Annotated in this window: 75 protein-coding genes (2 of these 75 only partly in view); 50 read left to right on the top strand and 25 right to left on the bottom strand. The window is 54.2% G+C overall.

What is annotated here, in order from left to right; translation table 11 throughout:
* The 7 genes from ACSBQQ_RS12420 to modC all read left to right on the top strand — a co-directional run.
* A protein-coding gene (locus tag ACSBQQ_RS12420; RefSeq protein ID WP_033647137.1) for a class I SAM-dependent methyltransferase crosses the window boundary here: on the top strand, positions 1–570 show its 3' portion. It extends 186 nt beyond the left edge of the window; the window shows 570 of its 756 coding nt (coding positions 187–756); its start codon lies off the left edge, out of view; its stop codon occupies positions 568–570.
* A 1-nt stretch (position 571) separates the two neighbouring features.
* Positions 572–1,597: a FecCD family ABC transporter permease gene (locus ACSBQQ_RS12415; protein ID WP_060429352.1), complete on the top strand. Its 1,026-nt coding sequence runs from the start codon at positions 572–574 to the stop codon at positions 1,595–1,597.
* Entirely contained in the window at positions 1,594–2,382 is a 789-nt protein-coding gene (locus tag ACSBQQ_RS12410; protein ID WP_060429351.1) for an ABC transporter ATP-binding protein, read from the top strand. Before ACSBQQ_RS12415 ends, ACSBQQ_RS12410 begins: the two co-directional genes overlap by 4 nt.
* 146 nt (positions 2,383–2,528) lie before the next feature.
* Entirely contained in the window at positions 2,529–2,678 is a 150-nt protein-coding gene (locus tag ACSBQQ_RS12405) for an AcrZ family multidrug efflux pump-associated protein (protein ID WP_004939813.1), read from the top strand.
* Positions 2,679–2,836: 158 nt separating this feature from the next.
* On the top strand, positions 2,837–3,610 hold the full coding sequence (gene modA / locus ACSBQQ_RS12400; protein ID WP_060429350.1) for a molybdate ABC transporter substrate-binding protein: 774 nt from the start codon (positions 2,837–2,839) through the stop codon (positions 3,608–3,610).
* Positions 3,607–4,296: a molybdate ABC transporter permease subunit gene (modB, locus tag ACSBQQ_RS12395; RefSeq protein ID WP_060429349.1), complete on the top strand. Its 690-nt coding sequence runs from the start codon at positions 3,607–3,609 to the stop codon at positions 4,294–4,296. Before modA ends, modB begins: the two co-directional genes overlap by 4 nt.
* Positions 4,297–5,364 (top strand): molybdenum ABC transporter ATP-binding protein ModC, encoded by a 1,068-nt coding sequence (modC, locus tag ACSBQQ_RS12390; protein WP_060429348.1) that lies wholly within the window; start codon positions 4,297–4,299, stop codon positions 5,362–5,364.
* 31 nt (positions 5,365–5,395) lie between these two features.
* On the opposite strand, the gene ACSBQQ_RS12385 is transcribed toward modC, so the two are convergent.
* From ACSBQQ_RS12385 to ACSBQQ_RS12290, 20 genes are all read right to left on the bottom strand, one after another.
* Positions 5,396–6,214, bottom strand: coding sequence for a pyridoxal phosphatase (locus tag ACSBQQ_RS12385; protein WP_047728435.1), 819 nt, complete (start codon positions 6,212–6,214; stop codon positions 5,396–5,398).
* Between the two features lie 128 nt (positions 6,215–6,342).
* Positions 6,343–6,594: a pyocin activator PrtN family protein gene (locus tag ACSBQQ_RS12380; RefSeq protein WP_060420263.1), complete on the bottom strand. Its 252-nt coding sequence runs from the start codon at positions 6,592–6,594 to the stop codon at positions 6,343–6,345.
* Positions 6,595–6,651: 57 nt separating this feature from the next.
* A complete protein-coding gene (locus ACSBQQ_RS12375) occupies positions 6,652–6,996 on the bottom strand; it encodes a hypothetical protein (RefSeq protein WP_060425421.1) in 345 nt (114 codons plus the stop codon).
* Positions 6,989–7,468, bottom strand: a complete 480-nt coding sequence (locus tag ACSBQQ_RS12370) for a hypothetical protein (protein ID WP_435013098.1) — start codon at positions 7,466–7,468, stop codon at positions 6,989–6,991. Before ACSBQQ_RS12370 ends, ACSBQQ_RS12375 begins: the two co-directional genes overlap by 8 nt.
* Before the next feature lie 10 nt (positions 7,469–7,478).
* Positions 7,479–7,787 (bottom strand): hypothetical protein, encoded by a 309-nt coding sequence (locus ACSBQQ_RS12365; protein ID WP_435013096.1) that lies wholly within the window; start codon positions 7,785–7,787, stop codon positions 7,479–7,481.
* Complete coding sequence (locus ACSBQQ_RS12360; protein ID WP_435013095.1) at positions 7,784–8,059, bottom strand: hypothetical protein; 276 nt, start codon at positions 8,057–8,059, stop codon at positions 7,784–7,786. The genes ACSBQQ_RS12365 and ACSBQQ_RS12360 overlap by 4 nt, the downstream gene beginning before the upstream one ends.
* A 2-nt stretch (positions 8,060–8,061) precedes the next feature.
* Positions 8,062–8,829, bottom strand: a complete 768-nt coding sequence (locus tag ACSBQQ_RS12355) for an ead/Ea22-like family protein (protein WP_435013093.1) — start codon at positions 8,827–8,829, stop codon at positions 8,062–8,064.
* Positions 8,819–9,004, bottom strand: coding sequence for a hypothetical protein (locus ACSBQQ_RS12350; protein ID WP_435013091.1), 186 nt, complete (start codon positions 9,002–9,004; stop codon positions 8,819–8,821). The genes ACSBQQ_RS12355 and ACSBQQ_RS12350 overlap by 11 nt, the downstream gene beginning before the upstream one ends.
* Positions 9,001–9,165 carry a stationary-phase-induced ribosome-associated protein gene (locus ACSBQQ_RS12345; protein WP_435013089.1) on the bottom strand — a complete coding sequence of 55 codons (165 nt, stop codon included), beginning with the start codon at positions 9,163–9,165 and terminating at the stop codon, positions 9,001–9,003. Before ACSBQQ_RS12345 ends, ACSBQQ_RS12350 begins: the two co-directional genes overlap by 4 nt.
* A gap of 207 nt (positions 9,166–9,372) precedes the next feature.
* Positions 9,373–9,897 carry a class I SAM-dependent methyltransferase gene (locus ACSBQQ_RS12340; RefSeq protein ID WP_435013087.1) on the bottom strand — a complete coding sequence of 175 codons (525 nt, stop codon included), beginning with the start codon at positions 9,895–9,897 and terminating at the stop codon, positions 9,373–9,375.
* On the bottom strand, positions 9,897–10,562 hold the full coding sequence (locus ACSBQQ_RS12335; RefSeq protein WP_435013085.1) for a hypothetical protein: 666 nt from the start codon (positions 10,560–10,562) through the stop codon (positions 9,897–9,899). The genes ACSBQQ_RS12340 and ACSBQQ_RS12335 overlap by 1 nt, the downstream gene beginning before the upstream one ends.
* Complete coding sequence (locus ACSBQQ_RS12330) at positions 10,559–11,092, bottom strand: hypothetical protein (RefSeq protein ID WP_197817845.1); 534 nt, start codon at positions 11,090–11,092, stop codon at positions 10,559–10,561. The genes ACSBQQ_RS12335 and ACSBQQ_RS12330 overlap by 4 nt, the downstream gene beginning before the upstream one ends.
* Positions 11,089–11,526, bottom strand: coding sequence for a hypothetical protein (locus ACSBQQ_RS12325; protein WP_435013083.1), 438 nt, complete (start codon positions 11,524–11,526; stop codon positions 11,089–11,091). The genes ACSBQQ_RS12330 and ACSBQQ_RS12325 overlap by 4 nt, the downstream gene beginning before the upstream one ends.
* Positions 11,523–12,308 (bottom strand): ParB/RepB/Spo0J family partition protein, encoded by a 786-nt coding sequence (locus ACSBQQ_RS12320; RefSeq protein ID WP_060425427.1) that lies wholly within the window; start codon positions 12,306–12,308, stop codon positions 11,523–11,525. The genes ACSBQQ_RS12325 and ACSBQQ_RS12320 overlap by 4 nt, the downstream gene beginning before the upstream one ends.
* A 129-nt stretch (positions 12,309–12,437) precedes the next feature.
* The gene (locus ACSBQQ_RS12315) at positions 12,438–12,794 is read right to left on the bottom strand and encodes a hypothetical protein (RefSeq protein WP_154618102.1); all 357 of its coding nucleotides are present in this window, start codon (positions 12,792–12,794) and stop codon (positions 12,438–12,440) included.
* Positions 12,795–12,989: 195 nt separating this feature from the next.
* The gene (locus ACSBQQ_RS12310) at positions 12,990–13,562 is read right to left on the bottom strand and encodes a hypothetical protein (RefSeq protein ID WP_060425428.1); all 573 of its coding nucleotides are present in this window, start codon (positions 13,560–13,562) and stop codon (positions 12,990–12,992) included.
* Between the two features lie 244 nt (positions 13,563–13,806).
* Positions 13,807–13,929 carry a hypothetical protein gene (locus tag ACSBQQ_RS12305; protein WP_268257854.1) on the bottom strand — a complete coding sequence of 41 codons (123 nt, stop codon included), beginning with the start codon at positions 13,927–13,929 and terminating at the stop codon, positions 13,807–13,809.
* Between the two features lie 31 nt (positions 13,930–13,960).
* Positions 13,961–14,305 (bottom strand): hypothetical protein, encoded by a 345-nt coding sequence (locus ACSBQQ_RS12300; protein ID WP_060425429.1) that lies wholly within the window; start codon positions 14,303–14,305, stop codon positions 13,961–13,963.
* A gap of 289 nt (positions 14,306–14,594) precedes the next feature.
* Positions 14,595–14,699, bottom strand: a complete 105-nt coding sequence (locus ACSBQQ_RS12295) for a YoaK family small membrane protein (protein ID WP_154618106.1) — start codon at positions 14,697–14,699, stop codon at positions 14,595–14,597.
* Between the two features lie 45 nt (positions 14,700–14,744).
* A complete protein-coding gene (locus ACSBQQ_RS12290) occupies positions 14,745–15,395 on the bottom strand; it encodes a S24 family peptidase (protein ID WP_060425430.1) in 651 nt (216 codons plus the stop codon).
* A gap of 99 nt (positions 15,396–15,494) precedes the next feature.
* Between ACSBQQ_RS12290 and ACSBQQ_RS12285 the strand changes: the two genes are divergently transcribed.
* The 40 genes from ACSBQQ_RS12285 (at position 15,495) to ACSBQQ_RS12090 (ending at position 44,548) form a co-directional block, all read left to right on the top strand.
* Positions 15,495–15,692: a Cro/CI family transcriptional regulator gene (locus tag ACSBQQ_RS12285; protein ID WP_033646515.1), complete on the top strand. Its 198-nt coding sequence runs from the start codon at positions 15,495–15,497 to the stop codon at positions 15,690–15,692.
* Positions 15,693–15,719: 27 nt separating this feature from the next.
* A complete protein-coding gene (locus tag ACSBQQ_RS12280) occupies positions 15,720–16,253 on the top strand; it encodes a YmfL family putative regulatory protein (RefSeq protein ID WP_060420235.1) in 534 nt (177 codons plus the stop codon).
* A 198-nt stretch (positions 16,254–16,451) separates the two neighbouring features.
* Positions 16,452–17,369, top strand: coding sequence for a conserved phage C-terminal domain-containing protein (locus tag ACSBQQ_RS12275; RefSeq protein WP_072265815.1), 918 nt, complete (start codon positions 16,452–16,454; stop codon positions 17,367–17,369).
* Positions 17,350–18,087 (top strand): ATP-binding protein, encoded by a 738-nt coding sequence (locus tag ACSBQQ_RS12270; RefSeq protein WP_195892007.1) that lies wholly within the window; start codon positions 17,350–17,352, stop codon positions 18,085–18,087. The genes ACSBQQ_RS12275 and ACSBQQ_RS12270 overlap by 20 nt, the downstream gene beginning before the upstream one ends.
* Positions 18,084–18,431 (top strand): hypothetical protein, encoded by a 348-nt coding sequence (locus ACSBQQ_RS12265; RefSeq protein WP_060425432.1) that lies wholly within the window; start codon positions 18,084–18,086, stop codon positions 18,429–18,431. Before ACSBQQ_RS12270 ends, ACSBQQ_RS12265 begins: the two co-directional genes overlap by 4 nt.
* Positions 18,428–18,655 carry a hypothetical protein gene (locus tag ACSBQQ_RS12260; RefSeq protein ID WP_060425433.1) on the top strand — a complete coding sequence of 76 codons (228 nt, stop codon included), beginning with the start codon at positions 18,428–18,430 and terminating at the stop codon, positions 18,653–18,655. The genes ACSBQQ_RS12265 and ACSBQQ_RS12260 overlap by 4 nt, the downstream gene beginning before the upstream one ends.
* Positions 18,652–19,221 (top strand): MT-A70 family methyltransferase, encoded by a 570-nt coding sequence (locus tag ACSBQQ_RS12255; RefSeq protein WP_060425434.1) that lies wholly within the window; start codon positions 18,652–18,654, stop codon positions 19,219–19,221. Before ACSBQQ_RS12260 ends, ACSBQQ_RS12255 begins: the two co-directional genes overlap by 4 nt.
* Positions 19,218–19,658 (top strand): hypothetical protein, encoded by a 441-nt coding sequence (locus tag ACSBQQ_RS12250; protein ID WP_060425435.1) that lies wholly within the window; start codon positions 19,218–19,220, stop codon positions 19,656–19,658. Before ACSBQQ_RS12255 ends, ACSBQQ_RS12250 begins: the two co-directional genes overlap by 4 nt.
* Positions 19,655–20,038, top strand: coding sequence for a RusA family crossover junction endodeoxyribonuclease (locus ACSBQQ_RS12245; protein WP_060425436.1), 384 nt, complete (start codon positions 19,655–19,657; stop codon positions 20,036–20,038). Before ACSBQQ_RS12250 ends, ACSBQQ_RS12245 begins: the two co-directional genes overlap by 4 nt.
* Positions 20,023–21,018 (top strand): DUF968 domain-containing protein, encoded by a 996-nt coding sequence (locus ACSBQQ_RS12240; RefSeq protein ID WP_060425437.1) that lies wholly within the window; start codon positions 20,023–20,025, stop codon positions 21,016–21,018. Before ACSBQQ_RS12245 ends, ACSBQQ_RS12240 begins: the two co-directional genes overlap by 16 nt.
* Positions 21,019–21,070: 52 nt before the next feature.
* The gene (locus ACSBQQ_RS12235; RefSeq protein ID WP_060425438.1) at positions 21,071–21,769 is read left to right on the top strand and encodes a bacteriophage antitermination protein Q; all 699 of its coding nucleotides are present in this window, start codon (positions 21,071–21,073) and stop codon (positions 21,767–21,769) included.
* A gap of 245 nt (positions 21,770–22,014) precedes the next feature.
* Positions 22,015–22,392: a putative holin gene (locus ACSBQQ_RS12230; RefSeq protein ID WP_049202652.1), complete on the top strand. Its 378-nt coding sequence runs from the start codon at positions 22,015–22,017 to the stop codon at positions 22,390–22,392.
* Positions 22,382–22,714 carry a phage holin family protein gene (locus ACSBQQ_RS12225; RefSeq protein WP_230199890.1) on the top strand — a complete coding sequence of 111 codons (333 nt, stop codon included), beginning with the start codon at positions 22,382–22,384 and terminating at the stop codon, positions 22,712–22,714. Before ACSBQQ_RS12230 ends, ACSBQQ_RS12225 begins: the two co-directional genes overlap by 11 nt.
* Entirely contained in the window at positions 22,711–23,322 is a 612-nt protein-coding gene (locus tag ACSBQQ_RS12220; protein ID WP_060425439.1) for a glycoside hydrolase family 19 protein, read from the top strand. Before ACSBQQ_RS12225 ends, ACSBQQ_RS12220 begins: the two co-directional genes overlap by 4 nt.
* A gap of 44 nt (positions 23,323–23,366) precedes the next feature.
* Positions 23,367–23,840 carry a hypothetical protein gene (locus tag ACSBQQ_RS12215; protein ID WP_435013077.1) on the top strand — a complete coding sequence of 158 codons (474 nt, stop codon included), beginning with the start codon at positions 23,367–23,369 and terminating at the stop codon, positions 23,838–23,840.
* Between the two features lie 98 nt (positions 23,841–23,938).
* Positions 23,939–24,469: a hypothetical protein gene (locus tag ACSBQQ_RS12210; RefSeq protein ID WP_060425441.1), complete on the top strand. Its 531-nt coding sequence runs from the start codon at positions 23,939–23,941 to the stop codon at positions 24,467–24,469.
* A gap of 33 nt (positions 24,470–24,502) precedes the next feature.
* A complete protein-coding gene (locus ACSBQQ_RS12205; RefSeq protein WP_060425442.1) occupies positions 24,503–25,147 on the top strand; it encodes a hypothetical protein in 645 nt (214 codons plus the stop codon).
* A gap of 358 nt (positions 25,148–25,505) precedes the next feature.
* The gene (locus ACSBQQ_RS12200) at positions 25,506–26,105 is read left to right on the top strand and encodes a hypothetical protein (protein WP_060425443.1); all 600 of its coding nucleotides are present in this window, start codon (positions 25,506–25,508) and stop codon (positions 26,103–26,105) included.
* Positions 26,077–28,056 (top strand): phage terminase large subunit family protein, encoded by a 1,980-nt coding sequence (locus tag ACSBQQ_RS12195; RefSeq protein ID WP_060425444.1) that lies wholly within the window; start codon positions 26,077–26,079, stop codon positions 28,054–28,056. The genes ACSBQQ_RS12200 and ACSBQQ_RS12195 overlap by 29 nt, the downstream gene beginning before the upstream one ends.
* Before the next feature lie 8 nt (positions 28,057–28,064).
* On the top strand, positions 28,065–28,328 hold the full coding sequence (gpW, locus tag ACSBQQ_RS12190; protein WP_060420187.1) for a gpW family head-tail joining protein: 264 nt from the start codon (positions 28,065–28,067) through the stop codon (positions 28,326–28,328).
* Positions 28,328–29,971 carry a phage portal protein gene (locus tag ACSBQQ_RS12185; protein ID WP_080430282.1) on the top strand — a complete coding sequence of 548 codons (1,644 nt, stop codon included), beginning with the start codon at positions 28,328–28,330 and terminating at the stop codon, positions 29,969–29,971. The genes gpW and ACSBQQ_RS12185 overlap by 1 nt, the downstream gene beginning before the upstream one ends.
* Positions 29,968–30,828: a S49 family peptidase gene (locus ACSBQQ_RS12180; RefSeq protein ID WP_060425445.1), complete on the top strand. Its 861-nt coding sequence runs from the start codon at positions 29,968–29,970 to the stop codon at positions 30,826–30,828. Before ACSBQQ_RS12185 ends, ACSBQQ_RS12180 begins: the two co-directional genes overlap by 4 nt.
* 3 nt (positions 30,829–30,831) lie before the next feature.
* Positions 30,832–31,431 (top strand): hypothetical protein, encoded by a 600-nt coding sequence (locus ACSBQQ_RS12175; RefSeq protein WP_060425446.1) that lies wholly within the window; start codon positions 30,832–30,834, stop codon positions 31,429–31,431.
* The gene (locus tag ACSBQQ_RS12170; protein ID WP_060425447.1) at positions 31,431–31,832 is read left to right on the top strand and encodes a head decoration protein; all 402 of its coding nucleotides are present in this window, start codon (positions 31,431–31,433) and stop codon (positions 31,830–31,832) included. Before ACSBQQ_RS12175 ends, ACSBQQ_RS12170 begins: the two co-directional genes overlap by 1 nt.
* A gap of 101 nt (positions 31,833–31,933) precedes the next feature.
* Positions 31,934–32,983 carry a major capsid protein gene (locus ACSBQQ_RS12165; RefSeq protein ID WP_060425448.1) on the top strand — a complete coding sequence of 350 codons (1,050 nt, stop codon included), beginning with the start codon at positions 31,934–31,936 and terminating at the stop codon, positions 32,981–32,983.
* Between the two features lies 1 nt (position 32,984).
* Positions 32,985–33,410 carry a hypothetical protein gene (locus tag ACSBQQ_RS12160; RefSeq protein ID WP_435013072.1) on the top strand — a complete coding sequence of 142 codons (426 nt, stop codon included), beginning with the start codon at positions 32,985–32,987 and terminating at the stop codon, positions 33,408–33,410.
* On the top strand, positions 33,410–33,757 hold the full coding sequence (locus tag ACSBQQ_RS12155; RefSeq protein WP_060425450.1) for a head-tail joining protein: 348 nt from the start codon (positions 33,410–33,412) through the stop codon (positions 33,755–33,757). The genes ACSBQQ_RS12160 and ACSBQQ_RS12155 overlap by 1 nt, the downstream gene beginning before the upstream one ends.
* A complete protein-coding gene (locus ACSBQQ_RS12150; RefSeq protein ID WP_060425451.1) occupies positions 33,754–34,296 on the top strand; it encodes a hypothetical protein in 543 nt (180 codons plus the stop codon). The genes ACSBQQ_RS12155 and ACSBQQ_RS12150 overlap by 4 nt, the downstream gene beginning before the upstream one ends.
* A 4-nt stretch (positions 34,297–34,300) precedes the next feature.
* Entirely contained in the window at positions 34,301–34,495 is a 195-nt protein-coding gene (locus tag ACSBQQ_RS12145; protein WP_060420161.1) for a DUF2635 domain-containing protein, read from the top strand.
* Positions 34,492–35,997 carry a phage tail sheath subtilisin-like domain-containing protein gene (locus tag ACSBQQ_RS12140; protein ID WP_060425452.1) on the top strand — a complete coding sequence of 502 codons (1,506 nt, stop codon included), beginning with the start codon at positions 34,492–34,494 and terminating at the stop codon, positions 35,995–35,997. The genes ACSBQQ_RS12145 and ACSBQQ_RS12140 overlap by 4 nt, the downstream gene beginning before the upstream one ends.
* A gap of 9 nt (positions 35,998–36,006) precedes the next feature.
* Positions 36,007–36,375: a phage tail tube protein gene (locus ACSBQQ_RS12135; RefSeq protein WP_060425453.1), complete on the top strand. Its 369-nt coding sequence runs from the start codon at positions 36,007–36,009 to the stop codon at positions 36,373–36,375.
* Between the two features lies 1 nt (position 36,376).
* Positions 36,377–36,667, top strand: coding sequence for a phage tail assembly protein (locus ACSBQQ_RS12130; RefSeq protein ID WP_072269372.1), 291 nt, complete (start codon positions 36,377–36,379; stop codon positions 36,665–36,667).
* Positions 36,668–36,788: 121 nt separating this feature from the next.
* Complete coding sequence (locus ACSBQQ_RS12125; protein ID WP_060425454.1) at positions 36,789–38,666, top strand: hypothetical protein; 1,878 nt, start codon at positions 36,789–36,791, stop codon at positions 38,664–38,666.
* Positions 38,667–38,701: 35 nt separating this feature from the next.
* On the top strand, positions 38,702–40,105 hold the full coding sequence (locus tag ACSBQQ_RS12120) for a DNA circularization protein (RefSeq protein WP_060425455.1): 1,404 nt from the start codon (positions 38,702–38,704) through the stop codon (positions 40,103–40,105).
* Positions 40,102–41,172 (top strand): phage baseplate assembly protein, encoded by a 1,071-nt coding sequence (locus ACSBQQ_RS12115; RefSeq protein ID WP_060425456.1) that lies wholly within the window; start codon positions 40,102–40,104, stop codon positions 41,170–41,172. The genes ACSBQQ_RS12120 and ACSBQQ_RS12115 overlap by 4 nt, the downstream gene beginning before the upstream one ends.
* Positions 41,169–41,759 carry a phage baseplate assembly protein domain-containing protein gene (locus ACSBQQ_RS12110; RefSeq protein ID WP_060425457.1) on the top strand — a complete coding sequence of 197 codons (591 nt, stop codon included), beginning with the start codon at positions 41,169–41,171 and terminating at the stop codon, positions 41,757–41,759. The genes ACSBQQ_RS12115 and ACSBQQ_RS12110 overlap by 4 nt, the downstream gene beginning before the upstream one ends.
* Complete coding sequence (locus tag ACSBQQ_RS12105) at positions 41,756–42,193, top strand: phage GP46 family protein (protein WP_060425458.1); 438 nt, start codon at positions 41,756–41,758, stop codon at positions 42,191–42,193. Before ACSBQQ_RS12110 ends, ACSBQQ_RS12105 begins: the two co-directional genes overlap by 4 nt.
* A 3-nt stretch (positions 42,194–42,196) precedes the next feature.
* Entirely contained in the window at positions 42,197–43,345 is a 1,149-nt protein-coding gene (locus ACSBQQ_RS12100) for a baseplate J/gp47 family protein (RefSeq protein ID WP_060425459.1), read from the top strand.
* Positions 43,342–44,016, top strand: a complete 675-nt coding sequence (locus tag ACSBQQ_RS12095; RefSeq protein ID WP_060433271.1) for a YmfQ family protein — start codon at positions 43,342–43,344, stop codon at positions 44,014–44,016. The genes ACSBQQ_RS12100 and ACSBQQ_RS12095 overlap by 4 nt, the downstream gene beginning before the upstream one ends.
* A 43-nt stretch (positions 44,017–44,059) precedes the next feature.
* Positions 44,060–44,548 carry a gp53-like domain-containing protein gene (locus ACSBQQ_RS12090; protein WP_230199889.1) on the top strand — a complete coding sequence of 163 codons (489 nt, stop codon included), beginning with the start codon at positions 44,060–44,062 and terminating at the stop codon, positions 44,546–44,548.
* Positions 44,549–44,586: 38 nt separating this feature from the next.
* On the opposite strand, the gene ACSBQQ_RS12085 is transcribed toward ACSBQQ_RS12090, so the two are convergent.
* Together ACSBQQ_RS12085 and ACSBQQ_RS12080 are read right to left on the bottom strand one after the other, a co-directional pair.
* The gene (locus ACSBQQ_RS12085; protein ID WP_072269371.1) at positions 44,587–45,717 is read right to left on the bottom strand and encodes an acyltransferase family protein; all 1,131 of its coding nucleotides are present in this window, start codon (positions 45,715–45,717) and stop codon (positions 44,587–44,589) included.
* A 9-nt stretch (positions 45,718–45,726) separates the two neighbouring features.
* Entirely contained in the window at positions 45,727–45,999 is a 273-nt protein-coding gene (locus tag ACSBQQ_RS12080) for a transcriptional regulator (protein WP_072269370.1), read from the bottom strand.
* A 97-nt stretch (positions 46,000–46,096) separates the two neighbouring features.
* Here ACSBQQ_RS12080 and ACSBQQ_RS12075 point away from each other — a divergent pair, with 97 nt between their 5' ends.
* Both ACSBQQ_RS12075 and ACSBQQ_RS12070 read left to right on the top strand, forming a co-directional pair.
* Positions 46,097–48,478, top strand: a complete 2,382-nt coding sequence (locus ACSBQQ_RS12075; protein ID WP_154618101.1) for a hypothetical protein — start codon at positions 46,097–46,099, stop codon at positions 48,476–48,478.
* Positions 48,479–49,387 carry a hypothetical protein gene (locus ACSBQQ_RS12070; RefSeq protein WP_060425462.1) on the top strand — a complete coding sequence of 303 codons (909 nt, stop codon included), beginning with the start codon at positions 48,479–48,481 and terminating at the stop codon, positions 49,385–49,387.
* Positions 49,388–49,410: 23 nt separating this feature from the next.
* Here ACSBQQ_RS12070 and ACSBQQ_RS12065 read toward each other — a convergent pair whose 3' ends face one another.
* A complete protein-coding gene (locus ACSBQQ_RS12065) occupies positions 49,411–49,650 on the bottom strand; it encodes a hypothetical protein (RefSeq protein ID WP_060425463.1) in 240 nt (79 codons plus the stop codon).
* On the bottom strand, positions 49,650–50,741 hold the full coding sequence (locus tag ACSBQQ_RS12060) for a tyrosine-type recombinase/integrase (RefSeq protein ID WP_060425472.1): 1,092 nt from the start codon (positions 50,739–50,741) through the stop codon (positions 49,650–49,652). Before ACSBQQ_RS12060 ends, ACSBQQ_RS12065 begins: the two co-directional genes overlap by 1 nt.
* Before the next feature lie 314 nt (positions 50,742–51,055).
* Between ACSBQQ_RS12060 and pgl the strand changes: the two genes are divergently transcribed.
* Entirely contained in the window at positions 51,056–52,051 is a 996-nt protein-coding gene (pgl, locus tag ACSBQQ_RS12055; RefSeq protein WP_033637496.1) for a 6-phosphogluconolactonase, read from the top strand.
* Between the two features lie 67 nt (positions 52,052–52,118).
* Here pgl and ACSBQQ_RS12050 read toward each other — a convergent pair whose 3' ends face one another.
* Positions 52,119–52,249, bottom strand: the end of a protein-coding gene (locus ACSBQQ_RS12050; protein WP_033637497.1) for a kinase inhibitor. The gene runs 352 nt beyond the window's last position; only the last 131 of its 483 coding nucleotides appear in the window; its start codon lies off the right edge, out of view; it ends in the stop codon at positions 52,119–52,121.

Raw genomic sequence — 52,249 nt, 5'->3', positions numbered from 1 at the left:
TTTCCGCAGGCCAGGGTGACCGCCATCGATCTCGATCCGCTGCTGCTGGCGGTGGCGCGCGGCGCGCTGGCGGCGTACGGCGATCGGATCCGCATTCTGCAGGCCGATCTGGCGGATCCGGCCTGTTTTTCCGCACTGTCCGGCCCCGCGCCGCAGGCGGCGGTGTCCAGCACGGCGCTGCACTGGCTGATGCCCGAGCAGCAGCTGGCGCTGTACCGCAACGTCGCCGGGCTGCTGGCCGACGGCGGCGTGTTCCTGAACGCCGATCATCAGCGCTATGATCAGCGCCAGCCGCGGCTGAAAGCGTTGGCGGAGCGGCACGACGAGCAGACCCAACAGCGCGCCTGGGACAACGGCGTTGAGGATTGGGATCGCTGGTTTGCGGGCGCGCTGCAATCGCCGGCGTTGGCCGCTTATCAGGCCGAGCGTGAAGCGCTGTTCGCCGGCCGCCCGGTGCCGCCGCCGACGCCGGTGGATTTCCAGCTCGCGGCCCTCAGGCAGGCCGGTTTCAGCGAGGCGGGGACGGTGTGGCAGCTGTTGGACGACTATGTGATCGCAGGCTGGAAATAGCATGATCCGGCGGTTACTGCCCGGCCGTGAGGCCGGCTGGCTGCTGTTGCTGGCGGCGGTGCTGCCGCTGGCCCTGCTGGGCGCCACCCTGTCGGGGCCAGCGCCGATCGCGTGGCACGACGCCTGGCGCATCGTGCTTGGCGTCAGCGGCAGCGCGGCGACCGACGCCGATGTGTATCAGCGCATCATCTGGTCGCTGCGGATGCCGCGCGCGCTGTTGGCGGCGCTGGCCGGCGCCGGATTGGCGTTGGCGGGCACCGTGCTGCAGTCGCTGACCCGCAACCCGCTGGCCGATCCCTGGGTGCTGGGCATCTCCTCCGGCGCCGGCGTGGGAGCGGTAACGGTGCTGGTATTGGGGCTGGGCGGCGGCCTGTTGTCGGTGTCCGGCGGCGCGTTTATCGGCGCGCTGGGGGCGTTTGCGTTGGTGATGCTGCTGGCCGGGCGTTCGCTGCAGGGGGAGTCCACGCTGTTTATCCTGGCCGGGGTGGCGGTGACGCAGCTGCTCTCCGCGCTGACTTCGCTGATCACCCTCTGGCAGGCGGACGCCAACGCCACGCGCGGCGTGATGTTCTGGTTGCTGGGATCGTTCAGCGACGCGCGCTGGCCGCAGGTCGGGCTGTGCGGGTTGGCGCTGGCGGCGGCGCTGCTGCTGTGTTGGCTGCGGGCGGGTGAGTTGGACGCGCTGGCGTTTGGCGGCGTGACCGCCGCTTCGCTGGGGGTGGCGGTGGCTCCGCTGAAGCTGCTGCTGTATGTGGTGACCACCGCGCTGACGGCGGCGATCGTCGCGTTCAGCGGCGCGGTGGGATTTATCGGGCTGACGGTGCCGCATGTCGCCCGGCGGCTGGTCGGCTCGCGGCATCGGCGGCTGTTGCCGGCCAGCGCGCTGTGCGGTGCGCTGTTCGCCGTGGCGGCGGACACCCTAGCCAGAACGCTGTTTGCTCCGCGCGAGCTGCCGGTCGGCGTGCTGACGGCGCTGCTGGGGGTGCCGGTATTCCTGCTGTTGCTGTATCGGAAGGTCAATGCATGACGATTGAAAAAGCGCGATCCGGCCTGTGCGCCGAGGCGGTGAGCTGGCGAGCGGGCGAACGCACGGTGCTGGAAAATCTGGATTTCTGCGCCTTGCCCGGTGAGATCACCGGCGTGCTCGGCGTCAACGGCAGCGGTAAATCCACGTTGCTCAAGCTGCTGGCCGGGTTGCAGCCCGCCGCCGGGGGCCGCGTTTGGCTGGCAGGGCGCCAAATTACCGCGTTTTCCGGGCGGGAGCGCGCCAGGCGCATCGCTTTTCTTGAGCAATCCGCCCCCGGCGCCTTCGCGCTGCCGGTGAAGGAGGCGGTGCTGCTGGGGCGCCTGGCCCATATCGGCCGCTGGCGCGGTTTTGGTACCGAGGATCGCCGCCTCGCCGGGCAGGCGATGGAGCAAGTGGGCATCAGCCACCTGGCCGATCGCGATTGGCAGCGGCTGTCCGGCGGTGAACAACAGCGGGTGCATCTGGCGCGCGCGCTGGCGCAGCAAACGCCGTGGCTGCTGCTGGATGAGCCCGCCAACCATCTGGATATCGCCCATCAGCAGCAGTTTATGGCCTTGCTGCGGCGGCTGAAGCTCAGCGTGGTGGTGACGCTGCACGATCTGAATCTGGCGGCCTGTTATTGCGATCGGGTCGCGCTGCTGCAACGGGGCAGGGTCTGTGCGGCGGGCACGCCGCGGCAGGCGCTGACGCCGGAGCACATTCGCGCGGTGTACGGGGTGGAGGCCCGGCTGGCGGCGCCCGCCGGCTATGCGCCGCCGCTGATCTATTACCCCACCCCGGTATGAGCCCGGTGGAAAGGGCACGTTTGGCCGATCACAATTTCGCCCCGCTGGCTAAAATAACTCCGGTTTTAGCGATTTTTTTGGGTTAGAATAACCCGATATGCGGTGAAAGGCATTTTCCGCTCAATGGGCAGTTAAGCGAGGCTATCATGTTGGAATTATTGAAAAGTCTGTTGTTTGCCGTGGTCATGGTGCCGGTGGTCATGGCGCTGATCCTCGGCCTGATTTACGGTTTTGGCGAAGTGTTCAACGTCTTCTCCAAAGTGGGCCGTTCGAAAGAAAACCGCACTCAGCACTGACCGTTCCCCATCCCGATACCCGCCGGCATCGCCCGGCGGGCATTCCTCAAGTTATCTCACGCTTTGCCGATAAACCGCATGACAAGCTTTCGCGCAACGTTATATTATTTTTTATATAACGAAGAGTGATAATGCACGTTAACTTGCGGAGAAAAACAATGAAACAGCAATGGACCAAATGGGTTGGCGGGATCGTGTTGGCATCGGGCCTGGTGGCACAGGCTTCGGCGGCGGAAAAGATCACCGTGTTCGCCGCCGCGTCGTTGACCAACGCGCTGCAGGACATCGCCACCCAGTATCAAAAAGGCAAGGACGTGCAGGTGGTTTCCTCCTTCGCGTCGTCCTCGACGCTGGCGCGCCAAATTGAGCAGGGCGCCCCGGCCGATCTGTTCATCTCCGCCGATCAACAGTGGATGGATTACGCCATCGACAAACAGCAGATGGTGAAAGACACCCGCTACACGCTGCTGGGCAACGAACTGGTGCTGATCGCCGCCAAGAGCGATAAGCAAGACAAGATCGCCATCGACAAGCAGACCGACTGGGCCAAGCTGCTCAGCGGCGGCCGTCTGGCGGTGGGCGATCCGGATCACGTGCCGGCCGGCATCTACGCCAAAGAGGCGCTGGAACACCTGGGCGCCTGGAGCGCGCTGGAGCCGAAACTGGCGCGCGCCAACAACGTGCGCAGCGCGATGGCGCTGGTGGAGCGCGGTGAAGCGCCGCTCGGCATCGTCTACGGCTCCGACGCGGTCGCCAGCGACAAGGTGAAAGTGATGGGTGTATTCCCGGAAGACAGCCACAAACCGGTTGAATATCCCATGGCGATGGTGAAAGATCGTCAAAATCCGACGGTCAGCGCTTTCTATACCTATCTGAAGGGCCCGGAAGCGGCCGCTATTTTTGAACATTATGGATTCACCCCACGTAAATGATTCTGAGTGAGTACGAGTGGCTGGCGGTTGAGCTGAGCCTGAAAGTCTCCGGTTTGGCGGTGGTCTGCAGCCTGCCGTTCGGCATTCTGATGGCCTGGGTGCTGGTGCGTTGCCGCTTTCCCGGCAAGGCGCTGCTGGACGGCGTCATTCATCTGCCGCTGGTGCTGCCGCCGGTGGTGGTCGGCTATTTGCTGCTGATCGCCATGGGGCGGCGCGGCGTCATCGGCGAGTGGCTGTACGACTGGTTCGGCTTCAGCTTCAGCTTTAGCTGGCGCGGCGCCGCGCTGGCATCGGCGGTGGTGGCGTTTCCGCTGATGGTGCGCGCCATCCGGCTGGCGCTGGAGGCGGTGGATACCCGGCTGGAGCAGGCGGCGCGCACGCTGGGCGCCAACCCGTGGCGGGTGTTTTTCACCGTCACGCTGCCGCTGTCGCTGCCCGGCGTCATTGTCGGCGTGGTGCTAGCCTTCGCCCGCTCGCTGGGGGAGTTCGGCGCCACCATCACCTTCGTCTCCAACATTCCCGGTGAAACCCGCACCATTCCGCTGGCGATGTATACGCTGATCGAAACGCCGGGAGCGGAAGCCGCCGCCGCGCGGCTGTGCGCGATCGCCATTGTACTGTCGCTGGCTTCCCTGATGGTGTCCGAATGGCTGGCCCGCTGGGGCCGCAAACGGATGGGGGTGTAAATGCTGGAGCTGGATTTCTCGCAGCAGCTGGGCGACCTTAATCTCAACGTCCGCGCCGATTTGCCGGCGCAGGGCATCACCGCGATTTTCGGCCTGTCCGGCGCGGGCAAAACTTCCCTGATCAACGCCATCGGCGGCCTGACCCGTTTGCAGCAGGGGCGCATCGCGCTCAATGGCCGCACGCTGGTGGATACCGCCGCGGGCCTTTGCCTGCCGCCGGAAAAGCGCCGTATCGGCTACGTGTTTCAGGATGCGCGGCTGTTCCCGCACTATCGGGTGCGCGGCAACCTGCAATACGGCATGGCGGCCGGCATGCGCGCGCAGTTCAACACCATCGTCGAGCTGCTGGGCATCGGGCCGCTGCTCAATCGGCTGCCGCTGACGCTCTCCGGCGGTGAAAAACAGCGGGTGGCGATCGGCCGCGCGCTGCTGACCGCGCCGGAACTGCTGCTGATGGACGAGCCGCTGGCCTCGCTCGATCTGCCGCGCAAACGCGAGCTGCTGCCGTATCTGGAGCGGTTGGCGCAGGACGTCAACATCCCCATCCTCTACGTCAGCCACAGCCTGGACGAGATCCTGCGCCTGGCCGAGCAGGTGATGGTGCTGGATCGCGGCGAGGTGCGCGCGTTCGGCGGGCTGGAAGCTGTTTGGGCCAGCAGCGCGCTGCGGCCGTGGCTGCAGCGTGAAGATCAGAGCAGCGTGCTACGCGTCAGCGTGATTGAGCATCATCAACGCTATGCCATGACCGCGCTGGCGCTCGGCGATCAAAGGCTGTGGGTCAGCGGCATCGACGCCGAACTGGGCACCCAGCTGCGCATTCGCATCAACGCCGCCGACGTCTCGCTGGTGCTGCAGCCGCCGGTCAACAGCAGTATTCGCAACGTGTTGCCGGCCAAGGTAAGCGAGTGTCTGGACGTGGACGGGCTGGTGGAAGTGAAGCTGGCGGTCGGGGAACACGTGCTGTGGGCGCGGATCACGCCGTGGGCGCGAGACGAACTGGCGATCCGCCCTGGGCAGTGGCTGTACGCGCAGGTGAAGAGCGTGTCGATCAGCCGCGAGAGCCGCTAAGACAGGCCCTCCCGGCGGGAGGGCGAAAAGATTACAGCACGCGGGTGCGGATCACCTCGGCGATGCCCGGCTGCAGGTTATCGGCGATCACCAGATCGGCGCGTTCCTTGATCGCGTCATCGGCGTTGCCCATCGCCACGCCCAACCCGACTGCTTCCAGCATGCTGATGTCGTTGTAGTTGTCGCCGAACGCCACCACCTGATCCATGCTCAGCCCCTGCGACTCCACCCATTGGCGCAGGCGCTTGCCTTTGCTGTTGCCGCCTTTGGCGATATCCACCTGATCGTGCCAGGACCATTCGCATGCCAGCCCCAGCTCTTTCTCCACCGTGTCGGCAAACTCGCGCAGCGCCAGGGTATCGGCGTGCGAGGTGGCGAATTTCCAGATCGCCTGCGCGTCGTCGGCCGCCTGCGCCAGGCTGCCGACCTGCAGCAGCGTCGGGCGCTGCGCTACCGGCAGGGTTTCGGCCCAGGCCAGCGAGCGGGTCACGTGGCCGCTCGGCTCCTGGTAGAGCATGGCGTCGTCAACGTACATCAGCCCGTGAATGTCGGTCTGTTTGAGCATCTGCAGCACCTGCTTGGCCTGATCTTTCGCCAGCGGATCGGCCGCCAGCACCTTCTTCTGCTGAAAATCATACAGGTAGGTGCCGTTGCAGCAGATGGCCGGGGTGTCTATCTGCAGCGCCTGGTAGAACGGATGGATAGCGACGTGATGGCGGCCGGTGACCACCACCACCTGGATGCCGGCGGCGCGCGCCTGCGCCAGCGCTTCCAGCGATTGCGGTAAGATGCGTTTTTGGTTGTCCAGCAGGGTGCCGTCAAGATCGAGGGCGATGACGCGGTAGCTCATAGGGTTCTCGTTATCGTTAGCCATAAAATTAATCCGATGGTACATCTTGTATATGATCTATAAGAATCAACAGGTTATTTTTATCGGGGGTGCTATTGGGGTGCTGGTGGGGCAAGCCCCACACAGCATTACTTGCAGCGTTCCAACTCTTCTTTGGCTTCTTTTCTTCGTTGATCAATCAGTTCGGCCAAGTCAGCAACGTGTACCATTCGCGGTGATTTTTGGGTGTTCCCTACGCGAAATGTCGCTATAGGTAGCTTACCCTCTGCGGCCTTCTGTTCAGCAGTTGACGGACGCAGTCCGAGATAACGCTCAGCAATTTCCGATAGTGGAATACTGGACCTTTCGTATTCGGCCATCAACAAAAACATCGTATTCATATTTTTTCTCCACACGTATCGCCCGCCGCATACGGGCATTAACTCAATCGTGACATGTCACACTGTTAATTTCGTTTCGTGCCACCCATAGGTTTGCCAGCATTCAGAATCACCGAGGAAATAACACCCTGCAGGATCCCCAGGTAGTTTGTCTTTGCACTTTCCGCAGCACCGCTCATTCCGTGCTGCCAGCTGCTTTTTTAAATCGGCGTTATCCTTCCTGATCAACATGGTTATGTACTCGTCCATATCGTATGGTTCACGTTGCGGCCGGCGGGCCGCGCAGTTTTCCCGTAACATATCGATTTCCTGCTGATCCAACTTGAGTTCAAAGGGAACAACGCCGGATTTTCGTTGGCGTTCGCGTTGCGCCGCCTTGCGTTCTGCCGCTGTCTTAGCCATTCCCACCCTCCGGCGATGCTGACAGCATTGTTACGGCGTTCCACTTTTTAACACTGTTCCGGTTCCAGTTTTCATCGTCAAGCACATCCTCGATGTGATTAAGAAGTACAAGAACGCTATCCGGCAACTTGTAACCGCCACTTACATGTTGAGCCAGCATTGCGGCGCGGCAGGCGTTCCAGCCTCTAACGTAACCACGCTCACTTTTACCAAGGAATGGCATTTCACCAAGCTTTGCTTCCCCCGGCACTGCTGACGCTGGCTGGGCAGTGAAAAGTTCGGTGCCATGCGGTAGGTCTTTCCCGCCGTTCTGCCAACAGATGCTGCCGCTTGCGGCCGGGCGAAGGTCAACCAGCGCCACCGGCTGCGCCTCCCGGTTAGCCAAACACTCGCGAGCCAATCGGCGCGTCAGTTCGTTGGCATTGTCGCTGGAAGCCAGGTGCTTCAGTTCTTCAGTAGTCGTTAGTGTCATGCATCCTCCCTTAGTCCCAGCACAATGTTGATGCGAAATAAGCACCTCGGCACGGCGTATCCCGCGGATGGTTCCAACTGCCGTAACCATCCTGGCCGCCAATCGGGCTTACCTTGTACCAGGACTGGTAATAGCGAGCGGTGCGCGCCCAAGTCTCAGCAATGTCGCTATCGATGTGGTCTTGATTTACCGCTGCCTGGATAATATCGGCAGCGGTATAGTCGCCGCGCATAACCAAAAATCTGCAATCGTCTGACGTCATATGTTCAACAGCGCCATCGTTCAGGCCTTTCTTTGTTGGCTTGATTAATTCAGTCATGGTTGGCTCCAGTGGTCTTCAATGGCAGCGCCAAGACGCTGCATCCAATCGGCAAGTTTCAGGGCTGCTTCTCGTTCAGAGCCGCAAGCGGGGAAATCATCAAACCGCATGTCGGCGGTATATCGCCGGAACATGCCCTCGCCTTTGATAATCAGCTCCTGCTCAACGACCGTCCGGGCATTTCGTGAATACTGCTCGGTGTGATAGACGCTGGTCGTTGTGTTCTCCTTTCTGTCACGCGTGAAGCTGACCAGTTCGCAATGTGTTGGCATGGCTACTCATCCCCCTCTACGGTGAAGCCAGCGGCGCGCAATTGCTGACGGAACATTAGCCCACAGATTGACCGGCACGTATTGAACGCTTCGGTTGGTGAAACTCCATCCCAGTCATGGCTGTCATCGCGTCGCTCAGGCAAATTAATGACCAATGGCGTAGCCAGCTTGGCTTCTGCGGCTTCAAGTCTCGCAGCCATGGTTTCCCACAGTTCAGCGTTGCCACCGGCCAGCGCCACCACGCGCTTTTCCCGCTCTTTCAGCGCATCGATAGCCATCATGATCGACTCGTTGTCGAGGTTGCAGCCCAGCTCGTTGCCGATTTCTTTGAGCACCTGGGATGCGTCTGCTCGGATGGACTCCAGCTCGGCGATGCGCTTATCCTTCGCTTCCAGCTTGGCGCGTAATTCTGCAACCGTTTCAGCATGGCTATCTACGATGTTCGTGATTTCTGCTTCCAGCTCGGCGATGCGCTCTTCGGCCCGTGTGCAGTTCTGCTGCCACTGCGCACGGCTTGCGCGCTCGTCTTCTAGCTCTGCCAGCAGGGCGAGAATAGTTTCTGGGTCAGCTGCTGCAATAAAACGGGCCAGTTCCACGCGGTGGCTTTTGGCATTCAGATCAGATGCGTCGAAACCACTCCAGCCAATAATTTCGATAACTGTATCGGCGCACAGAGTTGCTTGCGTATTGGCTTTGCCGATGAATGCCTTAAATCGCTTGATGGGGCATTTGTCGGCCCGGCGCTTCAGTTCGCTCAGCTTATTGTCCATGATTGTAGTCCTTCAGGTAGTCCAGAAGCTTCAGGATTGCCCAGCAGTAGAGACTGAACAGTAATCCTGCGAGGAAGTACGACCCGAACCCGGTAGCGGTTACTGTAACTACCTTGATCTGCAGGATTGCCACCACCAAAATCAAAATACGAATTACGCCGATTAACGTGCTCATAATGCTTTCTCCTGGGCATCGGCCCGACGCGCGCCTTTTGATGGCATGATTCGCCAATAGGTTAAGAATGATTTTTCGCCACTAAAAAACATGCGATTGCTAATCCAGCGCCTCATGCCAAATAGTTGCCGCGCCGCTCTGTTGCTCTTACGCTTAGCCATGCTGGGACTCCTCAGTATTCGAAATCGACGGTAAATTCTTCGCCGCAGTGCGGGCAGCTAACCCAAACATTGGTGCTACGATGTGAGTCGGTTTCAAGCGGGTCGCAATGTAAGTCGGCTTTAAAATCACTGTCTTCCATCAGGTCAAAACTCAGCTCACACCCTGGGCAGTGGGTATGTAGTTGGATATCCCATGTTGCTTTTCGATTACCCACGCTCCACCTCCCTAGCGCTGTCACCCGACTTGACGAAGATGATCCAGTGAGTTTTGTCGTTCTTGCCGGTGCGCTGCCAGATAGCTGGCTTCTCGTCTGTGAGGGCGATGATCTGGCTAACCGGTATCTGGGTTTCGTTCCATTTGAATATCAGCACGCCGTGTGGCCGCAGCACGCGGAAGGCCTCAGCGAACCCGGCACGCAGTTCATCGCGCCATGTTTCGCGATCGAGCTTCCCGTACTTTTTGCCCTGCCAGCCGTTGGGGCCGACGCGTTCCAGGTGCGGCGGATCGAACACGACAACAGGGAAGCTACCGTCTGCAAACGGTAGCGCGGTAAAGTCGGCGATCAGGTCAGGGGAGATAACCAGTTTCCGACCATCGCACAGGGTGTGGCTCTCGCTGCGCTTGTCGCTGAATACAGCGCGCTCGTCCTGTTTGTCGAACCAGAACATGCGGGAGCCGCAGCACATGTCGAGAATGCTTTTTCCGTCGAGGCTCAGTTCATTTGCTGGCATCACGCACCTCCCACACGACGAAACTCGATAACCCACACCCAGGGATTAGCGCGCCAGTTTTCTACGCCGTAGATGGACTTCCACAGACTTTTGAAGCTGTCGCTCGCGCGGTTGTACCACTCCGCAGTGTCATTCAAATTAGGAAGCAAGTAATCGCAATAGGCAGGGCCATTGCCGAAGTTGTTTTCGATTGCCCTAACACCTTCAGCCCTGGCATCCTCTTCGCTGATATCGTTCAGTCGCTCCACGCGCACGGCGGTGATTTCCAGCGTGATGCGGGATGCCCAGCGCGGCATGTGGATTGATGGTGTCCATCCGTCCACGCAGTCAGCATCATCTGAGTAATCGGCGCGGTATTCGCAAAGATCTTCCGCTTTGTCTCTGCCATCTTTGATGTCCTGAATTTGGTCATCATCGAGATAGTGACCGGCGAACGTCTCCCGCACCCACAGCCGATCGCCAACTTCACCAAATGGGCAGGAGAACCAGATATCACCACCACGCTCTCCATCTTCCGCCCACGGCCACAACGAGCCATCATCACGCTCGGCCATCTCTGTGTACGGCTGACGCTTCCAATTCAGTGTGCGCCGCGTCTGGGTCTTGCGGCCGTCAAGAATGGCGCGAACCATCTCGCCGTTGAAAATCACTGGGCGCTCTTTCATTTGGCCTCCATTTGCTTCAACGCTTCACGCACGGCATCCAAGATGCGCTCAAGGTATTGGTATTCGTGGTTAGGGACGGTTGGCCATTTGGCGTAATAGGGGTCATCACCAAGCAGTTCAAGAAGCACGGAGCCATTACTCCATGAGCAGCAATCCGCCTTAACGTCATCGCTGCACTCTGCTGATTCCCACATGTCCCGCGCTTTTACGCTGTCTATTTCACCTGAACGGCGCAGCTTGCAGATTTCGCCCTTCACGAACTCCAGGTTCGCTTCGTTGTCGTCATCTACTTCGCTGCGCATCATTGGCGAAAGGCAGCCGATCAGGTAATCATTTGATACGCGGATTAAAAACTGCTGGACGGTATCTCCACCCATTGCAGGCCAGAAAGAAGTCCATGCCTTGCCGAAGCAGGTGATAGTGATACGGCCTTTCCCTGGCACGTAGTTCTCAGCCATAACGCGGATAGGATCGAGGCGTTCGACCTCAGTGATTTCGATGCTCAAAACTTTGGTTTCGGTGACCTTCATTTGGCCTCCCGCAACTCTTTAGCCAAACCTTCTAGAGCCATGACAGGGATGCCAATATGCCCAGTGCTTGCAAACATATTCATCAGGCGTTCGATGGCCTTCTCCACTCCCTGAGCCTGGATAGCTGCAAGTGCTGCGTCAGTGGCTGGGGTTTCGGAGTTGAACAGCTCATCATTGGCAATCATCGCCACTACTCCGGCTTGTCCTTTGTCGGTTACATCCACATGTTCCAAAATGACGGAAAGCGCGTGCTTAAAGCCTGCATTCTCCACAGCCAGCGCATCGGCTCGTTTCTGCTGCGCATCGCGCTCAGCCTTCAAAACTTCATAGTCGGAGAATTTGACGAACTCACCGTGCTCGTTTTCGCGGGCAAACGGCTCAAAGCGCACTGCGTGCATTTTGTAGTCAGGGGTAAACCGCTGGATGGTTGTCATTCGTCGTCTCCCAGCACCCAGCGGAGCGCCTGAGCGTAATCACCGCTCGCACCTTCCAGGGCTTTTGTGATTTCTTTTCGGGACTTCAGGCGGGGTTTGGCATCGCCAATCACCTGGCGCTGCCGGCGTGCCTTTTCATGGCCTTTAGTGCCGACGGTTGCCGCTTCAACCTCTTTCACTTTTTCGCGCTGTTCGTCGGGTGTGAGGTTCGCCAGCTGGCGCGCCTGGGTAACGGTAATGTCGCCAGATTCAACCGCATCTTTAACTGCCTGAGTGGCATCGAGTAGGGTGAGTGTGGCTCGGATCGTCTGCACACTGACGCCAAACATCAGTGACAAATCTTCTTCATCGTGGCCGCGTTCCAACGCATCAGCCATCTTCTTTGCTCTCCCCAATGGGGTATCGGCACGCCGAATTTCGTTGGCGCTGATCATTGCTTGGGCCATACGAACAGCAGAGCCGCGTTTTGTTACGGCAGGGACGAATAACAGATCCTTTCCTGCAACTGCCAATCGCTTGTTTGCCTCAATGGCATGCCGTACACGCTGACGACCATCGACCACACATGAGAAGCCGGTTTCAGGGTCTTTCCAAACGATGATAGGCTCCAGTACCCCCTGATCCATGATGTTCAATACCATTGCCTCATCAAGCGGCAAGTGAATACGCTCATCGTAAAGAGGGTGTGCTCTGTCGGTTACTAGGTGCAGCCTTTCGGGCTCGAAATTGAGCACGTTGGTTTTTCCGCTGGCCCCGTAGGCTTCAGTAGAGTTCTTGGCCATTTAATTACTCCACACTGATTTTCGGCAAAGGGAATCCCTGCCAGAAGCTGGCAATTTTCCGCAGATAGAAAATCGGTTTTTAAGAAGGGAGGCCAGACGCCCGCATAGCGCTGGCTCCCGGTTAATTACTCACACATCAGGTGGCGCACTGCGCCGGGTATTTATACTGTGTAGATATAAATTAGGGACCGACACAGTACGCCACCAGATATGTGAAAAAATAGCGGCCAGCCTATGAACATTATCTTCACCTCTTGTTGGTTGAAGTTCGGCGTGGCCGCCAAAGACTACACACAGCAATCGCATTTTTGCCGGATATCTGCGCTCGCTTTCGCTGCAGTGCCGCCGGCCCGGCGCATTTGGTGTGGTGGCTGGTAAACAACGCCCCTGAAGTTTCCAGCCTTGAACCACAACGGAAAGAGCACTGCTTAATTCAACAACTATCAGGCAAATTAGGTTTCGCAGGCCCGCCAGATAGCTGATCATGCTCCCGCGCTGTCTATGACCCAGTGCTAGCAGTATTCTTACCGTTGTGCGCCGGTCAACCGGCGTCGTGAACAAAAATCCAAAGTAAAAACCAGAAAACAGAACAACCAACAACGCAATAAACCAAAGACCGCCAACCTCTTTTGCTCATGATTGCCTCGGTGCGCCCCGTAGGGCGCAGTGGATGTTAGTCGATTAGCGGGGTTCAATTAGTTGCGTTACTCTGTCATTGCCTTGGAAATTCCATTCTCTGCCAGGGCCGAAGTAACCCGGTTCAATTCTGCCGGAGACCCATTCAGCAATATTTGCTGCTACATCTCTTCCGTCAGTTCCCGCCCCGGGGAAACTGAGTACTTTTATCACTTTAAAGACCGCACCATGCGCGTGAACAATGTCACCGATAATAACTTCTGTGTTTAAAACTCTTTGTAATTCCATCATTTTACCCTTTGTAGCCCCGCCGCTTTGGCTGTCGGTACTACGCCAAATCCCGGAACAAATAAAATCGGTGAAATGTTGCTGGTTAACTATGGTTTGTCCCGCAGTCAGCATGTCAGGGTGGGCTGTTTGATAGTCAGCTTTCCGATCAGCAATGAACGAAACCATGTCAGCGCCACGACGATTCACGTTAAAGTTTCCTGTGTGAACCAACATCGCCGCAAAACGTTGTTGAACGTTGAATTCAACAGCCGTTTCATATGCGTCTTTACTGAATTTCTCGTTAGTCATCGTGTAACCCTCTGCTGCAATCATGGTTTGGCGAACCATCCCGATCTTCGTGCGCCTCGGGCGGCTACTTCGTGGGCGTCCTGCCTGTTCGCTGCCGATGAATCAAATGTAGGATATCTGACATTTTAAGTCAATATTAAAATGTAGGTAATCTGACATTTTGGTTTGAGTGAATGTTGGGCTGGTGGAATCAAGGGGAAAGTAGTAGGGGGATTGGCAGGGAGAGGGCACAAAAAACCCGGCTTGTTGGCCGGGTTTTAAGCGCTATCAAGTAGCGGATTTATCATGCAGCTTTCGCATACATGTCTTGCATCATGAGCTCTTTGCGAGCATTCATTTCTGCAACGATGGCATCCAGACGATGCGCTAGAGATAACATTCTCTTAATGCTGTCTTGTTTGGACATGTGAACTCTCCGTTTTGTGTGCGTACTTGTATTAAAGAATTTGTGCGCTTTTCAGCATCCTGGAACTGTGGGCGCACATTTCTGGATTCTTTTGCTTGATGTCGTTGATCAAGATCTGTGCAAACAACAAAGCTTGGTTGAGGTTCAGATCACCATGAACTTTTGCTTCAGCGTCAAGTTGCATGATGATGCCATGAAGCTCATCAAGTGATGGGTCAACAAGCTCATGAAGCTTGTCAATCCCTAGCTGATCCAAGCTAGTAGTAACGAATTCAATAAGACCAATAACAGCTTTCTTTATGCTGTACAGCTGCTTTTCTTCAATGGAGGCCTCAAATCCGTCTTGTTTTTCAGCCTGCTGAAATTGCTCGGACACTTACTATACTCCTTATATATGCGCTGTAGTGCAGTTTTTCAACAGGTTTGACCTATCGATTTAAATTATATTTTTGTGGCGCGCATTTTACATACAAAAAAGTAACTTTGGTACTACTTCTGATAATGGTTTTTTGATCAGTATCAGTCAGCAGTTATACGTCGTGTCCTATGTAATACAACATAGCGTATAAGTAACTTTATTGGTTGACTTTTTATGCTGGCTTTGATGAATCCGATAAATCCTATGAGGAGACCCACAGAAAAACCTGTGTGGCCAGCCCGAGCGATTAAGCGCCAGCACTAGGCATCGCATACCCGCCGATGATAAACCAAGCCAGGAGCACTACAGCCACCACGATGATGGCGACGGGGAACAGGTATCCGATTTTCATTTTATTCTCGACTTTTGAACTCATTATCCAAGCAACTGCCGGCATCTACAGCTTGGAGTGATTAACCTCTTCATCCTCAACATGGCGCGAGGCCTTGAGGATGCCGGCCACATACTCTACTTTCAGCACTGCACTTTGCGGCAGTGTGATTGGTCTATGGTCTTGATTGATGCTGGTAAACTGGTAACCGCCGTCGCGAGTGTAGTTGAGCACCTTGATCATGTTATGGCCGTCTGCTGTACGAACGAATACCTCATCACCAGAATGCACTGAGGTACCTGGTTCGATGAGAACGAACTCACCAGACTGGATGCGCGGCCACATGCTATCGCCACGAACGCGAAGCCCGTATGCATTCGGATCATCGCTATAAATCTTCAGCCATCCACCACGGTACTCGACCATGTCGATCATGCCATCAACTCCTAAAACGGCATCACCAACAACAGGGACAAGCCCTGGTCGAACCTTGCCTACATATGTGATGTTTTCGTCAATATCGCCACCTTCAAGAAGCCAGTTTGGATTGCAGCTTAGGGCAGCGGCTAGAGCCTGGAGGTTCTCACCACCAGGTTTATAGTCGCCTGACTCCCAGCCAGTGACGGTGACACGATTGACCCCTATGCGCTTGGCTAAGGTGTCCTGAGTTAGCTTTAACTCTTTGCGTCTTGATCGAATTCGGTCATTCATTTCCATGTAAGCAATCCTACCATTTAGCGATGTAGGATTCCTTGACTCTTTAATGTAAGATATCCTACTATCCAAGTGTTCCATTCCCTTACCAAAGAGTGAGCCATGAAAAAAGATGATGTTATTTCGTACTTCGATGGGGTGGGCAAAACAGCCAAGGCATTAGGGCTGTCGCATGCCTCCGTATCGGGTTGGGGGGAGATTATTCCCAAAGGTCGAGCATTCGAGATCCAGGTTATTACTGGTGGTGAACTGAAAGTTGATCTCTCTCTTTACAAAAAGTCTACCGCGCCAGCGGCTTAACCAAAACCACAGAAGCGGAGAAACCTTGTGGACAACAAAGATTTCCCAACACAGGACGACATCAGTGAAGCGATACACAAGCTGATCACGTTGTTCCCAGGTAAGTACAGCGCGATGGCTCAGCAGCTGGATCCGGTTGCCGGCACCGAAAACGCATTGCGCAACCGCGTTCGCCAGGTGTCTGGTCAGGTCGTGCCGTTGGGCATGGCAGCTGAAATGGAGTCTATTTCTGGCCGCAGCGATATCACAGAAGCCATGTGCAAAAGGGCTGGTGGAGTTTTCGTGAAGCTTCCAGAAGTCGAGCAGATGGGCAATGAAGAGCTGCTTTACAAATTTAATGATCTGCTGGCGTCTCTCGGCCAGTTCGCGCGCTTCCACAACGAGTCAACATCAGATGGCGTTCTGGACCGCGAAGAAAGCAAACGCATGAAGGCCAAGGGCTATCGCGTGCAGTGTCTGGTGGCTGAAATCATGGTCGTTACAGAGATGTTGTTTGGAGAGGGTGACGCCACAGATATGCGGTCTGTGGCGTCGGTCGCATTAACTAAACGTGTGGAGTAATTAACGCATGAACAGATTAGCAGATAGTCGGCTGCGTGGGCAATTTCGGTGTGTGGCTTCAAGTTGTTCGAAGCCGCTCATGCCGTTGCGTTATGTGATGAGAATACCGGGCGGCTGGATGCCTGTCACCCACAGCGCTTTGCAGGAAGTTGTGGATCGCTTCAAGTATTTGGCACTGCCGGCGCCGGGAGCTGCTGTATGAGCGTGAAAGTCTCAAGTTACGTCTGGGACGGATGCGCTGCACACGGTGTAAAGGGTACCAAGCTGCTTGTAATGCTTCGTCTGGCTGACTTCTCGAATGATGAAGGGATCTGCTATCCGGGGATTGAGAAAATTGCCCGTGAGATCGGTGCTGGCCGTAGTACGGTAACGACAGCGATCGGCGAATTAGAAAGTGATGGATGGCTGACACGCAAGGAGCGCCGTAGAGGGCAGCGAAACGACAGCAATATTTACACCCTGAATGTGCCAAAGCTGAAGGCAGCGGCATTAAGCATCGAGTCTCACCGTTCAAAATCTGACACGTCAGAATCTGACCGTTCAAAATCTGATATGTCAGAATCTGAACGTTCAGAATCCGACCGTTCAGAAAACACGAAAAAAGGCAGTTCTCACCCGCCAGAATCTGGGGGGGATCCGTCAGTAAATTCAAAACAAGATCCATCAGGTAAAAAACCTACTTGTCAGCCTGCTGCGCAGACCGACGACGAAGTATTGATCACTGACCAAGCGAAGGAGGTTTTAAAACACCTGAATCTTGTGACTGGTTCACGCTATCAGACCTCGAAAACTTCACTGGAAAACATCCGGGCACGTATTCGCGATGGATTCACTGTCAAGCAGCTGGTGCAAACCGTTGATTACATGAATGCGAAATGGGGTAACGACTTGGCTATGTCGGATTACCTGCGCCCTACAACGCTTTTTGCCCCCACGAAATTTCCCGGCTATCAGCAATCAAGCACTGCATGGGACAAGAAAGGGCGTCCAGCCTGTATCAACGGCAAATGGCAAACCAGCACGAATCACCGCGTAACACCAGCTACAGGCGCAATCCCGCCGGGCTTCAGCAATGGCTTACCAACAGGGGGTGAACATGATGGCATCGTCAACTGATGTGATGGCGCGCCTATTGGCGCTAAAGCCAGCCCATGTACAACCACGGTTCACGACCGTCGAAGGTTGGAAGAAGTTTCAGGCAGAGGAGGCTTTAAAGTCGAACCAGCAGATCACGGATCGTAATCGCCAGGCGCGTATTGAGAAAATCATTGGAAGATCGGGTATTCAACCGATGCACCGGGAGTGCTCATTCAGTAATTACCGCGTGGAATGTCCTGAACAGCAAGCCGCCCTTGATGCCGCTAAAGGTTTTGTGACGACGTTCGGAAAGAGTCACGGGGGTTTTGTGTTCTCCGGCAACTGCGGCACAGGTAAGAACCATCTGGCCAGTGCCATTGCAAGAAACCTGATCAGCCGCGGTCACTCAGCGATGGTCATGACTGTTTCTGAATTATTCGAAAACCACCGCGCCACATTCAGCAAAGACAGTCTCGTAAAGGAGGCCGAGCTGTTACGCGACCTTTGCCAGCTTGATATCCTGGTGCTGGATGAAGTGGGCCTGCAGAAAGGCTCAGACTACGAAATCAACCTGCTGACCAACATCGTTGATCGTCGTCAGTTGCAGTTGAAGCCAACGGGAATGCTGACCAACAAAACTTTCGAAGAAATGGTTGGCATGGTTGGAGAGCGAGTAATGGATCGCCAGACCGATGGCGGTATTTGGGTTCCGTTTACTTGGTCCAGCATGCGCGGCCGCAAGGGGATGAAGGCATGAGGAAATTAACGATCCCGGTAGACGCATTAGAAAGCGAACGCATCAACAAGGGTATTCGTCGATTGGTTCGCGAAGGTTACCTGAAAGACAACCCAGATAGCCAGATTTGCCGCGTGCGAAATGCCGCTGCTGGGGCAACGTGGCGCACATTGCGTGACCTTGAACGGCTGGTGGTGGAGATGTACGGAGTTTACGACACGCAAGCAGCTATCAGCGCTCGTTTGCGTGAGTTCAGCAAGCCATTCCAGGGGCTGGTGAAAGAGCGCCGGATGGCAAAAAGCAAATCGGGGAAATGGGTTTATTTCTACCGCCTGGTTGCCGTTGAGAAGGAGCCTTCAGCATGAAGTGTGTATCTGGAATTGAGGTTATGCCGCTGCTGGTAATTGCTCATCGCATGTGGCGCTGGTGGATGCTCCGAGAAGCCCGCCGCACGTGGCAAGAACGCGGTGATTTTCGAAAGTACGCCCAGCGCCAGGGTTGGTTGGTTGAATGGCAACGCCAGCGGTTCAGCACTGATTACTGCGTAGTGCGCTATCTGGTTCGCAAGGCTGAAGGGAGTTTTGCATGAGATATTCACTGATTTACGCGGATCCACCCTGGACATACAACGATAAGTGCGCTGATGGGAAGCGTGGTGCAGGTTTCAAGTATCCAACGATGACTGTTGCTGATATCTGCCGTCTGCCGGTGTGGGAACTTGCAGCTGACTCGTGCCTTTTGGCTATGTGGTGGGTGCCGACGCAACCGGAAGAGGCGCTGCAGGTAATGCGGTCATGGGGATTCAGACTGATGACGATGAAGGGCTTCACTTGGCACAAAACAAACCGAGTGAAGGGAAACAGTGCAATCGGTATGGGTCACATGACACGCGCCAACAGCGAGGATTGTCTATTTGCCGTCAGGGGGAAATTGCCACCACGAATTGATGCTTCGATCTGCCAGCACGTCACGGCGCCAAGACTGGAGCATAGCGCTAAGCCTGATGCTTTTCGCGAAAAGCTTGTTCAATTGCTGGGGGATGTTCCACGCATAGAGCTTTTCGCACGCCAGCAAGGCGATGGGTGGCATACGTGGGGGAATCAGTGTGAACAGTCGGTGGCATTGATGCCGGGGAAAGTCGAGGTGATATCGTGAGTGACGAAACCCAATACCCAGATAACAGCGCCAAGGTTTTGGCGTTTACAAAGCGCTTTGATGAGAACGCCGATATCAAGGAAATGCGGAACTTTGTCGAAGAAGATGAACGGCTGTCCCGTCGTTGCTTCCACGGTGCCGTGTCCGTGTCGGAGCACGAGCGCAAAGTAACGTGTCGCCAGTGCGGTGCCGTGATCGACGCCCTCGATCACCTGCTATCACTGGCAAAGGGCGAAACGAAGCTGGACTGGGAGCTGCGTGTGCTGCGCGGCGAGATCAAACAGCACCGGGAAGGGCTGGAGAAGTTGAAACGGGAAGAGGTGAACTGCAAAGGCCGCATCAAGACGGCGCAATTTAGGTTGGCAGATGTGAACCGTGCGCTGGTGGAGGCTGGCGATAAGCTGGTGGCGCAGAAAACAGGAGAGGGGAAGCCATGATTTTGACATTGCCATTTCCTCCAAGCGTCAACGGCTATTGGCGCTCGCCAAACAAGGGATCGTCACGTGGGCGCACTTTGGTCAGTGAACGAGGTAGAGCTTTCCAGGCAGAGGCTATAGCTCAGGTAATCGAGCAACTGCGCCGCCGGCCTAAGCCGATCAGCGCCAACATCTCGGTTCATGTTGTATTTTGCCCGCCAAATAAAGCGCGCCGGGATCTGGATAACTACTTCAAGGCATTATTCGATGCGATGACGCAGGCTGGTGTTTGGCTTGATGACAGCCAGATTAAGCGCATAGAGGCGGAGTGGGGGCCGGTCACGAAAGGCGGGAAAGTGGAACTGAGAATCAGCGAGGTGATGCCATGCGTTGCCTGTTGAAACCTATCATCATCAGCGAGCTCGGCCAGGTGATATTGAAACCAGGCGCTGAGCTGATGTCGTTGTTCGGTGATCGGGTCATGGTGACCAGAGTACCGCCTGAATTCCGCAGAATGCCATCCGGCGCACTACCGACCGTAGAACAGCAATTGGCAACTGACCCACGCTTCCGATCGTTCTTCACGCATGAGCGAGTGCTAAGCGCCGCTGGTGGGTCTGCTGGGATGCGCGATTGGTTATCCCGTGGTTTTGAATGCCAGTGCGCCAGCGCAGACGGGTATCACGACAAGAACGTCAGCGTGATGGAATACGGCGACCATAGCATCAGGATGTGCTGGCATCACCAGCACAAATACCGTGAGCAGACGAGCCCGATGCTGAATAAGCTGGCAGAACAGAACGTGGCTGATTTTGTCGTGTATCGTGCGCGCGCACATTTCATGTTTGACGAATCCCACCAGCTGACGCTGCCTGAGCTTTGCTGGTGGGCATGGGTCAAAGAGGTTATCGATCTAATCCCTGAAGAGGTAGCTGCTGCATCACTGCGTGTGGCGCCGTACAGCGTACCTGCTGGGGTTAAGAAAGAATCAGATATCGAGCATACGCCGGCGGCACGCCAAATTGTTGCCGAGAAAGCCAAAAAAGCGGCCAAAACGTTAGTTATCGATCCTGCGCCACCAAAGGCGTTATTCAAGATTCCAAAGCGTGAGCGATGGACCAGTGAGAAGTTTACCCGTTGGGTTAAGTCTCAGCCATGTGCATGCTGCGGAGCACCCTCGGACGACCCCCATCACATCATTGGCCACGGGCAGGGTGGCATGGGAACCAAGGCGCACGATTTTTTTACTATCCCGCTTTGCCGAAAACATCACGATGAATTGCATCGTGACATGTCACGGTGGGAAGAAGAGCACGGCACTCAGATCGAACTGTGGTTCAGATTCATCGACCACTCGTTATCGATCGGCGCCATTTCATAAGTGTGGAGTAATAGGCGAGCTGGCATGCGGGCCAGACGCCTGGAGAAAATGCATGATTATGTCCGAACAATACCTGCAGTACATCCGTGAATGTTTCATTATGGCAACTGCTGATACCAGCGGTAAGACAAAGGGACAGCTACAGGCATTCACTGAATCAACGCAAGTATGCACTACGCGGTTGAAGCGTAAGAGACGCACTATCGTGGAGGAAGACGGAAAGCGAATTACAATTCATAGCGCACCCGTTCCTGGCACTGAAACCAGACCGAGTTCAGGTGCAATTGCGCTTATTGATCCTGCCACGTTTTCAGCTACTTCTTGGCGCCGGGCTATTTACCCAATCGCGAGCAATCAGCGCAGCTGGCTTTCATGGTGCTACACGGGCGATATTTCGTTTAGCCATCAGGAAGAGATCACTCGCTGGGCTTGGGGTGAATTCCGCGCCCGCATCGAAGTTATGGGCAAGCGCATAGCAGGCAAGACGATCGAAAAGCTTAGGGCGTTGACTTGGTTGGCCGCCCAAGATGTGAAAGCCAGGATAATGGGCGGTAAAGCTTACCAGTGCCAAGAAGTAGCTGAGCTACTTCAGGTATCCGCGCCAAACTGGTCAAAAAACTATGGCCAGTATTGGTCGCTGCTGTGTGGAATATTCCAGAGGCTTGATCGGGAAGGTCTAATATCTTTATCGAGATCACGATCACAACAAAAAGCGACATTTTCACAACAGGGTATTGCAAAAGTTAATTAAATAGTCCATATTTAGCGTTAATTTGATATCGTGCCATAAATGTAATGACCGGCACCAAAATTAAAACCTCGCTTCGGCGGGGTTTTCTTGTTTTCAGCCCCAGCCAACATCCGACACACACCTGGCACACCCCGTATCGCCAAATCGTTTACGGCTGGTGGCTGAGCCCTATTAGCCGTGGCATAGACTGCGGCTTTTTTATGCCCTCGGTATGGAGAGGACAATTACAGCAATGAGGAGTAACGATGTCCGATCCATTAACTGCGACTGGCACCACTGCGCTGGTGTCGGCCACGATTGCGGCGCCTGCAGTTGGCATTGATTACGGGGTTATCTTTGGCGCGTTCATCGGTGCGATGTTCTACGTCACCCAGGCCAAAGACATTCCGCGAATCAGACAGGCTTTCTCGTTTGTTGTCTCATTTGGCACTGGTGTGCTCGGTGCGAGTGTTGCCGGCGCCAAGCTTTCAGCATGGCTGAATTACAACGATACCCCGCTAGAGCCGTTAGGTGCGCTGATCATCTCTGCCGTCGCGGTCAAACTGCTTACTTTCGTCAGTGAGAAGATGGAGGATCCGACATCGCTGTTTTCCAGATTCCGGGGAGGCGCGAATGGCAAGTAACGATATCTCTGTGATGTGGTTAAACCTCATTCACACAGTAACGACCAGTGATCCACTTGTTGTGCTGAATGTATTGCTGTGCTCGGCGATTGTCTGCCGCCTTGCATGCTTCAGAAAAACAGGTTACCGGCACCGGGCATGGATAGCATGGCTGGCGTGGTTGGTTATCGGCGCCTATTCATGGATCCCGTTTCGCTTCATTGCGCAGCAGTACCAGGAAACACACTGGGGCGTAATCGCGGCGAATCTCATCATCTGCATCGCGCTGTACCGGGTTAAGGGGAACATCGCGAAACTGCTACACCCCCTGAGGCCACAATGACACAAAACGAATTTCAACGGGCGGCTGGTATTAGCGCCGGGTTAGCTGCGCGCTGGTATCCGCATCTGATCGCCACCTTTGCTGAGTTCTCAATCGAGAAGCCAGCGGCGCAGGCAATGTTTATTGCTCAGGTTGGGCATGAGTCAGCGGGTTTTACCCGTACAGTAGAGAGCCTGAACTACACGCCACAGGGCTTACTTTCAACCTTTGGGAAACGCATCACTCCCTATCAGGCTGGCATGCTCGGGCGTACAACTGCACACCTGGCAAATCAGCCGGCGATTGCAAACTTGGTATACGCCGATCGCTTGGGCAATAAATCACGCGGTGATGGCTGGAAATATCGTGGGCGTGGGCTGATTCAGGTTACCGGCCAGGACAACTACCGAGCGTGCGGTATTGCGCTGAAACTCGACCTGGTTGGCGATCCTCAACTGCTGGAGAGCGACGGTAACGCGATGCGTTCTGCCGGCTGGTTCTGGAAATCTCGCGATTGTGGCCGCAACGCCAACGATATCGAATGGGTAACCCAACGTATCAATGGTGGCATCAACGGATTATCTGATCGCCGAGCACGGTATGACATGGCGCGTAAGGTTCTGCTATGAACCGAGCAACAGCGATAATCGCTGGAGTGCTACTGGTGGTCGTAATGTCAGCCTGCTGGGTTGCTAGCTATTACCAGGCGAAGTCGCAGAAGCTGGAAGGCACGATTAAGCAACTGGAGAGCGATAACAGCCTGCAAGCGAATATAATCGTCACACAGGCGCTTCAGTTCCAGCGCGCCAACGAAATCAACAACGCGGCGAATCAGTACGGCATCAACACCGACGCGGCCACACAGGGGAAAGAAATTGAATACCGGACGATCCTCAAGAAACAGCCGACGTGTGATCTGGCTGTGCCTGCCGCTATTGCTGGTGGGCTGCTCGACTACACGCACCGTCTACGTTCCCGCGCAATGTCAGCCGATACCGGCGACGCTAACGCAACCGGTGCTGGCGCCACTGCCTCCGGCACCCTGACATACTGCCAAGCAGTGCTGTGGATTGATCCGCTGCTGGCGGCGCTCGACAAGGCTAACAACCAACTTCTGGAGATACGGCGGCTTATTGATGAACGGTAGTAATCGGGATAAAAGATCTAACCTATCTTACTATTGTTGTGTGTGTATTATTTAATAATAAGATATTATCACCTCGTTACTTTTCTAAGGGGTGTTCAATGAACGCGGATATAATTTCGTTTGAGTCAATGTTAGCCACTAAGCAGGCCGCCGATTGGGCTTTTTGGACTATGATTGCTTCAGGTGTCTCTGCACTGGCTGCTGCACTTGGTGTTATATTTGCTTGGAGGACTGTCGCTTCATGGAAGCAGCAAGAAAAAGCTAAAGTGAAAATGGATTTCAAGCGTTCAATTTTTAATATTATAAATATAATGCTCAGTATGCCTGATAGATTTAATCTTGAACTGGCCGGAAGGGGTAAAAAGGCCTTAAAATTCAGCGGTAATAGTAGCATTGATGACAGATGTAATGTGGAAATTTCGCATCAGTTCGATGAGCTAGTTAAGGTTTTGTCTAATGCGCAAGGATGTTGGATTTATTGTGAGAGATTCTTTGACGGAACTGATATTGAAGGTAAATGGGTTTATAGCCGCGACTTGGTGTTAGACTATATTAATGGAGATGTTGAAAAAAGCGTGGTTATTAATTCTTTAAATAACCTTGCTGAGGAACCATTCGTATATGGGTGATTTGCGATTGTAGCTATTTATATTGGGGGGAGGATGGCAGGTTTAAAAGAGCTGTCAGCTCAACTCCAGAGCGTACGAAAGCAAATCCCGTTTGCTACGGCGCAGGCACTGACAAGCGTCGCCAGAAAGATAGAGGCAGCGGAGAAAACTGCATTTAAACGGCATCTGGAGAACCCGACGCCGTTTACGGTCAACTCGGTTAAATCGTTCGGCGCCCGGAAAAGCAACCTGAAGGCCAAGGTGTTCGTGATGGACACCGCTGCGAGCTATCTGGAGCCGTTCGAATTCGGTGGCCAGCATAAGCTTAACAGCCAGGCGCTGTTGAATCCCAAGAACATCAAGCTGAACAAATACGGCAACCTGACGCGCAACAAGATGGCGCAGTTGAAGGCTAAGGATGACGTGTTCATTGGTGAAATCGATGGCACCAACGGCGTCTGGCAGCGGCGTAAAGCCAAGAAAGGGAAGAAGGGCAAAAAACGGCGCAAACGCTCTGCAAACGGCACACGTCAGCCACGAATGAAGATGCCGGCGCCGAAGTTGCTGATCCAGTTCGGTGATGCTCTGCCAGTAAAACCGACGCTGGGCTATTTCGACCGTGCGCAGGCTATGGCCAATGCCTTGATGCCGACAGAGCTGAGCAGGGCTATGGCAGAGGCGATGCGAACAGCAAAATGATAAGAGAGGACCATCATGGGCATGAAGGCACCAACCCAGCCACCTTATAAGCCGGGTGATGTAGTGGTGCGACCAGCGCCACCACCTCCGCCGCCGAAGGCTTACGCAGCAAGCTGCCCAACACTAATCCAAGAGCAGACCACGGCACATTGTCACTGTCATGATCTAATTCTTCCAGGTGACGTGGTGACCTACGTGGTGAGGTTCAAAAAAATTTGAACCGCGCACCTCCCAGGGGGCTCCAGAAAAAAATGGGTCCTTCCTGGCACTTTTTTATCTCACGGGCATTGCGCGCCGCGTTCTGCGTCTAGCTATCAACTTTTGAAATTTGGGTAACAGGTAACACCTGAGGTAACAGATGAACCAGTCAGATTTTGCCAAACTTCACGGCGTCAGCCGAAAGACGGTAACGACCTGGAAGGCCCGCGGCTGGCTGGTTCTGGCCGGAGACGATATTGACGTTGAAGCGTCGAATGCGAACATCGAGCGCTTCCGAAAAACTGTTACCCGACCAGAGAAAAAACCGGCAGGTAACAAGCAGGGTAACAAAACAGGTAACAGATCCTCGGGTAACAAGTCAGGTAACAAAAACGATAAGGATCTGGCCGAGTCTCCGACGGAAACTGTTAAGCGGATGATCGCCGAGCACGGCGTGACGATGACGCTTGATGAAGCGCGCCAGATGAAAGAAAACTTTCTCGCGTTGCTTACCCAGCTCGAGTACGACATTAAATCCGGGCAGGTGCTGCCGTACAAAGACATGATCGAGGCCGTAGGTAATGAATACGCCCGCATGCGCACCCGTCTCATTGCGATTGCTCCTGAACATGGCCCCCGGTTACGGGGGCTGGCTTCTACCACCAACGACGCGGAGTTTGTCCAGGCACTGCAGGAGGTGGTTTACGAGGCGATGGAGGAATTGAGCCTTGATGCAGATAACAACCGAGGAGAGAACTAACGCTGCAGCCTGGCAGAATTTCACCGGGGAGCTGCGCCAGCGTCGCTCCGATGTTCGCCCGCCCGAACCACTGTCACTGAGCGAATGGGCTAATAAATACGCGGTGCTCTCGAAAGAAACCAGTGCGCAAACGGGCCGATTCCGGTCTTTCGCGTACCAGGATGGCATGATGGATGCCATTACTGATCCGGCGGTGACGCAGGTGTCGGTGATGAAGTCGGCGCGCGTCGGCTACACCAAAATCCTTGACCACGTTGTCGGCTATTACCTGGCGCATGACCCGTCGCCGATCCTCATTGTTCAACCGCGTGTTGAAGATGCCGAAGATTACAGTAAAACCGAGATCGCGCCGATGTTGCGTGATACTCCGGTGCTGGCGGAAATCTGTGGTGATCCAAAGGCCAAGGACAGTAATCAGACCATCCTCAAAAAGACCTTTGCCAACGGCGCCAATTTGACGCTGGTGGGGGCAAATAGCCCCGGCGGTTTCCGCCGTATTACATGCCGGATCATCTTGTTTGACGAAGTTGACGGTTATCCGTCCGGCGGCGCCGGGGTGGAAGGTGATCAGATTGCACTGGGCATTAAGCGTTCCGAAACATTCTGGAACCGCAAAATTGCCCTGGGTTCGACGCCAACGGTGAAAGGCACCAGCCGGATTGAAAAGGCGTATGAGGAAAGCGATCAGCGCCGCTATTACGTCCCGTGCCCGCACTGCGGTGAATTTCAGGTACTGGAGTGGGGTGGCCCTGAGACGCCATACGGCATCAAGTGGGACAAGGATGAAAATGGAGAAGGCATCCCAGAATCGGCATATTACGTCTGCCGGCATAATGGTTGCGTGATCCACCATAACGAAAAGTCGGGCATGGTGAAGCGCGGCGAATGGCGCGCAACCAAACCATTTAAAGGGCATGCGGGTTTTCACATTTGGGCGGGTTACAGCCTGTTCCCGAACGCGGCCTGGAAATATCTGGTGGCTGAGTGGCTACGGGTGAAAAACGATCCGCTCATGCGTCAGACCTTTATCAACCTGGTGCTTGGTGAGCCGTATGAAGACCGCGGCGAAAAAGCGCTGAGCGAAAAACGCTTGCTGGAACGCTGTGAAGTTTATGCAGCGGAAGTGCCCGACGGCGTGGCGGTATTAACAGCCGGCATCGATACCCAGGATGGTCGCTTTGAAATTGAGGTGACGGGTTGGGGACGTAATGAGGAGAGCTGGTCGATTGCCTTCGACGTGATTGAGGGCGATCTGGAAACCAACGAACCGTGGCAACGCCTCGATGCGTATCTCAAGCAGGTATGGCGCCGGGCTGACGGACGTGGATTCACGATCATGGCAGCCTGCATGGACTCCGGTGGCCACCACACCCAGAAAGTTTACGAGTTTGCCAAAGAGCGCCTTGGCCGCCGAATTTGGGCGATCAAGGGCGAATCGGCGCGCGGTGGTAAACGTTCGCCGGTTTGGCCGACGAAAAAGCCAACGTCCAAGTCAAAGGCCAGTTTCAAACCAATCATCATTGGGGTGAATGCGGCCAAGGATACCATCCGCGGGCGACTGCATATCGATCCGCCTGCACCGGGTGAGCCTGCGGCCAGTTACATGCATTTTCCGGCAGACCGTGACCTGAACTATTTCAGCCAGTTGCTGGCAGAACGTTCGGTATTGAAGGTGTCCGGCGGCCAGCGTTACCGAGTTTGGGAACAGCTTCCAGGCAGGGCAAACGAAGCGCTGGACTGCAGGGTGTACAGCTATGCAGCCCTGTGCGGCCTGTTTTATCTCGGTTTAAAGCTGAATCTGCTGGCGGACAACATCGCGATCAATCCCGATCGCCTGTTGCCGGCGCCGCAGCAGCCGGAGGAAAAACAAAACCTTCGACTGCCTGGCGTCATCATTGAAGAGCCGGAAAAACCGAAGCGCAAGCGCCTGTCACAACTTTTGCCATCATAAGGATCCCTATGTTTAACCGTAACACCAGCCTGCTGGCCGGTGCGATGACGCCTGCGCAATTGCAGGACGCATTGGCAAAGGCGCAACAGGCCTATATTGACCTCGCAGCCGGCGCGCGCGGTGTGTCGTTCTCGTACACGCAAGGTGATGGCACGCGTTCTGTTTCTTATCAACAAGCCTCAATGGCGGACCTGATGGCACTAATCCAGTTGCTGCAGGCGCAGTTGGGTATTGTTCCCCGCCCACGTCGGCCAATGAGGTTTAGATTCTGATGAATGACATCAAAATTTTAGGCCCGAATGGGCAGCCGCTACCGCCGATGCGGTCAAAGGCATCCATGCTGGTGGGCGGCAGCCGTGTGCCTTACGATGCGGCGGATTCGTTTAGCGACCAGTTGGCCAACTGGCAGCCTGCGTTATGGTCACCCGACAATGAGATCAATATCTACCGTGATCGCATTGTTTCCCGTGTGCGAGATCTTGCACGCAATGATGGTTGGGCCAGCGGCAGCATTACACGCGTGCTGGATAACGCCGTCGGCGCCAACTTTCGTCCCATCCTCAAGCCTGACTATCGCATGTTGGCATTGATGACCGGCAATACAGCCTTCGACGCCACCTGGGCAGATGAATATGGCAAGGTGGTTGAGGCTCATTGGCGGTCATGGGCTAATGATCCGGGACGTTATTGCGATGTTGAGCGCAAACAAACGGTGTCTCAAATGCTGCGCCTGGGTTTTCGGCACAAGCTGCTTGATGGTGATGCGTTGGCGGTGCTGCAATACCGGCCAGACAGACTGGGGCGTGGGCGCGGCCGCTATGCCACAACGGTGCAAATCGTCGATCCGGACCGGTTGAGTAACCCGCAGCAAAACTTCGATATGCCGAATGTTCGCGGTGGCGTTGAAATTGACGGTGATGGCGCGCCAATCGCGTATCACATCCGTGAGGCACATATCGGCGACTGGTGGAGTGGCGCCAAGACGATGACGTGGCGGCGCATCCCGCGGGAAACAAGCTGGGGCCGTCCGCATGTGGTCCATGATTATGACCATGAGCGGGGCGCACAACACCGGGGAAATGGGATTTTAACGCCGGTTGTTCAGCGCCTGAAAATGCTCATCAAGTATGACCAGTCGGAGCTTGAAGCAGCGATCCTGAACGCCGTATTTGGAGCCTACATTACCTCTCCCTATGATCCGCAGATGGTTGAGGCGGCGATGGGGGAAACCTTTGACGATACTCAGATCGGTGCCTATCAAGAAGGACGCGTTGATTTTCACAATGATCGCCGCATATCGCTGCAAAATGGCGCAAGAATGCCGATATTGTACCCCGGTGAGGATGTAAAGGCAGTTAATGCTGCCCGTCCTCACAGCAATTTTGAGGTGTTTGAAAGTGCAGCGCTGCGCAATATCGCCGCGGCAACGGGCCTGTCAACACAGCAAGTAACGCAGGACTGGTCTGATGTTAACTACAGTTCGGCACGCTCTGCGATGCTTGAGGCCTGGAAGACACTGACCCGCCGACGCGATGATTTTTCTGTGGGGTTCGCCCAGCCGATCCTGTCCGCTTTTATTGAAGAAATCCACGATGCGGAAGACTTACCGCTGCCCAGTGGTGCACCGCACTTTCTGGACGCCAGGGCGGCGTATTGCCGTGCTCGCTGGATGGGGCCTGGTCGTGGCTGGGTGGACCCGGTGGCGGAGAAGAAAGGCGCCATTCTGGGTATGGATGCCGGGCTTTCAACGCTTGAAATGGAATCGGCAGAAAACGCCGGCGAGGACTGGGAAGAAATGCTGGATCAGCGTGCGCGCGAGATTGCCGCCTTCAAAGAGCGGGGGCTCCCGGTTCCGAGCTGGGCTCAGGCTGAAATCCTGGCACCTGAAACAATTAAAGATCCGGAGGCAGAGTGAATTTACCGCACCTGGCGCAGCGACTGTTTAACACACCGTTGGCGCTGCACCCGCAAAAGGCCGAAGTGGTCATGGCCGCGATGATGGACCGGTTCGGGATAACCCGCATCAACACGCTGGCATCTGACTGGCTGGGGGATGATGAAAGTTTTACCCGAAAGGCACGTAAACAGGATGCCGGTTATGACGTGCTTGGCGGTATCGCGGTGATCCCCGTGCAGGGGACATTGGTTCAGAAGTTGGGTAGTCTGCGACCCTACAGCGGTATGACGGGCTACGACGGGATCAGGCAGTCGTTCCTGACCGCGATCAGCGACCCCGAAGTAAGCGGCATCTGCCTCGATATCGATTCTCCCGGCGGTGAGGTAGCCGGCTGTTTCGATCTGGTGGATGAAATTTATCACGCCCGCGGTTCAAAACCGATCCACGCCATCCTTACCGAAAATGCGTATTCCGCCGCGTATGCCATCGCCAGCGCGGCAGACCGCATTCATGTACCGCGCACCGGTGGTGTAGGTTCGGTCGGGGTGATCGTCATTCATTGTGACTGGTCACAGCGAATTAAAGAGGACGGCCTGGCGGTCACCATCATCACCTACGGTGACCGCAAGGCCGAGAGCAACCCCTACGTCAAATTGAGCGATCAGGCCCGCGCCGCGATTCAGGATGATGTAGATGCGATGGGTAGGCTTTTTGTCAGTACGGTAGCCCGTAACCGGGGGATCACTGAAAAAACTATCCGTAACACCCAGGCTGCCTGTTTCCTGGCGGCTGATGGCGTCAAATTGGGGCTTGCCGATGCGGTGATGACCCCTGATGCCGCATTCCGAAAATTAATCAATGAAGCAGGAGCTTAACGTATGTCTCATTTCAAGTTTGCCCATCTTCTCGGCCTCAAGAAAAAAGCGTCTGAGGAAGAGGACGATAACAAAGAAAAAAGCAAAAAAGCGAAATCCCGTCGCGCTGAAGAGGAGCGAGATGACGAGGAGGACGCTGAAGACGATGACGATCGCGAAGACATGGAAGACGACGACGATCGTGAACCTGACGCCGAGGACGATGATGACGACAAGGAAAAAGGCAAAAAGGCGAAATCCCGTCGTGCTGAAGAAGACGACGAAGACGCGGAAGAGGATGAAAACCGCGATGTGAAAAAAGGTCGCCGGGCAGAGCGGAAACGTTGCGCCGCCATTTTTGGCAGTAAGCATGCCGCCGGCCGCCCGGACATGGCCGCTCACCTGGCTTTCAATACCCGGATGAGTGCGCGTGAAGCCATCGACACGCTGGCGACGGTGGGCGCCGTAGCCCCGCAGCCACAAGGTAGAAAGTCGCTGGATGCCCGGATGCGTGAATCTGAGCAGGCACGATTGGGGCCCGACGGCGATAAGCCTGCAACGGGTAAAAATGCGCTGGTAAGCAAAATGACCAGCCTCTATGACACTGCACGAGGTAACAAGTAATGGACCAGTTTGGACAAAATCAATTCGCGCCGGGCATGAAAAGTTCGCTGTTCGTACCTGATCAGCTGGTTTCCGGCCCGTTACAACTGGTCACTGACTCTGTCACGATCGGTGTTTCAGGGGCGCTTAAACGTGGGACGGTACTCGGCATGGTCACCGCGACCGGCGCGTATATCCCGAGCAAAAAAGACGCCACCGACGGCAGTGAAAAGCCGTCGGCCATTTTGGTCGATAACGTGGACACGACCACTACAGCACAAACTGGCGGTGTCTATCTGATGGGTGAGTTTAACCAGCATCGTCTAATTTTCGATGCAAGCTGGACCGTTGCTGAACTGAAAGCGCAATTCCGCCCGCTGGCCATCTTCCTGCGCGATAGCATCCAATCGCCGGTATCCTGATCTAATCCCCTTGAAACGTAACTGATGCCAGTTCTTTGGCAGGGTTGCACTCGTCCTGAATTCTGGCCGGCTACGGTGCCGGCATCATTAAGAGACTGAATATGGAAAACTATTTTGATACCAGCGTGCTGGTCCAGGTCGTTCCTAACCTGAAAACTAGCCAAAATTGGCTTCTGGATCGCTTCTTCCCGAACGTGGTGGAATACCAGACGGAAGAAGTGGCCATTGATGTGGACGTGGGTCTGCGTCGTATGGCGCCATTCGTATCGCCGCTGGTGGAAGGTAAACTGGTCGAGAGTCGTAAATACCAGACCAATAGCTTCAAGCCGGCGTATATCAAAGATAAGCGCGCCCCCGACCTGCGCAAACCAATCCGCCGGCAGATCGGCGAACGCATCGGCGGCGAATTTACCGCGGCAGAGCGCGAAATGCTGAACCTGCAGTTTGAGATGGTTGATCAGATTGACATGATCAACCGTCGTCTTGAATGGATGGCCAGTAGCGCTATGGTATCGGGCAAAGTTACTGTGGCGGGTGAAGGTTATGAGACCAAGGTGGTTGATTTTGGTCGTTCACCGGATCTGACCATTACCCTAAGTGGCAGTGATAAATGGCCGCTGACGGTGGCGGCCGGCGCTACCAACACGCAGCCGTCGGATGATATTGAAGAATGGCAGACGCTGATCCTCAAAAATTCCGGCGCAGTACCGACGGACCTGGTGTTCACCAATAAATCGTGGAAAGCGTTTCGACTGGATACCACGATCAAGGATAACGCCATCACCTTCCCGGCGCTGAGCCCATTCGGCAACCAGATTAATGCCGGTGCGCAGGTAAATAAAGGGGCCGTTTATAAAGGCCGTTGGGGCAACTTCGACCTGTGGCTTTATAACGACTGGTACATTGACCCGACGGACAACATCGAAAAGCCGATGATCCCTGATGGTGCCGTCATCATGTCTGGAGCTGACCTGATGGGGACTCGAGCATTCGGCGTGATCCTTGATCCAGAGTTTAACTATGGTCCGCTGGCTTACGCGCCTAAATCCTGGGTTGAAAAGGACCCTGCTCAGCGCATTCTGTTAACCCAGTCATCCCCGCTTGTCATTCCAAGCCGGGTAAATGCTGCACTCTGCGCGACGGTGGTGTGATATGGCATCGAAAAAACAGCAAGGTAACGAACTGGGCGGCTTGCCGCCCGAGTTAATGGTAGGTGAACAGGAAAACGGCGAAGAGTTGAAAGTTGGCGGTCAGGCCCCCGACAATTCTGCCGACACCGACACCGACACCGACACCGACACCGACACCGACACCGACACCGACACCGACACCGACACCGGCGATGATGACGATCGGGACGGTGAACAGTTGCCGGCCGGCATGGTTTCAGTGGTTGTCACCAAAGGAAACACCGTGCGGCACGATGGCTGCGACTATCCAGAAAACTGGGCGTTCACGTTGCCGGTAGCGGATGCGCAGCGCCTGATTGGTCTGGGCGTGGTTGCTGATGGTGAACAGCTCCGCAAGTTGGCGTTGCTTCGCAGCGCGCCGACCGTATCTGTGCAATCGGGGGAGTAATGGGAATCAACTGGGATCAGCATTTGCTTGCGCCGTTGCACGGCGTTTTTGGTGACCCGGTTGAGTATCGCCCTGGCGGCGGCGTGGAGCCCTACACCATTAGCGGCATATTCGATCGGGCCTATACGCAAGAGGTTGAGCCGCTGGACGATGGCAGCACTATTAACACCACCAAGCCTGTTCTGGGTGTGCGTGATAGTCAGTTCCGGGTGCCCCCTAAACAGGGGGACCGGGTATTGGTCGGCATCGTTGGTGGGGTGCCGGTCAATACGCTGTTTGCCGTGGCCGATGTTCAACCTGATAGCCACTGGGGGACGAAGCTTATTCTCAACAAGGTGAAATCATGAACCCGAGAGGAGTCAGGTTACTGGTCATTGAGGCGTTGAAGAATAAGACCGATGCCGCCGATCGGGTTTATTCACCTCGTGACTGGCCCACCAATGCGGATATGTATCCTGTTCTTCTGGTGCAGACACCGATCGACGTGAAGAATTCGCTGGGGCGGAATGTGCCCCAGTTCAACACGGTGACCACGGTCCGTATTACCGGCCGTCTGCAGGAACTGGACGATGCGGCGGAGGATAACGGGGCAGAAAAAGCTGAAGAAGCGTTGGAGCAGCTACGCGAGCAGGTAGAGCGTGCGGTCATCAATAGCTATGAACTGACGCGAAAAATTCAGCAGTTTCTGCAGGTGCGTTCGACCATTGATGTGGACGCCGGCGGCGAAGGGCATACCGCCCAGTTACTGATGGAACTGGATATCGAATACTATCAGGGCCCCGAAGAGTTTTATGAAATTGACGCGTCTCCGCTTGAGGGAATTGACGTCACGATCTCCATGCCTGATGGCACCCCTGAACCACTCGTAAAAATCGATCTGGAGTAACCCTATGTTTGTGAAACCCGTACCGGGGCGCATTGTGCGCGATCCGGTCAAGGGCACCTTTTTGCCGGAATCCGGTGAACAGGTTCCCGATAATATTTTTTGGGGGCGCCGCCTGAAGGATGGCGATGTACAAAAATTCGACCCTAACGCATCAGCTAAGCCGGTGGCGGGGAAGAAAAGCCAGGAGAGTGATCAATGACCGTTCCATTTACTCGCATCCCTTCAAACCAGCGCGCGCCGTTTTTCTACGCCGAGTTTGATAACTCGATGGCGAATACTGCGACCGCGGTACAGCGCACACTGCTGATCGGGCAGATGCTGTCAACGGCGACGGCAACGCCAGGCATCCCGCAGAAAGTTTCTTCTGAATCGGCGGTAGCAGGCATCTGCGGCAATGGCTCCATGTTGCACAACATGATGGCGGCGTATCTGGCCAACGACATTTCTGCGGAAATCTGGATCCTGCCGTTATCGGATGGCACCACCGGAACAGCAGCGGCAGCCGGTAAATTACAGGTGGTGACAGCGGCGGCTGCGACCGGCGTTTTGTCGCTCTACATTGCCGGTATTCGCGTTCAGCTCACGGTCGTCAGTACCGATGATAATGTTGCCGTGGCCGCGGCGATTGCAGCGGCGATCAACGGTCAAAGCAAGCTGCCGGTTACTGCTGTCGTGGATACAACAGCCACTGATACGGTGAACCTGACGGCGAAAAATAAAGGTGCGCACGGTAACAGCATCGATATTCGCCTAAATTATCAGGGTGCTGCCGGCGGTGAGGAAACCCCGCAGGGCATGGAATTGAAGATCACGGCAATGGCCGGCGGTGCCGGTGCGCCGTCTCTGACTGATCCGCTGGGTAATCTGCAAGATCGCGCATTTGACTTCATCGTCAACCCCTACACGGACACCACGTCGCTGGATGCCGTGAAAGAGTTCCTGTCAGACGCTACCGGCCGTTGGTCTTACGCACAGCAGCTCTATGGTCATTCATTCGGCGCGCTGGCGGGCACGTATGGTTCCTTGTCCGCCGCCGGCGAAGCACGCAATAACCAGCATGAGACGCTGCTGGGGATCAATGGCTCACCGACGCCCGCTTATCTTTGGGCGGCAGCGTTGACCGGGGCGATTGCGCCGAGCCTGCGGAACGATCCGGGCCGTCCAACGCAGACGTTGACGATCAGTGGTGTACTGGCTCCGCCGCTGGAATCCCGCTTCATGCTGACCGAGCGCAATAATCTGCTGTACAGCGGTATCTCAACGTTTACGGTCGCTGATGATGGTTCTGTGCAGGTTGAAAAGACCATCACCACCTACCAGAAGAACAAGTTCGGCGATGCAGATGACAGCTACCTGAATATTGAGACGCTTTATCTGCTGATGTTCGTGACCCGTTTCCTGCGCACGCAAATCACTTCCAAGTTCGGCCGTATGAAGCTGGCCAACGACGGCACCCGCTTTGCTCCAGGCTCCGCGATTGTGACGCCCAATGTGATCCGCGCGGAGCTGATCGCCCAGTATCGCACGCTGGAATATAACGGCTATGTGCAGGATGCCGCGGCATTCGCGCAGACACTGCTGGTGGAGCGTAACAGCAGCAATACCAAACGGATCGATGTGTTGTGGACGGGCACGCTGATCGACCAACTGGAAATTTTCGCACTACTCAATCAATGGCGACGCGCGCAGACCGCGGCCTAAGGGGGATTCATGGGAGATACAACTAACCGCCTGGCCGGGACCGCGTACGTTACCATCGACGGTGTAACGGTCATGGTTGCCGGCCAGTTCAAATACAGCCCTGGCAAATGGGAGCGCTCTACGTTGACAGGGATGGATGGTGTCCACGGTTACAAAGAGAAGCCGCGGGCGCCGTTTATTTCCTACCAGGCGCGTGACAGCGGCGGAACGTCGATTGCTAAAATCAACGATTCCACCAATGTCACGGTGGTTGTTGAGCTGGCCAACGGTAAAACGGTGATCGGCGAAAACATGTGGTCCGTTAATACGCAGGATGTTGATAGCGAAGAAGCGGTGTTTGATGTTCGCTGGGAAGGCGGATCGGTAACGGAGTATTGATATGGCAGTGCTTGATAAAACCAAAACGATCGTACTCAGCAAAGCGCTGGAGATGGCAAACATCCGCTACGAGAGCATCGAAATGAAAGAGCCCGCACTGGCTGAGGTTGAGCAGTTCTATGAAACGCAGCGCAGCAAGAATGGCATGGCGGCCATGAAGCTGCTGCTGGCGTTAAATTCCGGCATAACTGAAAAAGTGTTGAGTGGCATGGCTTACACCGATTACAGGAAGTGTGAGGACTACTTGATGTCTTTTTTGACCTTCGATCCCTCGGCGGATGGCAGCAACTAGCTGCTGAGGTGACGAAGTATTACGGGTGGGGGCCGCAGGATGCGTGGTCCCTGACCCGTACCCGGTTGGATTTTTGGGCCGATCAGGCCCGTCGGATAGAAAAGCTTAAGGCGGGCAAGTAATGGCCAAGTCATTTGACTTTGAGCTGACGGCTAATGATGAGGCGTCAGCCGCAATTCTGCGGATTGAGGAAATTGTAAAGCACCTCAATCCGCTGTTGGACAGAACGCGCGATGCGTTGGCGTTGGGCGGTCAGGAATCCAGAGATAACCTTGACGATTTGGGCAGCCGTTTTGATGTGTTGGCTAAAAATGCCAGAAGCGGCGTCCAGTTCATCGGCGATTTGGTCCCGCCGCTTAAAATGGTCGGTGGATTAACCCTCGGACTGGGTGGCGCTGCAGCGGTCGTCAATGTTGTTAAAAACAACCTGACCAATTTTGCCAACGCCGGCTACCGGATCGATACCGTTGCAAAAAACGTCAGCATGACGGCGGACGCGTTTCAGGAACTGACTGGCGCCATGATTGAAAACGGCAGCGCGCGTGAGGCTGCGGAAGGTTCGGTCAGTGAGTTGTTTGAAAAGGCGAATGATGCTGTACACGGCCGTAATGATGGCTTTCTCGCCTTGCTGAAACAGCGAGGGATAGGGATCAGCGAAACCAAGGATGGCCTGGCCGATGTAGGCAAGCTGATTAACGACCTCAACCGCGCCATGCAATCACTCCCTGCTGGGCAGCAGGCGCTGTTTGCCAACAAATTGGGCATTTCGCCCGATCTTCTCAGCTATCTGCGCAACACGACCAGTGAAGTTCAACGGCTCAAGGATCAGGCCCGCCGGGATGGCCTGATATTTACCGAGAAGGATCTGCAGAATGCCCTGGCGTTCAAGCAGCAGCTGAACCAGATAGGTGCTGCCTATGACGGCATGCTGATGAAAGGGCAGGCCTGGCTGGGCCAGTCGGAAACCTTGGCGGCTTCGGTAGACCAGATCAAGCAGGTCGTCACCAATGGTCTGGACAGTACGGCTATCGGTTCGATCTTGACGTTTAACAGCGGCGGGAAACAGGCCGATATTTTGCGGCAGGCTCAAGGCGACGAGAAATTTAAAGACACGCTTTCATGGAAAGAGAAGCTGGATTTAAAACTGGGCTATGCGTCGGAAGATCTGATCAAGAAACTGAACGGTTATTATAAGCCCGTATGGCGCGCCGACCAGCTGAGAGCCGATACCGAGAAAATTTCAGGTTACCCGGCGCTGGCTGAAAATGGGGCGATTTTGCCGTATGGCCAGCCGGGGAATAATGCACTCGGGCTGCGTAACAATAATCCTGGCAATCTGCGTTCAGCACCGAATACGACTGGCCGAAATGGCGGCTTTGTCACGTTCGAAAATCCCAATGAGGGGCTGGCGGCGCTCTCTCGACAGCTGATGCTGTTCGGCGATCGCGGTAAAAACACGTTGAACAGTATCATCCCGACGTATGCGCCATCCAGTGAAAACAACACTCAGGCCTATATTGATGCCCTGGCTAAACAGACCGGTTTTAACCCCGAGGAACCGCTCGACCTGCATTCGCCGGCGGTGCTTGAAAAGCTTATCCCAGCTATCATCAAGCATGAAAACGGCGCCCAGCCATACAGCCGCGATCAAATTTTCAGGGGGATCAGCGATTCGGTCTTTGATCCTCGCTGGTCTGGCTTGCGTGACCAGAACAATCTTTACGGGCAGCGTGCATCTGGTTTGTTCGAACTCTCTGATCAGGGGCAGTCATTACCGCCGCCAACGCCAAAGGATTCGTCAACGCAAGCCTCGCTGTTTGCACCGAATGATCAGCGAGAGGAAACCATCGGCCAGATCTCTGATGCCATGTCTAAGGCGATCGACGAGAACAAATTCCAACTGGAAATTACACTGGTCAATCCCCAGACCGGCGAGCGCCGCAAGGTCCAAACTGAAGGCGGTGGCCGCGTGGCCTTGTCAATGCAATCACTGAGTTAAACCGCTTCGGCGGTTTTTTTGTTTCTGGAGAATTTATGGCTCTGATCACTGATGCGATCTCATCGCTGCTTGGTGGCGGCGACAGCTGGGATTGGTTTGAGCATATTCACCCGGCATCATTTCGCGGCGTTCCTTTTGCGGTAGTCAGTGCCGAGGGCGTATTTGGCCGGCGCCAGGCCGTGCATGAATACCCTTATCGCAACACCGCCTGGGTTGAAGATCTGGGGCGTGGTACGCGCAAATTAACGATCAGGGGGTTCATCGTCCATAACAGCCTGGCGTATGACGCACCTGACGTGATAACGCAGCGTGATTCGCTGGTGGCTGCGTGCGAGACGGAAGGGCCGGGTACGTTGATACATCCGACGCTTGGGGAGCTTACCGTAAGTGTGCCGGATGGCGGTTTGCGGGTACTTGAGAGCGTGGATAACGGCCGTTCCTTCGAGTTTACCCTGACGGTCATCGAGTCCGGTTTAAAGGTGTTTGCGATCACCGGCAGCACTCAGGCGGCATCACTGGTTCAGGAAAACTGGTTACGAACCGGCCTGATGGCGGCCACAAAATTTATTGCCACGGTTAAAGGTGAGATCCGCAGTGTAACCCAGACCATCAAGACGTTGCGTAATACCGCTACGTTTTGGGGAAACATGGTGAAAAGCACCGCCAATGAGGTCACTAATCTCAGTAATGTCCTGAAATCGACCTTCGGTAGCGCCCGGTATGGGCGATACAACAAAGGCACCGTAGGGGGAGGTGTTTCGGGATCAACCGGTGCAGTAAATCGAACTGCAGATACCGACAATTACGCCGGATTGGTTAACCAAAAAATGGCACAAGCGGTAACAGGACGCGCTGAATTATTGGCGCTCACGGCCACATTTGAGGGCGTAGCCTCCGTGGATGCCTTCCCCGTTGATGCCAGGGCCATCATTGATGCGGTCATTTCGTTCAGCGGCAGTGTAGAAGAAAAAATCCGCATGCTGGAAACGTTGGCCTCGTATCGAAACACCACGTTTTACGCAACCTCTGGTGAAAATTCGGTAGCCAATGGCGCCACTATCCTGCTCTGCGTATTGTCCGCCGGCGCACTGGCAGCGACCGCCGCCAATTATGAGCCATCAAGCTATGACGATGCCATTTTGATGCTTAATCGCGTCTGCGACACGCTGGATGAGGTGCTGTTGATGGCGGCGGATGCCGGGGACGACGACGATTATCTGAACCTGTTGCAAACCCGCGATGCGCTGGTCAACGCCTACAGCCAGAAAGGCGCCGTTCTTAGTTCACTGACCCAGGTTGTTATGCCCACATCGTTACCGGCGTTGGTGCTGGCCAACCGCATGTATCAGGATGGTGCTCGGGGTGATGAACTGGTTCAGTCTGTCGGGCCGCGCCATCCGGCATTCATGCCCACCAAATTTAAAGCGCTGAGAAAATGAAAGATGAACTGATTTTGACGGCCGGCGGTAAGCGAATTTCCGGCTGGGATTCTGTTCGCGTTACGCGAGGCATTGAGCGCTTGCCATCGGATTTCGACCTGTCGTTGATGGACTACTACCCCGGTAATGAAGAAAAGCAGCTGGTGCTGCCCGGAGACAGCTGCACGGTGCATCTGGGGGATGATCTGGTCATGACCGGCTATGTCGATCGCTGGAATCCGGTGATTGGCAAAGAGCGTCATGAAGTTCGCGCTACGGGCCGGAGTAAATGCCAGGACCTGGTGGATTGTTCAGCTGAATGGCCTAACAACGTGATCAGCCAGGCTAATGCCCTGCAGATAGCCCAAAAGCTGGCGGCGCCATACGGCATCACTGTCAGCAGCGACGTGAATGATATGACGACGGTTCCCCAATTTACCCTGAACTGGGGGGAGTCTTCGCAAGAAGTGATCGACCGGATCACCCGTTGGGCTGCGCTGCTGTATTACGACAAGCCCGATGGAAGTCTCTTCCTTACCCGTGTCGGAACCGGCAAGGCGGCCAGCGGCGTGGCGCAAGGGGAAAATATCGAGACGGCATCTTTCATGTCATCGATGGACGAACGGTTTTCCGATTATGTCGGGGTATCAATGTCGATGACGCCGGCGATGGAGTTGTCCCCAGATAGCGGCTATTCCGCCGTTACCCTGGCGCGCGCTCAGGATCCGGAAGTCGCCAAAATGCGCTACCGCAATCGGATAGTCATCGTTGAGAGCACCATGAACTCTCACGGTCAGGCGCAAAACTGCATCGACTGGGAGATGAACCGGCGATATGGCCGTTCACGACGCCTGCAGGTAGAGATCGATAGCTGGCGAGACAAGGCCGGAAAACTGTGGGAGCCGAATACGCTGATCCCCATCAATATTCCTGTTTTTGGGCTCAATAACGTGCAGTGGCTTCTGGCGGAGGTCACCTTTACCCGTGACGAGCGGGGCACGCGGGCCAATCTCATCATGATGCCGAAAGAAGCATTTGCCGTTCAACCCTATCAATTCTATAGCCAGGTGCAGGAGCTAAATCGATGAATGACGGCATGTTGAGGCAGCTTGGACGCCGGGTGGCCATGATGATCGGCCTGGGCAAGATCACCGGGTACGGCGATGCCGGCGGCATTCAAAAACTACAGTATCAGACGCCGCTGGAGGTGAAGGGTGATACACCGCGGATGGCGGAGTTTGGTTTTTCGTCAGGTCTGCCGGTTGGCACGGATGTGGTACTGGCGTATCTGGGCGGCGATCGTTCCAGCGCCGTAATTGTGGCCAGTAATAATCAACAGTACCGGATATCAGGTTTAAAAAGCGGCGAAACGCTGATTTATAACCAGTGGGGGGTGTTCGTAAAACTCACGGAAAACGGCATTGAGGTAGAAGCGAAAGGGAAACCGGTCACAGTGGCCAATGCGACCACGGTCACCGTTACGGCCACCGAGAAAATCAGGCTTGAAACGCCGCTTTTGGAAGTGACCGGCGATGTGATCGACAACTGCGACAGCAACGGCGCCACGTTGAAATCCTTACGCGATGCCCACAACGAGCACGATCATGTCGTGAAAAATGTCCAGAGCGGCAACGATGAGAAAACCAGCGAGAAACCGGGGGAGATCGTCGAATGAGTGATATCAGCTCTTTTTGGGACATTGAGCGGCTGGTGGCTGAGTGGCGTGAAGGAAACGGCGATCTGATCAATGGCGATGACCTGCAGACAGCGATGATTATCAGTCTGTTCACCGATCGCGTCGCCCGTGATGACGATGATATAGACGGAGAAGACCGCCGCGGCTGGTGGGGGGATATGGGAGAGGAGCATAACATCGGCTCCCGGCTGTGGTTGTTGCGCCGTCAGAAATTGACCCAGGACGTTGCTCAAAAAGCGGAAGATTATGCGCGTGAGGGATTGCAGTGGCTGATCTCTGATGGTGTGGTGTCGTCGTTCACGATAGCAACCCAGATCGTTTATCCCCGCCGGCTAAATATGGTCATTCGCTATCAGCGTCCGGGTAACGGTGCCCGCACGGACATGCGATTTTTTTGGGTTTGGGAGCAATAAATTATGCCTTTCAATCGGCCGACACTCACCGAATTGCGTGAGAAAAGTCGCACACAGCTTCAGGCTGAACTGAGAAAGACCGGTGCGCTGTTGCGCTATTCCAACATGCGTGTTTTGGCGGATGCTGACGCCGGCCTCGCCCATTTACATTACGGGTACCTGGATTATATCGCGCTGCAGTCCACCCCTTTTAATGCCACTGATGAATGGCTATCTGGATGGGCTGGCCTTAAAAGTGTCTACCAAAACCCGGCCAATCCGGCATCTACACCGTCTTATGAATTTAGCGGAACCGCGGGCGCTCCTGTCAACAAAGGTGCCGTGTTGCGCCGTGGTGATGGTTATCTCTACCGGCTTGAGGAGAGCGTAACGATCGGGGTAAATGGGAAAGGTGTCGGCAAGCTCACTGCAATACTGCCAGACATTATCGACGACCCGACAGGGGGCGGTATTGACGGCAATGCGGATGTCGGCACGACTCTGACACTGGATGTTTCTCTACCTGGCATTGATGCCAGCGGCGTAATGCTCGAGCCCGCCACCGGCGGAGCAGACATTGAGACACAGGAAAGTTTCCGCGCCCGTATGCTGCTTGCCTATCAACATCCGCCCCAGGGTGGCAGCGACACAGATTATGAGCAGTGGGCGCTGGCGGTACCCGGTGTTACCCGTTGTTGGGTAAAACGGCGTCTTATGGGGGCCGGCACGGTTGGGGTGTACATCATGTGCGACGGCAACGACGAAACCAATCACGGTTTCCCGGTAGGGACTGACGGCATATCCCAACTGGATGACTGGGGCGCACAGAAAGCCACCGGAGATCAGGGACGTGTGGCTGATTACATTTACCCGCGCGCACCAGTCACTGCGCTGGTTTACGTTTGTTCGCCAGTAGCCAAGACGGTGGATTTTGAGATCAGCGGCATTTCACATGTTGGCAGCGACATTACCACGGCCATTGCGGCGGCTATCGACAATGTCTTTTTCGAAGGTGGTACACCGATCGGCAATGGCAAGATCTTCCTCTCTGACCTGAACAGGGCAATCGGAGACATTGATGGAACAGCTGGCTTTATCCTTGTTTCCCCGGTAGCGAATATTGATCTGGGGGTAGGGGAACTGCCGGTGCGGGGCGAGGTGAACTACACATGAGCCAGTTTACCGTAAAGGAATATTCTCGCGCGCTGCAGGCTTTGATCCCAACCGGGTTAGCGTGGCCGCGCGATCCTGGCGGGGTTCAGGGGGCAGTTATTCGAGCTCTGGCTACAGGATTTCAACGTAGCGATAACGATGCGATAGCGTTGCTTGTCGGCGCGTTCCCTGAAACCGCAACCATCATGCTGACTGAATGGGAAAAAACGCTGGGTTTGCCGGATGACTGCTCGATCGGTGAAGTAGATACGATAGCGAAACGCCAGGCAGCTGTGGTGTCAAAATTTATCAGCACAGGTGGTCAGTCACGTACCTATTTTATCGGAATTGCCAGAGCGCTCGGTTACAACATCACGATCAAGGAATACCGCCAGGCGCGCGCAGGGTTGTCTGTCTGTGGCGACGGGTTAAATGGCGACGACTGGCCATTTGTGTGGCTGGTGGAAGCAGAGGAAACAACCATCTCCTATGCCCGAGCCGGCATGAGTTATTGCGGCGATCCGTTGCGCTCATGGGGGAATAAGCAGCTTGAATGTAGAATGAACGCGCTGGCGCCTTCGCATACGATCGTTAAATTTGGCTATATCAATTTCGGATTTAATGATGAGGGTGTCTATGATGTAACACCAGAATTCGCCGATATGTTTGATACCGCCTCTGGCTATTTATGAAAATCAACTAATCATATTATCACTCAGTGAGTGAGGAGTAATTATGCAAAAAGTAGGAAACACTACAGATACCGCAGATGCAAATGGCGAGTATACCAATGGTAATGTTGCTCAGGGGATACCCCCTACAATTATTAATGCTGAGATGTTAAATACATTCCAGAGGGAAATGGTCAATGTCGTAGAGGGATCAGGGCTCTCACTTGATCCAGGTGACAATGGTCAATTACTTAAAGGGATAAAGAAAACAATAAAAGATGAAATGGTAGCGTCTCTGGGGTCAAACGGATTTCAACAGCTTCCTAATGGGTTAATAATTCAATGGGGGGCGGTACAGATCGATGCTAACTCAACACAAGAAAATGACTTCCCTAAGCCATTTACAAAGCAATGTTATTCATTACAAGTTACGTTAACTTATCCAGGTCCTAATGTTGGCGTTAATGCTGGTGCTACAAGTAAGTCTAGATTTGGAATTCAAAATTATTCTGATAGCGCCGCTTACTTTCAATGGATGGCAGTGGGTGAGTAGATTTATAGCGCGTGACTCTCACGCGCTATTGATTATGTTTAATATTTTTCAGAGATGCGTCTGCCTTTATTTCTTAAAGGCATTTCGATAAATCGATAGCTTGCTTCAGTCACAAAAACAAGAATCACGAACGCAGTTATTACATATCTAAGTGTATAGCTTCCGTCAGGGTGAAATCCATCAGGAAGATATCGCCACCATATTTCTTTTGTTAAAAAGTACACAGGTATGTGAGCTAAATATATAGTGTATGATCTTGAGCCAACGTATGATGCGATTTTTTTTAGAGGCAGTGTAAAAGTAAAATAGTTTTTATCAAAGCTTGCAATCCACACAAGAATCCCAGCTACAACAGCAATAAGCCCTGTTGAAAATGAAATTGCCGCTATTCTAGAGTTACCTAGTTCAATTAACATAAATAGTAATGTGGCAATGGTAGGGACGGCATATCTTTTAAGTTTTAATGCTGTTGGCTCTAACAATGTGTAACTCTCATAACGAGCCCATAGAGCAATAATGACGCCTAGCGCAATTGCATCAGTTCTGATGTATCCCAGAACGGAGCCTCCCCGGTTGATTGGAAATTGTATTGCAAAAACCATAAAGAAAAATGGGATTAGATACTTTCGTTTTATGAAAACTGCCGCAAATGGGAATATCAAATAGAATTGCTCTTCAATTGATAGGCTCCAATAAATTTGATTAGCTCCGCAAGCATAATCTAATAGACTTGGCAAGTCGTATTGTGCGCGACATTCAAAGCCGTAGAAATTTGCAACATGTAGCATTGCATACGTTTGATACATAGCATTTTGCCCTGGATGTCCCCAATAGCCGCTCTGACGAAATATTAAGCTACAAACAAGCAAAACTGTAAGCCACAGCCAGGCAGATGGCCAGAGTCGCCATGCTCGCTTAATCCAGAAAGGGACTGCAAACTTGAAAAACTCTTTTCCAGTGGTTTCTGCAGGTATTTTGTTTATTAATGAGGAGGCTATTATATATCCAGATACACAAAAAAATAAATCAACTCCGGTCCATAGGTCTAAGTATGTATATGCTTTTGCCAAGCCGGATGATTGCCAAGGGAATAAGTTATATAAGTGAGCGAATAAAATAAAAACAATCGCTATTGCTCGAAGCATTTCTATATCAAGATTCTTGCGCATCGTTATTCCCTATGAGCGTTTATCTATTCTTGCACCAATTTCTTTCATCTTATCCAATACTTTGGATAAATCGCATTCACTGAGTGCGAGTTGTGCAGCTACAAAAAAAAGAATGTGCGGCGACATAGCGCGCGGTTCGGCTCCACCAGTGTACTTACGCCACTGGCTGTTACTTGCTACCCCAGCCAGATCAGCCATCTGTGTGCCGGTATAGCCCAGTTCAGTTTTAAGATTCTCAAGATCGTCTGGGGTTGGTGGGGTGTATTCGTTTATCAGTCTCATTGCGCACCTGTTGGAGGCCCTTTATGGGTTTTCTACCCACGCAAAATAGCCCCATTGGTGCTATTTGTCAACAATGAAATTACCATCAGGAATTTCTATGGCACAAAGATACAATACCGGAAATCCGCGTCCTTCAAACAGTATGAAGGACTTAAACGATAATGCTCTTGCATATGATGATTTCTTGAATAGTGAAGAAGATCGGGCATTTGACCGGTTTGGAAGAGGGTTCCCAACGGTAAGAAAGCAAGTTAATGAAAGAATTGATGAGCTTGCTGGATATACAAAGAATGCCGAGGAGTATGCTAAAGATGCGGCTGCTAGCGCGGGAATAGCTCAATCTGGCACGGATGCCTATACCGATGTTGCCGAAGCTCAAGGAGCAATTGATTCAGGAAAGGAAACTCGTCGTTATTTCTCTGTTCGCTCGACCATTTCAACGCAGTGGGTTGATGAATATGAGAACGTCAACGGTGTAGCGACGCCAACGGGCCGCTATCTGAGCAATGGGAAATACGTTGATGAGATTGCCGCCTCGGTTATTTCGTTGCTTGCAAGCCTTATGGAGACGAATAAGAGAACTGCCGCCCTGAGACAATATCAATCAGAGCAGTGGCAGTGGACAGTAGAAAGTGCGCTCGGCCCCTCTCAGACGGCAATGGCGTTAGATAATGATTTTGGGTTGTGGCTTGCAGGTTTAAAATCATCCATCCAAGATTACGTCGAACAGTTAATTCCGAAAAACATTGCAAATCGTTATCAAAATATGCAGTTCGTCCTCGTTGCCAAAAACGGGGTTGATGGCCTATTAACAATTAACGATAACGGCGATGTAAGAATGGTCGGTATGGATGACGTTCTGCAAGACAGATTAGAATCCATATGCTCGACAAATTTCTCTCGTCGCATTGTCGGCTTCCAGTATGTGATTTTTGCAAAAGACCTCAAGTCGGCTTTATTCGCAATTGATGACGATGGCGGGGTGCATATACCCGGAATTGAAGGCCCACTTCAAGATAATCTGGGCGAGTCTCTGGCATCGGTCAAGACTGTCGGCGGTGTTCCAGCCGCAGCGTGGCGCGGTGATATTGTGTGGTCAGAGCGTCCGGTATTAACGGCGCAAAAGCTGTCAGCATCAGGATTCGTATTCAGTTACATGCCAGGCGGCGAGGCAACTGCGGGGGCTGGTGTGATGTATGTCCCGTCCCTGCGTGAAATGCCCGTTGACGCTGAAGAATCACATGGTGGTGGTTCAGCGGGCCAATCGCTAAATCTTTCAGCCGATTTTGCCGGTTCAAACATCGTCAACAGGAACCCCGCTTTTCGTGGCCGCTTATTAGCGGGGGCGCGTGGCAAACCGGAAGGAAATAATGTTAACCCTGTGACAGTTGATGATGTCTCGACGATGAATGACATGAGCGACCCCTCATATCGTCAGGGGAACATTCTGCCAATGTATAACGCATTGATGGATATGGGGGTAGGCAATATCGTCTTTATCCACGCCCCGTTCGCCGCCGGTGGTCGCTCATTTGTGCAAATTAGCCGAGGGACAGTGCCTTATGAGAACGGCCTGAAATACGTAAAAATGGCTAAATCCGCCTCTGATGCAGTGGGCAAACGCTATGTATTCAAGTTCCTCGGATTCGAACATGGCGAAACCGATTCCGATAATGGTGATTGCCGGAATCCGGGAGACTATCTCGCAAAAGAGATCGTTTATTTCCCAGGCATTCAAATCGACTTTAAAGCCATCACGGGCCAAGCCGACGACTTCCTGATTGTTATCGGCCAAGTCGGCAGTCGCAGCAACACCAAAACCGGGGCCGTTGATGAAGAAGGCAACCCGACGGGCGAAAGCATCGTTGTTCAACCGTATTCTGTACCTGCTGTTGATCAGCTTGCATACGTGCGCCAAAACCCAGACACGGCGATTATGTACGGCCCTAAATACATGCTGAACTGGCTCTTTAACGACAACTCGCTGAGCCATCTAAACGCCAAGGGTAAGGTTTTGCAGGGGGAGTACACAGCCCAGGCTGTTCACTGGCATTTGTATAACACAGAGAAAAAAGGCACATGGACGGGGCTGAAGGTAAAAAGCCTCACTGTCTCTGGAACCATTGCCGATCTGCTCTGCGACGTCCCTTACGCGCCGATCGTTATTGATACTACGTTCATTGCTGACTGCCTGAATCGTGGCATTAGCTTGGAAAAACAATCGGCATCGGTTCAAAGCGTCACCATCGTTGACGGTAACACCATTCGGGTTGAGTTTGATAAAGCTCCGGCATCAGATGATTACATGCTGATCGGCTTTACGAACACCGCGCTAAGTTCAAGCGGCCACGTTTATCCGCTTACATGCTTCCGTGATTCGTCGCCGGTTAAATCCCGATGGATCACGCGAAATAATGCCCCATTCCCACTATACAACTGGCTGTGCCTCGATCGCCTGCCAATGAACGGAGAATTTTAAATGGTAGCAGTAAACCAAACGGGGAAAGCCTACTACGGCTTTCGCACCGCTTTAAACCTATCAGCCTCTATTCTTGACCCACAGGCTCTTTTTGCTGCCTACAAGGCACGCGTGGTGGCTGATGGTGGCACTATCCCAGATGAAGCTGGTTGCCTGGCCCGGTTTTCATTTCTGCTGAATAACGGCATGTATGAGAAAACCACGTTCTGTGCTGCGCCTGCATTTGGATTGAAAGTTGACGGCGCTGGAAATGTCCAAACCGTTTATAACCTTCTTGGCTCTGCTGGGGATTTGATCGCGGGTTCCCAAGGAACTCCACCGCTACCCATGACCTACGATGCCACTGCGCGCGCGGTTATCATTCAGGTCACATCGGGCGGGGGTTGGTATCTCAAAAGCCGCACGAATTTGGTCATTCATAAAGGCTCAACTTACCTGATCGCAGGCCGTATGAGCGATCTAAATCGTGCCGACAATAACGGAATTACTGCCGGATACAATCTGACAGGTTTACCGATGGCGTATCTTCGGACGATGATAACGAACAACAGCGCAGTTACTGAGGCGTGGCGATATGGGTCACGCGATAGCGCATGGCCTGCGGGTAGTGGTGGTGCGCTCAATGCCGCAACCAATATCTATGCTGATTACGTGCCATCATCTGGCCTGTTCAAAGTGGATCAAGGGGTTATTGAGGGGTACGAGAAAGGGAAGTTGCTTGCGACCTCCGCGCCGGCGGCGACGGGAAAACTGGCTGACTTGAGCAGCTACACTACGCCGATGTTGATCGGTGGTACGCAGTTAGCGAATAACATCGTCAGTGCGTGCTATGGGGCATTCATGGACATCCTTTGCCTGCATACTGCCGACGAATCCGACGCGATTCTTGCTTCACGCCTGGGGATGTGATGCGCTGCCGGGAGGGAACCCGGCTATTTATACAGCGAGGCAAAGTCGAATGCGAGCGCCGCATCAACGGCTTTGCCCTCTGTTTCGAATGGAGTTTCCGAGACGAGCGGCCAGCGCCCTTTATGCCAAACATAAAGCCAGTGTTGGCCTTCTTCGTCCTCGCGGATCGCGAACATTGGGGGACTGTTTTGCTGCGGTTCTGGGTATCTGTCGTTTTCGTTGAGAATGAAGATCTGCCGGCCGGCGAGGATTATGCTGCCCATTATTTGCCCTTTGATTTCTTAAGAAGATCAAATTTTTCATGAAGCGATTTCGGATATAGCTCGGTATAAACTTGCCACAATGTATTTAAGTTTTTATGTCCAGTTACTTGGGCCACCTCTTCGATACTAAATCCAGCCTCAAACAACCTACTTGCTCCCTCCCGTTTAAGATCGTGATAGTGCAGATCATCTATCCCTGTCTTCTCTCTAACCTTGATGAATGCTGCTGATATAGACTTTGAGTTATAGGGGAAAATGTATTTTGAAACCCTCTCTTGGCGCATGACGATCGCCCACGCCTCACCAAGAAGCGGAACACTCATGTGGTTTCCTGCTTTCTTCCTCGGATCCTTTCTATCCCTTACAAGAACTGATTTCTGAACATAATCAATATCACTCCATTCTATGCGGCAAACCTCACCGACTCGCATGCACGAAAGAATAGAAAAATTGAAAATATCGACAAATGGTATCCTGGAGCGGGGATGGTTTTGCCGCTCTTGCAAGGCAGCAACGATAACGTCTATCTCGTTTTCGTCAGGGCGTCTAGTTCGCCTATTCGATTTAGAGATTAGGCGCATTTTAGCCAGAAGTGGCTTTGCTTCATCGATCGGATTAGCGGTGTAGCTGATGCCGTATATAGGCTTTGCGGCTTTCAATACCGTGCCAAGATAACTCAAGTCATGAGAGACGGTCGATGGACTGGCGCCGTTAGCAACCCTTCGTCTGCAGTGATCAATGATGTCATTGGCCTGCAGCTTTGATAGCGCTAAGAAGCTAAACTCTGCGGTCAGCAACATTCGCAGAGTAGAGGATTTATCTTTTCCCGCCTTTCCACCTGTTTCTGGATCATCAAGATATTTTTGTATGAGTTCGGCCACAGTTATCCGGTCGGTGTCATTAGAGTTTGGAATGCCGTTTTTTTCCAACTCAGCAACCCGGTTAATGCCCCATGTCTTTGCCAGCGCCTGTTTGCTAAACGTTCTATTTTCACGGAAAAGATAGACGCCTTTTTCCCGGACACCAACAGTGCAGCGATACCGTACAGTGCCATCTGCTTTGGTTCTTTTTTCGATGCTGTAATAGGCCATAGTTAAACCATTCGGTACGATTTGAGGGGTGCTGTTAGGGGTGCTGATGAGCGGAAAATACATTAAAGCTGATTAGAATGCATTAAAATAATGCAATTTTATTAGGGTGTTATGCTTTGATGTTATTGGTTTTTATATGAAATAACTGTAATTACATACAGTTATGTTTCCGATGGTACACCGGATAGCCAACGGAGAAAACCGCGTGAGCTTCCGGTGCTAAGCGGGGTTGCCATGCGACGGATGTGCGGTAAGCTAGGGGCAATCGAACGGCCTGAAACCGGTTCCTCTTTTACCCTTTGCAAGGAGAACACATGAAGCAAATCGTTTATGTCGCCAGCCCGGAGAGCCAGCAGATCCACGTCTGGCAGTTGGACGACGCCGGCGCGCTGGCGCTGCTGCAAACCGTTGACGTGCCGGGCCAGGTGCAGCCGATGACCCTTCATCCGGACAAGACCCACCTGTACGTCGGCGTGCGTCCGGCGTTCGGCATCGTCAGCTACCGCATCGAGGCGGACGGCACGCTGCAGCAGGCCGGCATGGCGCCGCTGCCGGGCAGCCCGACCCATATCTCCACCGATTTGCAGGGGCGTTACCTGTTCTCCGCCTCCTACAGCGGCAACTGCGCCAGCATCAGCCCGATCGGCCACGACGGCGTGGTGACGGCGCCCATTCAGCAGATCGACGGCCTGACCGCGCCGCACTCGGCGAACATCGATCCGACCAACCAGCTGGTGCTGGTGCCTTGCCTGAAAGAAGACCGCATCCGCCTGTTCAACCTGAGCCTGGCGGGCCAGCTGACGCCACATGCGCAGGAAGCGGTGGCGACCGCCGCCGGCGCCGGCCCGCGTCATATGGCGTTCCACCACAACGACAAGTTCGCCTACTGCGTCAATGAGCTGGACGGCACGGTGGACGTGCTGGCCATCTCGGAAAACGGCGGCAAATACACCGTGACGCAGACGCTGGACATCATGCCGGCCGACTTCGACGGCACCCGCTGGGCGGCGGACATCCATATCACGCCGAACGGCCGCTTCCTGTACACCAGCGACCGCACCGCCAGCATTCTGACCATCTTCAGCGTTTCCGCAGACGGCGGCACGCTGAGCGTGGTCGGCTATCATCCGACCGAAGCGCAGCCGCGCGGTTTCAACATCGATCACAGCGGCCGTTTCGTGATTTCGTCCGGCCAGAAATCCGATCACATCGCGGTGCATGAAATTGACCAGGCCAGCGGTAAGCTGACCACGCTGGCGCGTTATCCGGTGGGCAAAGGCCCGATGTGGGTGAGCGTGCTGGCGAAGTAATTCGGCGGTCAGACGAGTATGGAAAAAGCGCGATTCGGTGGAATCGCGCTTTTTTATTGGCGGGGGATCAGTTGAACGTCACCGTCAGCGTGGCGCTGCCGAGGCTGTGGAAATGGACGTTAAAGCCCACCAGCGCGCCGCTGGAACCCTCATCCACCTCGATGCGCTCCACGTCCAGCGCATGCACGGTGAACTGGT

It is taken from the genome of Serratia sp. G204Y (genome assembly GCF_051172435.1).
Lineage (GTDB): Bacteria > Pseudomonadota > Gammaproteobacteria > Enterobacterales > Enterobacteriaceae > Serratia > Serratia sarumanii.
The sequence above is the reverse complement of the archived record's forward strand: the minus strand, read 5'-3'. Positions and strand labels throughout refer to the sequence as shown.

Bases quoted from the DNA above. Each gene is read 5' to 3' on its own strand.
- ACSBQQ_RS12155 (WP_060425450.1), top strand. From the start codon at position 33,410: ATGGGAATCAACTGGGATCAGCATTTGCTTGCGCCGTTGCACGGCGTT.
- ACSBQQ_RS12175 (WP_060425446.1), top strand. From the start codon at position 30,832: ATGTCTCATTTCAAGTTTGCCCATCTTCTCGGCCTCAAGAAAAAAGCG.
- ACSBQQ_RS12225 (WP_230199890.1), top strand. From the start codon at position 22,382: ATGGCAAGTAACGATATCTCTGTGATGTGGTTAAACCTCATTCACACA.
- ACSBQQ_RS12320 (WP_060425427.1), bottom strand. From the start codon at position 12,308: ATGGCCAAGAACTCTACTGAAGCCTACGGGGCCAGCGGAAAAACCAAC.
- ACSBQQ_RS12255 (WP_060425434.1), top strand. From the start codon at position 18,652: ATGAGATATTCACTGATTTACGCGGATCCACCCTGGACATACAACGAT.
- ACSBQQ_RS12310 (WP_060425428.1), bottom strand. From the start codon at position 13,562: ATGGTTCGCCAAACCATGATTGCAGCAGAGGGTTACACGATGACTAAC.
- ACSBQQ_RS12385 (WP_047728435.1), bottom strand. From the start codon at position 6,214: ATGAGCTACCGCGTCATCGCCCTCGATCTTGACGGCACCCTGCTGGAC.
- ACSBQQ_RS12270 (WP_195892007.1), top strand. From the start codon at position 17,350: ATGATGGCATCGTCAACTGATGTGATGGCGCGCCTATTGGCGCTAAAG.
- ACSBQQ_RS12095 (WP_060433271.1), top strand. From the start codon at position 43,342: ATGAGCCAGTTTACCGTAAAGGAATATTCTCGCGCGCTGCAGGCTTTG.
- ACSBQQ_RS12200 (WP_060425443.1), top strand. From the start codon at position 25,506: ATGAACCAGTCAGATTTTGCCAAACTTCACGGCGTCAGCCGAAAGACG.
- ACSBQQ_RS12325 (WP_435013083.1), bottom strand. From the start codon at position 11,526: ATGACAACCATCCAGCGGTTTACCCCTGACTACAAAATGCACGCAGTG.
- ACSBQQ_RS12275 (WP_072265815.1), top strand. From the start codon at position 16,452: ATGAGCGTGAAAGTCTCAAGTTACGTCTGGGACGGATGCGCTGCACAC.
- pgl (WP_033637496.1), top strand. From the start codon at position 51,056: ATGAAGCAAATCGTTTATGTCGCCAGCCCGGAGAGCCAGCAGATCCAC.
- ACSBQQ_RS12115 (WP_060425456.1), top strand. From the start codon at position 40,102: ATGAAAGATGAACTGATTTTGACGGCCGGCGGTAAGCGAATTTCCGGC.
- ACSBQQ_RS12075 (WP_154618101.1), top strand. From the start codon at position 46,097: ATGGCACAAAGATACAATACCGGAAATCCGCGTCCTTCAAACAGTATG.
- modA (WP_060429350.1), top strand. From the start codon at position 2,837: ATGAAACAGCAATGGACCAAATGGGTTGGCGGGATCGTGTTGGCATCG.
- ACSBQQ_RS12165 (WP_060425448.1), top strand. From the start codon at position 31,934: ATGGAAAACTATTTTGATACCAGCGTGCTGGTCCAGGTCGTTCCTAAC.
- ACSBQQ_RS12210 (WP_060425441.1), top strand. From the start codon at position 23,939: ATGAACGCGGATATAATTTCGTTTGAGTCAATGTTAGCCACTAAGCAG.
- ACSBQQ_RS12135 (WP_060425453.1), top strand. From the start codon at position 36,007: ATGGGAGATACAACTAACCGCCTGGCCGGGACCGCGTACGTTACCATC.
- ACSBQQ_RS12060 (WP_060425472.1), bottom strand. From the start codon at position 50,741: ATGGCCTATTACAGCATCGAAAAAAGAACCAAAGCAGATGGCACTGTA.
- ACSBQQ_RS12285 (WP_033646515.1), top strand. From the start codon at position 15,495: ATGAAAAAAGATGATGTTATTTCGTACTTCGATGGGGTGGGCAAAACA.
- ACSBQQ_RS12145 (WP_060420161.1), top strand. From the start codon at position 34,301: ATGTTTGTGAAACCCGTACCGGGGCGCATTGTGCGCGATCCGGTCAAG.
- ACSBQQ_RS12315 (WP_154618102.1), bottom strand. From the start codon at position 12,794: ATGATCAGCTATCTGGCGGGCCTGCGAAACCTAATTTGCCTGATAGTT.
- ACSBQQ_RS12330 (WP_197817845.1), bottom strand. From the start codon at position 11,092: ATGAAGGTCACCGAAACCAAAGTTTTGAGCATCGAAATCACTGAGGTC.
- ACSBQQ_RS12100 (WP_060425459.1), top strand. From the start codon at position 42,197: ATGCCTTTCAATCGGCCGACACTCACCGAATTGCGTGAGAAAAGTCGC.
- ACSBQQ_RS12080 (WP_072269370.1), bottom strand. From the start codon at position 45,999: ATGAGACTGATAAACGAATACACCCCACCAACCCCAGACGATCTTGAG.
- ACSBQQ_RS12150 (WP_060425451.1), top strand. From the start codon at position 33,754: ATGAACCCGAGAGGAGTCAGGTTACTGGTCATTGAGGCGTTGAAGAAT.
- ACSBQQ_RS12365 (WP_435013096.1), bottom strand. From the start codon at position 7,787: ATGACTGAATTAATCAAGCCAACAAAGAAAGGCCTGAACGATGGCGCT.
- ACSBQQ_RS12295 (WP_154618106.1), bottom strand. From the start codon at position 14,699: ATGAAAATCGGATACCTGTTCCCCGTCGCCATCATCGTGGTGGCTGTA.
- gpW (WP_060420187.1), top strand. From the start codon at position 28,065: ATGTTTAACCGTAACACCAGCCTGCTGGCCGGTGCGATGACGCCTGCG.
- ACSBQQ_RS12410 (WP_060429351.1), top strand. From the start codon at position 1,594: ATGACGATTGAAAAAGCGCGATCCGGCCTGTGCGCCGAGGCGGTGAGC.
- ACSBQQ_RS12205 (WP_060425442.1), top strand. From the start codon at position 24,503: ATGGCAGGTTTAAAAGAGCTGTCAGCTCAACTCCAGAGCGTACGAAAG.
- ACSBQQ_RS12305 (WP_268257854.1), bottom strand. From the start codon at position 13,929: ATGTCCAAACAAGACAGCATTAAGAGAATGTTATCTCTAGCGCATCGT.
- ACSBQQ_RS12355 (WP_435013093.1), bottom strand. From the start codon at position 8,829: ATGGACAATAAGCTGAGCGAACTGAAGCGCCGGGCCGACAAATGCCCC.
- ACSBQQ_RS12215 (WP_435013077.1), top strand. From the start codon at position 23,367: ATGTCAGCCTGCTGGGTTGCTAGCTATTACCAGGCGAAGTCGCAGAAG.
- ACSBQQ_RS12360 (WP_435013095.1), bottom strand. From the start codon at position 8,059: ATGCCAACACATTGCGAACTGGTCAGCTTCACGCGTGACAGAAAGGAG.
- modB (WP_060429349.1), top strand. From the start codon at position 3,607: ATGATTCTGAGTGAGTACGAGTGGCTGGCGGTTGAGCTGAGCCTGAAA.
- ACSBQQ_RS12160 (WP_435013072.1), top strand. From the start codon at position 32,985: ATGGCATCGAAAAAACAGCAAGGTAACGAACTGGGCGGCTTGCCGCCC.
- ACSBQQ_RS12265 (WP_060425432.1), top strand. From the start codon at position 18,084: ATGAGGAAATTAACGATCCCGGTAGACGCATTAGAAAGCGAACGCATC.
- ACSBQQ_RS12220 (WP_060425439.1), top strand. From the start codon at position 22,711: ATGACACAAAACGAATTTCAACGGGCGGCTGGTATTAGCGCCGGGTTA.
- ACSBQQ_RS12185 (WP_080430282.1), top strand. From the start codon at position 28,328: ATGAATGACATCAAAATTTTAGGCCCGAATGGGCAGCCGCTACCGCCG.
- ACSBQQ_RS12335 (WP_435013085.1), bottom strand. From the start codon at position 10,562: ATGAAAGAGCGCCCAGTGATTTTCAACGGCGAGATGGTTCGCGCCATT.
- ACSBQQ_RS12140 (WP_060425452.1), top strand. From the start codon at position 34,492: ATGACCGTTCCATTTACTCGCATCCCTTCAAACCAGCGCGCGCCGTTT.
- ACSBQQ_RS12125 (WP_060425454.1), top strand. From the start codon at position 36,789: ATGGCCAAGTCATTTGACTTTGAGCTGACGGCTAATGATGAGGCGTCA.
- ACSBQQ_RS12405 (WP_004939813.1), top strand. From the start codon at position 2,529: ATGTTGGAATTATTGAAAAGTCTGTTGTTTGCCGTGGTCATGGTGCCG.
- ACSBQQ_RS12415 (WP_060429352.1), top strand. From the start codon at position 572: ATGATCCGGCGGTTACTGCCCGGCCGTGAGGCCGGCTGGCTGCTGTTG.
- ACSBQQ_RS12110 (WP_060425457.1), top strand. From the start codon at position 41,169: ATGAATGACGGCATGTTGAGGCAGCTTGGACGCCGGGTGGCCATGATG.
- modC (WP_060429348.1), top strand. From the start codon at position 4,297: ATGCTGGAGCTGGATTTCTCGCAGCAGCTGGGCGACCTTAATCTCAAC.
- ACSBQQ_RS12130 (WP_072269372.1), top strand. From the start codon at position 36,377: ATGGCAGTGCTTGATAAAACCAAAACGATCGTACTCAGCAAAGCGCTG.
- ACSBQQ_RS12195 (WP_060425444.1), top strand. From the start codon at position 26,077: ATGCAGATAACAACCGAGGAGAGAACTAACGCTGCAGCCTGGCAGAAT.
- ACSBQQ_RS12345 (WP_435013089.1), bottom strand. From the start codon at position 9,165: ATGGCTAAGCGTAAGAGCAACAGAGCGGCGCGGCAACTATTTGGCATG.
- ACSBQQ_RS12105 (WP_060425458.1), top strand. From the start codon at position 41,756: ATGAGTGATATCAGCTCTTTTTGGGACATTGAGCGGCTGGTGGCTGAG.
- ACSBQQ_RS12235 (WP_060425438.1), top strand. From the start codon at position 21,071: ATGATTATGTCCGAACAATACCTGCAGTACATCCGTGAATGTTTCATT.
- ACSBQQ_RS12260 (WP_060425433.1), top strand. From the start codon at position 18,428: ATGAAGTGTGTATCTGGAATTGAGGTTATGCCGCTGCTGGTAATTGCT.
- ACSBQQ_RS12375 (WP_060425421.1), bottom strand. From the start codon at position 6,996: ATGGCTAAGACAGCGGCAGAACGCAAGGCGGCGCAACGCGAACGCCAA.
- ACSBQQ_RS12085 (WP_072269371.1), bottom strand. From the start codon at position 45,717: ATGCGCAAGAATCTTGATATAGAAATGCTTCGAGCAATAGCGATTGTT.
- ACSBQQ_RS12245 (WP_060425436.1), top strand. From the start codon at position 19,655: ATGATTTTGACATTGCCATTTCCTCCAAGCGTCAACGGCTATTGGCGC.
- ACSBQQ_RS12070 (WP_060425462.1), top strand. From the start codon at position 48,479: ATGGTAGCAGTAAACCAAACGGGGAAAGCCTACTACGGCTTTCGCACC.
- ACSBQQ_RS12240 (WP_060425437.1), top strand. From the start codon at position 20,023: ATGCGTTGCCTGTTGAAACCTATCATCATCAGCGAGCTCGGCCAGGTG.
- ACSBQQ_RS12340 (WP_435013087.1), bottom strand. From the start codon at position 9,897: ATGCCAGCAAATGAACTGAGCCTCGACGGAAAAAGCATTCTCGACATG.
- ACSBQQ_RS12170 (WP_060425447.1), top strand. From the start codon at position 31,431: ATGGACCAGTTTGGACAAAATCAATTCGCGCCGGGCATGAAAAGTTCG.
- ACSBQQ_RS12065 (WP_060425463.1), bottom strand. From the start codon at position 49,650: ATGGGCAGCATAATCCTCGCCGGCCGGCAGATCTTCATTCTCAACGAA.
- ACSBQQ_RS12350 (WP_435013091.1), bottom strand. From the start codon at position 9,004: ATGAGCACGTTAATCGGCGTAATTCGTATTTTGATTTTGGTGGTGGCA.
- ACSBQQ_RS12370 (WP_435013098.1), bottom strand. From the start codon at position 7,468: ATGACACTAACGACTACTGAAGAACTGAAGCACCTGGCTTCCAGCGAC.
- ACSBQQ_RS12120 (WP_060425455.1), top strand. From the start codon at position 38,702: ATGGCTCTGATCACTGATGCGATCTCATCGCTGCTTGGTGGCGGCGAC.
- ACSBQQ_RS12230 (WP_049202652.1), top strand. From the start codon at position 22,015: ATGTCCGATCCATTAACTGCGACTGGCACCACTGCGCTGGTGTCGGCC.
- ACSBQQ_RS12090 (WP_230199889.1), top strand. From the start codon at position 44,060: ATGCAAAAAGTAGGAAACACTACAGATACCGCAGATGCAAATGGCGAG.
- ACSBQQ_RS12380 (WP_060420263.1), bottom strand. From the start codon at position 6,594: ATGAATACGATGTTTTTGTTGATGGCCGAATACGAAAGGTCCAGTATT.
- ACSBQQ_RS12290 (WP_060425430.1), bottom strand. From the start codon at position 15,395: ATGGAAATGAATGACCGAATTCGATCAAGACGCAAAGAGTTAAAGCTA.